This is a genomic window from Variovorax paradoxus, from assembly GCF_902712855.1.
Taxonomy (GTDB): domain Bacteria; phylum Pseudomonadota; class Gammaproteobacteria; order Burkholderiales; family Burkholderiaceae_C; genus Variovorax; species Variovorax paradoxus_Q.
Genome location: NZ_LR743507.1, coordinates 2,705,948 through 2,760,683, shown reverse-complemented (window position 1 = coordinate 2,760,683; position 54,736 = coordinate 2,705,948). Strand labels below are relative to the sequence as shown.

Genomic DNA, 54,736 nt, shown 5'->3' with positions numbered 1-54,736 from the left:
CCGATGGCCCCGCTGGCGCCCGCGCGGTTGTCCACGATCACCGTGGTGCCCAGTTGCGCGGCGAGCCGGTCGCCCAGTGCGCGCGCGACCACGTCGCTGACGCCGCCTGCAGGGTAGGCGACGATGAGCCGCACGGTCTTGGGAACGGCCTGCGCATGGGCGCCGGATGCGGCGCACAGCGCGGCGGTGGCCAGGAGCCGGGTCGCCAGGCGGCGCGAGGGCTTCGAGGAAGCGAGGAAATTCATGTCTGTCGGTTACCTGTTTGCATCAGTCCAGCTGCAGCTTGCGCTCGCGAATCAGCCTGGACCACTTCTCATTGTCCGCCTTGACGAAAGCCGCGAACTCGGCCGGGCCGAGCGAGTGCACTTCGGCGCCGGCGGTGGCGAACTTCGCCTTCACGTCGGGTAGCGCGAGCGCCCTGGCGAGTTCGGCCGCCAGCCTGTCGACGACGTCCTTCGGCATGTTGGCCGGCCCCACCAGGCCCTGGAATCCGACCGACTCCATGCCCGCCAGGCCCAGTTCCTTCACCGTCGGCACGTCGGGCAGTTGCGGATCGCGCACCGGTCCGGTGACGGCCAGCGCCTTCAGCTTGCCGCCCTTGACCTGCGGCAGCAGCACGCTGCCCGCGTCGATGAGGATCTGCGTCTGCCCGCCGATCAGGTCCTGCACCGCGGGCGCGCTGCCCTTGTACGGCACGTGCGTCATGTCGAGGCCGGTGACCTGGTTCATCAGCTCGCCGTTGAGGTGCGTCGAAGTGCCGTTGCCGCCCGAGGCGAAATTGACCTTGCCGGGCTGGCCCTTGGCCCAGGCCACAAACTCCTTGAGGTTCTTCGCCGGATGATCGGGCCGCGTCACCGCGATGTAGCTGCCCTGGCTGATCTGGCCGATGTAGGTGAACTGCCTGATCGGGTCGTACGGCGGCTTGCTCTGCAGGTAGGGCGCGATGGCGAACGGCCCGGTGTTGGCGAGCAGCAGCGTGTAGCCGTCGGCGGGCTGGCGCGTGAGTTCGGTGGCGGCGATCATGCCGCTCGCGCCCGGCTTGTAGTCGACCACCAGCTGCTGCTTGAGCGCTTCCTGCAGCGGCACCTGCACTGTGCGCGCGGCGAAGTCGATGCCGCCGCCGGGCGGATAGCCGACGATCAGGCGGATGGGCTTGGCACTGGGGAAACCCTGGGCAGCCACGAGGCCTGCGGCCGCAGCCAGCGCGACGCCCGCGCAGATTCTGGTGATGTTGAAGTTGATGTTCATGTTGTGTCTCCTCGGATCGGCTTTCGATTCTGCAGCAGGCGGCGCAGCGTCAGCGCGTTGCCGGCCGCTTCGCCTCCGGCCGTGTTGTCCAGGATGCACCAGCACCGCGCGCCCTCCTCCCTCGCAAGACGCAGCCGCAGCGCGAGCCGCGCAAGCAATGCGTCGTCGTAGGCCGACCAATAGCGCCGCGGCGAACCGTGCAGGCGCAGATAGACGAGCCCGGACCACCCGCCGGGCGCGGCGGCCTCGTCGAACAGCACCGGGTCCGCCAGCACGCGCCCACCTCGAAGCGCGCGAGCATCGCGTCGGCCTGCGGCACGAACCAGCTGCGGTGGCGCGGCTCGAGCGCAACAGCGCCCGCATGGCGTTGCCTCAGATCCGAAAGAAAGCGCCCGGCCGCGTCGGCATCGAACGCCAGACTCGGCGGCAACTGCACCACGAGGCAGCCGAGTCTGTCGCCCAGCCCGCCGGCCTGTGCAAGGAATGAATCGAGAGGCGGCATGGCATCGACCAGCCGGCGCTCGTGCGTCACTGTCTTCGGCAGCTTGACCGCGAAGCGGAACGACGCGGGCGTGCCGGCCGCCCACCGTTCGTAGGTCTCGCGCCGGTGCGGCCGATGGAACGATGTGTCGATCTCGACGGCGTCGAAGACCTGCGCGTACCGCTCGAGGTGCGAGCCCTCGGGCGGGAACTCGTTCCACAGCGCACGCGGCAGGCTCCAGCCGGCGCAGCCGATGCGCCACGGCGTCAGGTGCTCATCCGCGAGGATGGTGGCTGGCATGCAGCTGTTTCAGGCGCTCGCGCGCCACGTGCGTGTAGATGGTGGTGGTCGAGATGTCGGCGTGACCCAGCAGCAGTTGCACCGCACGCAGGTCGACGCCGTGGTTCAGCAGGTGCGTGGCGAAGGCGTGGCGCAGCGTGTGCGGCGACAGCGGCACATGGATGCCGGCAGTGGCCGCGTGCTTCTTCACGATGATCCAGAACATCACGCGCGTCATTCCCGCGCCGCGCGCGGTCACGAACAGGTCGGGCGTCTGCTGGCCGTCGAGGATGGCGGGACGCGAGTCGTCGATGTAGCGCTCGATCCAGCGCCGCGCCTCCCCGCCGAAGGGCACCAGCCGCTCCTTGTTGCCCTTGCCCAGCACACGCAGCACGCCATCGTTGAGGCTCAGGTCGATGGCCTTGAGCGCCACCAGTTCGCTCACGCGCAGGCCGCTCGCATACATCAGCTCCAGCATCGCGCGGTCGCGCAGGCCGAGCGGCGTCCCGACGTCGGGTGCGGCCAGCAGGTCGTCGACCTGTTTCTCCGACAGCGTCTTCACGGTGCGCGGCATCTGGCGCGCGGGCATGAGGCGGATGGTCGGGTCTGCCGCGATGCGCCGCTCGCGCAGCGCCCAGCGGTAGTAGCGCTTGAACACCGTGAGCCGGCGGTTGGCCGAGGTGGCCTTGCCCTTGGTCGACAGGCGCGCGCCCATGTAGGCCTGCACGTCGGTCTCGCGCGCCGCGCCCAGTTCGGTGCCGTCGCGCTGCTGCCGCAGCCATTGCGCAAACAGCGCGAGGTCGCGGCGGTAGGCCGCGAGCGTGTTCTTGGACAGCCCGTCCTCGAGCCAGAGCGCGTCGATGAAGTCGTCGATTTCGGGGGTCTGCGTGGCGGCCTCGGTCATGCCTCGCAAGATAACAAAAGAAAAAGCCGCCCGGCAGGCGGGCGGCTTTTCGCGGTATGGAGTCGCGGGAAAGAGGCTCAGTCGAGCTTCAGGTTCTGCTTCTTCACCACGCCCTTGTAGACCTCGAACTCGGCCTTGATCTGCGCGCTGAACTGCTCCGGCGTGTTGGCGACGATGAGCGAGCCGGTGTCCTCGATGCGCTTGCGCACCGCCGGTTCCTCCACCGCCTTCTTCACGCCCGCGCTGATCTTGTCGACCACTTCCTTCGGCAGGCCCTTCGGGCCGAGGATGCCGTAGTAGGCCATGCGGTTCACCGGCTCCAGGCCCACTTCCTTGAAGGTCGGCACGTTGGGCAGCGCGGCCAGGCGCTGGGGCGCCGACACCACGATCGGGACCAGCCGTCCGCTGGTGATGAAAGGCATCGCCGAGGGAATGTTGTCGAACATGATCGGCACCTGGCCGGCCACCACGTCGTTGAGCGCCGGACCCGCGCCGCGGTACGGGATGTGCGTGACGAAGGTGTTGGTCAGGCTCTTGTAGAGCTCCATCAGCAGGTGGCCGATGCCGCCCGTGCCCGACGAGGCGTACGAGTACTTGCCGGGGTTCTTCTTCAGCTCGGCCACGAACTCGGCGTAGTTCTTCGCCGGGAAGCTCGGGTTGACCGCGATGATGTTCGGCGTGGCCGCGATGTTGATGATCGGCGTGAAGTCGTTGATCGGGTCGTACGGCGTCTTCGGGTTGATGGCCGGGTTGGCCGCCGTGCTCGACACGGTGGCAATGCCCAGCTTGTAGCCGTCGGGCGTCGCGCGTGCGGTTTCCGCCGCGCCCACGATGCCGCCGCCGCCCGCGCGGTTGATCACTACCACCGGCTGGCCGAGCACCTTGCCCAGCGGATCGGAGATCACCCGCGCCACGATGTCGGTCGTGCCCCCCGGTGCGAACGGCACGCTGAGCTCCACGGGCTTGTTGGGATAGCCCTGTGCAAAGCTCTGGCCCGCCACTGCGACCAGTGCCGCAGCCCCCACCAGCGCGCTCCATTGACGACGTTGCATCGATAACTCCTTGTTCTGACTGATGTCGAAAAAAACGAAGCCAGGATGCTAGCGGCTTGCGCCGCCGTTCCGTGCTGTGGATTACCCATGGTCTGGCCGGTTTATCCTCGAAGCGGTGAACTACGCTCAGCTGCTTTTTCCCGACTTCTCCCTCATCGCCATCGGTTGGCTCCTGTGCCGCTACACCGCCCTCGACCGCCGCGTGTGGGACCAGGTCGAGAGCCTGGTCTACTACTTTCTCTTTCCCGTCCTGCTGTTCCATTCGATCGTGCGAAGCCCGCTCGATTTCGGTGCAACGTCGAACCTGCTGACGGCGGGCCTGTGCATCGGCGCCTGCGGCATCGCAATGGCCTATGCCCTGCCCTTCATCCCGGGACTGCGCAGCCACATCGACCGGCGCGACCACGCCGCCAGCACGCAGATCGCGTTCCGCTTCAACTCGTTCATCTGCCTGGCATTGGCCGAGCGGCTGGCAGGCGCCGAAGGGCTGCTGCTGATCGCGGTGCTGATCGGCGTGTGCGTGCCGATCTTCAACATTGCTGCCGTGTGGCCGATGACGCGGCATGCGCAGACCGGATTCGTGCGCCAGCTGGTGCGCAATCCGCTGATCGTCGCGACCTTGGCCGGCCTGCTCGCCAATGTGCTCGGGCTCACGGTGCCTGCGTGGGCCACGCCGACGCTGACGCGGATCGGGGCTGCCTCGCTGGCGCTGGGACTGCTGGCTGCGGGAGCTGGGATGAAGTTCTCGACGCTGGGCACGGGCAAGGTGCTGGCGGTGTCGGTGCTCTCGATACGGCACCTGTTCCTGCCGCTGGTCGCCTGGGGACTTGCGCATGGGCTGCGGCTGGATGCGATGCAGGGGGCTGTGCTGATGGCGTTTTCTGCCGTGCCTACGGCTTCGAGTGCTTATGTGTTGGCTGCGCGGATGGGGTACAACGGGCCTTATGTGGCTGGGCTTGTGACTCTCTCGACTCTGTTGGGGGTTGTCAGTTTGCCGTTTGCCTTGGCGTTGCCTCGATAGGGGGTCCTGAGGCTGCGGTTCGTTCGGTTCGCTTCTGGCGACTCTTGGGACAAAGGGAAATCTTGTCTTGGGGAAGTTTGCTTTCCGGGGCCGGGTCTCGGCCCGGCGGCCGACTTACTTTCTTTTGCTTCGCCAAAAGAAAGTAAGCAAAGAAAAGGCGACCCTGCTGTCTGCGTCCCTCCGCTTCGCTACGGGCAACCTGCGGTGCTCGACGTAGGAGGGGGTCCGCAGAACTCGCTTCGCTCAAACAGCTGCGGCCCTGATCCCTCCTACGTCTGCGCTCCTCGGCGCAGCCAGAAGGGTTTTGGGAACCGACACGCCATCGCTTCGCTCGGCTGGGAACTGACGGCTCGAACTTCGTTCTCGCGCCTTGGCCTTGGCCTTGGCCTTGGCCTTGGCCTTGGCCTTGGCCTTGGCCTTGGCCTTGGCCTTGGCCTTGGCCTTGGCCTGCTAGCTACCTGCTACTGCTCAAGCTGACTCTGGCTCAGGCCACCAGCATCAGCATCAGCATCAGCATCAGCATCAGCATCAGCATCAGCATCGATTTCAACGTAACTCGAACCCCAGCACCGGTATCAGCAAAACTATTCAGCCCGCGCCCAACACTGCAGGCGCCAGGCGCCTGCAGTGGCCTGAGGCCGAGCGAAGCAAAGGCCCGTGTGGTTCCCGCCCCCACCCCCTCTGGCTGCGCCGAGGAGCGCAGCGTTTCGCGGATCAGGGCCCGCAGCTGTCTGAGCGAAGCGAGTTCTGCGGGACCCCGCGAAACGCGAGCACCGCAGGTTGCCCCTTCGCACAGCGAAGGGGTCGCAGACAGTGGGGTCGCCTTTTCTTTGCCTACTTTCTTTTGGCGAAGCAAAAGAAAGTAGGTCGCCTGCCGGGGCGAGTCCCGGCCTCAGCCCTCCGCCAGGAGAGCATCAACCGAAACTCAACCACGAGCCAACAAAGCAGGAACAGCAGAAGCCAGCACAGCCACTCCAGAAGCAGTCAACAACCCCAACACAATCTTCCGAAACACCGCTTCACTGATCCCGATATACATCCGGGCCCCGAGCAGCACAGGCACGGCAACCGCCAAAGCAACAAGCCCAAGCAGAGGCAGGACAGCCCGCCCGATATTCCCGCTGAACAGATGGATGCCAAAGGCCACCACCAGCATGGAGAGATTGAAGTTCTGGATCACCGCCCGCTGCGTGTCGCGCTGAAACCCGCGCAGGGTGCACCAGAGCGTGGGAATGGTCCCCGAGAACCCGCCGATGCCGGCCATCGCACCGCCGATGGCCCCGGCCACCCCGTCGGCGACCCGTCCGCCGAACGCCACCTTCGGCAGATGCTGCGACATCAGCATCGCAGGGCACCAGAGCACCAGAAGTACGCCAAGGCACAGCTTGAAGACGACGAGATCGAGATGCGGCAGGAGCCAGACGCCGAACGGCACCCCCACCAACCCGCCAAGCACGAAGGGCCAGAGAACGCTCTTGTCGAACGGGCGCCGGACCGTGACCGCAGCGATCACCTGCCCGGTCAACGCGCCGAACAGCGCGAGCACGGCGGCCAGCTGGGGCTCCAGCGTCCAGGCCCAGACCGACATGGCCACCAGGCCGAACGCGAAGCCCGACAGGCCCTGCACGAAGCCTGCCAGCACCGCGCCGACGATCACATGGACATACAAGGCTTGCATGCGGCCGATGATATCGGCGGCATTTCAGCCAGGAACGCCGAGCAGCGTCAGGCCGAGGCGGGCACGAGTGCCGTGCGGCGCACGCGGCGCACGTTGAAGGCGCTGGCGATCAGCACGCCCTGCACCAGCGCCAGGCCGACGATCACGCTCGTGTACTGGCCGTGGTCCATCAGTCGACCGAACACCAGCGGCGCCACGGCCTGCCCGATGTCGAGCCCCGCATAGACCACGCCATACACGCGGCCGGTCGCGTTCGGCGGCGTGGACTTCTTCACCAGCAGGTCGCGCGAAGGTCCGGCCACGCCCGAGACGAAGCCCATGGCACCGAACAGAACCGGCACCACGATCGGCGGGAAGTCGGCGAATGCCAGCACCAGTGCCAGCGCCGCCGCCACCCCGAAGCCGGCACCCACGATGCGCTCGCAGCGCGACGGGTCCGACGCCAGGAAGCCGCCCACCACCATGCCGGCCGCGCTGGCCACCATGTAGACCGTGAGGCACACCGCCACCAGCGCCACCGGCACCGCATGCAGATGCCCGGCGGCCACGGGCGCGAAGGTCTGCACCACGCTGATCACCGCGGCGTAGAAGAAGAAGAAACCGAAGCACATCCACACGGCGGGGATTCGCAGGAAGTCGAACTCTCCGCCGGCTGCAGCAGCCTCGCCCTGCCCCGTGGCCTTGTGCACCGCGGCAGCGTCGAGCGACAGCACGCTGCGGTAGACCCACAGCACCAGCAGCACCACGATGGCCACCGCGCCGGCCGAAGCCAGCGCGACGCGCCACGAATAGGCAATGGCGATCGGCACCACGAAGGCCGGCGCCAGCGCCCAGCCGAGGCTGCCGGTGATGCCGTGCACGCTGTAGGCGTGGCCCAGGCGGGTGGGCGCGACCTTGCGATTGAACAGCGTGTAGTCCACCGGATGGAACACCCCATTGCCGATGCCGCCGACCACCGCGCACAACAGCAGCATCCAATAGCTCTGCGCCGCCGCATAGCCGAAGGCCGCCAGCCCCAGTGCGCCGAGCCCCACGAACAGCACCGGCCGCGGACCCAGCTTGTCGACGATGAAGCCCGAGGCGGCCTGCACGATGCACGAGACCACGAAGAACACGGTGAGCACCGCGCCCAGCTCGACGTAGCTCACGTTGAACGCGTCCTTGAGCCATGGAAAGAGCGGCGCCAGGATCAGCTGGCTGAAATGGCTGACCGCGTGCGCCAGGCCGACCAGCCCTATCAGCTTGGCATCGGTGGCCAAGGTGGTGGGCGGAACGGCGGCGGAAGAAGTGGAGGACATGGATTGCTACAAAAAACCGGTGCGGGCTCCGATGCTATGTGGCACGGGCACGGCAGAATGGCGATACAGCGACAACATTTGTCGAAACCATGCCAAGCGACGCCTCCCCTTCTTCGCCGACTGCCGACAGAGCGTCCAACCCCGCCCGTCCGCGCGTCGCGGTTGCGGCTCCCGCCAACAGCGTCGGTCCGCTCACGCCGCACCTCTACGCCCCCGACGCGGTGCGGCCGCTGCGTGCCAAGGAACACTTCCTGAGCGCCGACACGCTCGTCGAACTGCACGAGCACCCATGGCCGCAGCTCACTTTTTCCACCCGCGGCGTGATCCGCCTGAGCACGCAGGACGGCAGCTACATCGTGCCGCCCTCGCGCGCGCTGTGGGTGCCGGCCAACATGCCGCACAGCATCACGCTGATCGAGGACGCGGAACTGCGCACCGTCTACCTGCACGCCTGGATCGCGCCGACCTGGGAGAAGTGCGAGGTTCTCGAGATCAGCCCGCTGCTGCGCGCGCTCATGCTCGCGCTCGACACCACGCCCGACGGCCTGCCTCCGGCCGATCCGCACGCACCGCAGCGCGAACGCATGATCGCGCCGCTGCTGGTCGACGAGGTGGAGCGCGCCACGCAGATCCGCATCGACGTGCCGCTGCCCACCGACAAACGCCTGCGCCAGTTGTGCGAGGCGCTGCTGCGCAACCCGGCCGACCGCGCGACGCTGGCCGAACGCGCGGCCACCATCGGCGCCAGCGAACGCACGGTGGCGCGCCTGTTCCGCGACCAGCTCGGCATGAGCTGGCAGCAATGGCGGCAGCAGGCCGTGATGGCACATGCATTGCCGCTGCTGGCACGCGGCATGGCCGTGAGCCAGGTGGCCGCCGCCAGCGGCTATGCCACGGACAGCGCCTTCTGCGCGATGTTCAAGGCAGCCACGGGCCGGTCGCCCACGTCGTTCCAGCACCGCAAGCGCCCCGCAACCGCCTGAAGCGTCGCGCGTGCGCGGGCACACCGGGCGGATGCGTCATGCCGGTCTGGCAAGATCGGCAGCGACACCATGCACACACCGATTCCCCTGCACATGGCACCCGAGGCCGCGCCGCCGACGTGGACCGCCGACATCTGGCTGCGCATGCGGCGGCATTTCCTGCTGAAGGCGGTGGGCACCACGGTTTTCACGTGGCTGTTCTTCATCGGCTACTTCCACCTGCTGCGCAACCCGTCCTTTCCGGTCGAGGTGATGCCGCTGACGCCGCTCGACCACCTGATTCCGTTCCAGCCCTACACGCTCGGCGCCTACCTGTCGCTCTGGCTCTACGTGGGCATCGCGCCGGGGCTGCAGCTGACGTTCAGGGAGCTGGTGGTCTACGGCCTCTGGATCGGCGGACTGTGCATCACGGGACTCGGCCTCTTCTACTTCTGGCCGACGCAGATACCGCCGCTGAGCATCGACGTGTCGGGCTACCCGGGCTTCGCGATGCTGCAGGGCGTGGACGCCGCGGGCAATGCCTGCCCGTCGATGCACGTGGCCGTGGCCATCTTCACGGCCATCCGCGTCGAGCACGTGCTGCGCGAGTCGCGCACGCCTGTGCCGTGGCGCGTGCTGAACTGGCTCTGGTTCGCCGCCATTGCCTATTCGACGCTGGCCGTCAAGCAGCACGTGGCGCTCGACGTGGTGGCCGGCGCGCTGCTGGGCATGGCCTTTGCATTCCCCTCGCTGCGCTGGCGGCCGGGAAAGCGTCGCCAAGGGATGTCCCTCAGTTGAGAGCGGATATCATTGGTAATCATTGAACACACTTACCACTGGCCGAACGAGGAAGGGATCGATTCAATGGCGCACCCCGCACGGGTGGCAATCGATCAGCGGCACATGACGACGACAGGCATTGCACGATGAGTTCGCTGAAGGAATTGCAGGACCTGATTCACGAGAAGTACGGCATCGAACCGTCGAAGCTCGACCCCCATGCCTCGATGCGTGAAACCGGCGGCCTCGACTCGCTCGCCCTTGCGGAGTTTCTCTTCGCCATCGAAGATCATTTCGGCATCACCATGCCCGACGAAGACGCGAACATCGACACCCTGGCCGAACTCGCGGAACTGGTCGACAAGGTCCGGGCCGCGAAGACAGCGTGAACCACGAGGTCGCAGTCACCGGACTGGGCGCCATGGCGCCCCACGGGGACGAGCCCGGCGCTCTTTTCGACGCGCTGCTGCAGGGCCTTCCGGCCATCCAGCCCGTTTTCCCCGACCTTCCCAAGCCGGCCGCCGCGGCCACCGTCGCCTTCGACGAAACCCGCTGGTTCACCAAGCTGCAGCTCGCGGGCGTCGACCGCGTGAGCCAGCTGGCCGTGGCCGCCGCCGACCTGGCCATGCGCGACGCGGGCCTGGCCGCCGGCGATGCCGATCCCGAGCGCATCGGCGTCTTCGCCGGCTGCGGCATGGGCGGCGCGGCGGCGCTCGAGGCGGCCTACCGCGGCAACGGTCGCGTGTCGCCGCTCACCATCCCGGCCTTCATGCCCAACGCACCAGCCGCCCATGTGGCGATGCGCCAGGGCGTGCAGGGTCCGGTGCTCACCTATTCCGTGGCCTGCGCGTCGTCGTCCGCCGCGATCGCCGAAGCGGCCAAGGCCGTTCAGCGCGGTGAAGTCGACATCGCCATTGCCGGCGGCAGCGAAGCGCTGATCGTGCCCGGCGTGGTCGTGGCCTGGCAGGCCATGCAGACGCTGGCCGGCTTCCAACCCGGCGAGGCGGGCAGCGCGGTGCGTCCGTTCGCGGCCGACCGCACCGGCTTCGCGCTGGGTGAAGGCGCGGCTTTCCTCGTTCTCGAATCCGCCGAACGCGCCCGCGCGCGCGGCGCCCGCAGCTACGCCACGCTGGCCGGCTGGGGCCTGAGCAGCGACGCCACCCACCTCACGAAGCCCGATGCACCGGGCCAGGCGCGTGCGTTGCGCGCGGCCCTGCGGCAGGCCGGGCTCCAGCCGCGCGACGTGGGCTACTGCAACGCGCATGGCACGGCCACGCGCATCGGCGACGTGGTCGAGCGCAATGCGCTGGCCGACGTGTGGGGCGACGACTTCGACTCGCTGCGCGTCAGCTCGACCAAGGCCCTGCACGGCCACCTGCTCGGCGCGGCCGGTGCCATCGAGGCGCTCATCACCGTGATGGCGCTGCACCGCCGGCAACTGCCTCCGAACGCGAACTGCAACGAGATCGATCCGGCATGCCAGATGAACCTGGTGAGGCCCGGCGACACCGCGGCCCCGGCGCTCGAAGCGGCCATCAGCAATTCCTTTGCCTTCGGCGGCACGAATTCCGTGCTGCTGTTCCGCCAGCCGGCCTAGGCCGACACGGCCTGCGGCGCAGCGGCCGCTGCGCGCAACCACGCCACGAAGGCGCCGACCAGCGCGTCGTCGGTGCGGCTCGGCGCAACGAACAGGCTGTATCCCCGGCTCGACGGCGCGCGGTGCGGGCAGGCAAGCACCAGTTCGCCCGAGCGCAGTTCACGTTCGACGAAATACTCGGGCACCAGCCCCACGCCCAGGTCCGCGCGCACCGCGGCCACCAGCGACGAGAACAGATCGAAGCGGTGCCCGGCCACGAGGTTCTCTGGCGCGCGCGCATGCGCCGTTTGGGCAAACCACTCCTCCCATGCGCCCATGCGCGTGCGCAACTGCAGCAGCGGCGCGGCGCGGAAGTCGCAACGCGCCATGGCCGCGCGGCCTTTCGCCTTCGGCGAGCACACCGCCACGCACGACTCGCCCATCAGGGGCCGCGCATTCGCGCCGGGCCATACCGCGTCGTCGTACTGCACGCCCACGTCGAAGGGCATGTCTTCCATGTAGAGATGGGTCGGGAACACCTGCAGGTGCAGGCTGCAGCCCGGGTGCTGCGCGATGAACTCCGGCAGCCGCGGCGTGAGCCAGCCTTCGGCCAGCACCGGCACCGCGCCCACCAGCAGGCGCAGGCCGTCTGTGCGCTGCGCCATGGCCTCGAGCGTGTGGTTCTGCAGGCGCAGCAGGTCGCCGGCGATCTGTCCGTGATACCGCTGCCCGGCCTCGGTGAGTTCGCTGCCACGCGCCGTGCGCTGCACCAGCCGCACGCCGATCTGCGATTCGAGCAGCCGCAGCTGCTGGCTCACCGCGCTGTGCGTGAGGCAGAGTTCCTCGGCGGCCTTGCCCACGGCGTGGTGCCGCGCGACGGCGTCGAAGATCATCAGTGCGCGGGTGCTGGGAATGTGGCGGCGCATGGCGGTCGGGGAGAAGTGGAAGGCATCGAACCCTTGAACGGGCGGTTGGTCAGAAAAACTGACGGCGCCCAAGATTAAACGAGAGCAGGCCCTTAGCACACTCGCAAGAATTGCTGACGACGCCGCGCCGGCGGCGTCCTTTTTTCTCCCACTCCAAGGACACCTGCCCACCATGCCTCGCCCCGCGTCCCTCCGTCTTGCTCCGCTCGTCCTCGCCCTGGCATCGGCCACCGCCTGCATCGCCCACGCCCAGACCGGCGCTGTCGCGTCCACGCCCGCACAGGTGCGCCCCGAGGTCGACAAGGCCTACACGCAATTGATGGCCTCGCCCGCCATCCAGAAGCTGCTTGATGCGGTCAAGGCCGACCACGAGCGCTCGGTCGAAGACCTGAAGATGCTCACCGAGATCGAGGCGCCGCCCTTCAAGGAACAGAAGCGCGCCGAGGCCTTCCTCGCCCGCATGAAGGCCCTGGGCCTCACCGACGCGAAGATCGACGCCGAAGGCAACGTGGTCGGCCTGCGCAAGGGCACAGGCAGCGGGCCGAAGCTGCTCGTGTCCGCCCACCTCGACACCGTGTTCCCGGCCGGCACCGACGTGAAGGTGAAGGAACGCGACGGCAAGCTGTATGCGCCGGGCATCTCCGACGACACGCGCGGCCTGTCGGTGCTGCTGTCGTGGCTCAAGGTGCTCAACGACAACAAGGTGCAGACCGTGGGTGACCTGATGTTCGTGGGCAACGTGGGCGAGGAAGAACTGGGCAACCTGCGCGGCATGAAGGCGATCTTCCGAGACCACCTCGACATCGACGGCATGGTCGGGCTCGAGCCGGCACCCGATGGCACCGTGCTGATGCTGGGCACCGGTTCGCACCGCTACGAAGTGACCTTCAAGGGCCCGGGCGGCCACAGCTTCGGCGCGTTCGGCCAGGTGCCCAGCGCGATCCACGGCATGGGCCGCGCCATTGCCAAGATCGCCGACGTGCGCACGCCGACCTTCCCCAAGACCACCTTCACGGTCGGCACCGTGGGCGGCGGCACCTCGGTGAACACCATCGCGCCGGACGCGCGCATGGCCGTGGACATTCGCTCCGACGAGATGGCACCGCTGCTCGAGACCGAGAAGAAGATCCTGGCCGCCATCGACGAAGCCGTGGTCGAGGAGAACAAGCGCTGGGGCGTGACCACGCTGAGCGTGAGCACCAAGCTCATCGGCGACCGGCCTGGCGGCCGCACACAGTCGGACACGGTGATCGTCGAGGCCGCCACGCGCTCGAACGCGGCCTTCGGCCACAAGACGCTGCTCACGGGCGCGAGCACCGACGCCAACGTGCCGATGTCGCTCGGCATCCCGGCCATCATCATCGGCGGCGGCGGCAAGACGGGCGGCTTCCATGCGCTCAGCGAATGGATCGACGTGACCGACGGCTGGAAGGGTGCGCAGAACTCGCTGGTGACGGTGCTGGGCCTGGTCGGCGTGCAGGGCACTAGCGCGCCGCTGCTCGAAAAGCGCAAGAGGTAAGGCTCGCCCCCAGGCTGCGCGCACTTCGTGTCGCTTCTCCTACCCCCTACCGGGGGCAACACCTGCGGCCTGGCAAAGCCAGTTCCGCGGTGTTCTCGCCGGGACAAGCTGCGCTGGCGAAGCGCAGCGCGCGGTCCTGTCTCCGTTATGCTGGTGGCCGCTTCCCACAGGAGACCACCATGCATGCTCGCTCCACCCTCATCGCCCTGGCGCTGCTCGCCGCAGGCGCTTCGGCGCAGGCCAACAACCTGCTCGACCAGCTGAAGGAAAAGGCCGGCGAGGCCGCCAGCGCGAATTCGCAAGGCTCGCAAAGCGGTGGCGCCGGCTCGGCGCTCGGCAACCTCGGCTTCAAGATGCCGGCGATCGGCTCCAGCACCGTGGGCAATGCGGCCGGCGTGCTGCAGTACTGCGTCAAGAACAACTACCTCGGCGGCGACGCGAACTCGGTGAAGGACAAGCTGCTCGCCAAGATCACCGGCCAGAAACCTCAGGAAACCGGCTTCGCCAGCGGCGCCAAGGGCCTGCTCAAGGGCGGTGACGGCCAGACACTGAACTTCAAGCTGCTGTCTTCCAAGGTCAAGACCAAGGCCTGCGACTACGTGCTGAAGAACGCCACCTCGCTGATCTAGACGCGCCCCATGCTTCGCGCGTTGCGTGTCGCTTCGCACTCTCCCTCCCCGGGGGCAACGCCTGCGGCCCGGCAAGGCCGGTTCCGCGGCATTCCCCGACTGGCCGCATAAGTTCCAGGCTCGCAGCGTTCCAACGCCGTCGTGAGCGCCATCCGTCATCCATGAATCCGGCCGCAAACTCCCCTTCCCTTCGCCAGCGCCTCGCACGCTGGGTTCCCTGCCTCGCATGGCCACGTCCCTCCGCCGCACTGCTGCGCAACGAGGCGATGGCCGGCATCACCGTGGCGCTGATGGTCATCCCGCAGGGCGTGGCGTATGCGGCGCTGGCCGGCATGCCGCTGGTCACGGGCGTGTACGCGGCACTGTTCCCGGCGCTCATCGCGGTGATGTTCAGCTCGTCGCAGAGGCTGTCGGTCGGGCCCACGGCCCTCACGAGCCTGCTGGTCGGCGCGTCGCTCGCGCCGCTGGCGGTGGCGGGCAGCGACGAATGGGTGGCCATGGCGGTGTGGCTCACGCTGATGTCCGGCACGATCCAGATCGTGCTGGGTGCGGGGCGCTTCGGCTGGCTGCTGCGGCTGGTCAACTCGCCGGTGCTCATCGGCTTCACACAGGGCGCGGCCGTGCTGATCGCCATCTCGCAACTGCCCGCACTGCTGGGCTTCACCGGGCGAACCATCCCGCAGGTGCTGCAGGGCGGGCCGCTGCCCGACCTCGTGGCCATTGCCTTCGGCCTGGGCAGCATCGCGGTGCTGTGGCTGGGCAAGCGCCTGCTGCCGCGCTTCCCGACGACCATGGCGCTGGTGGCCGGCGCCGCAGCCATCAGCTGGATCGTCGACTACGCGCTGCGGGGGGGCGCGGTGGTGGGCACGCTGCCGTCGGGCCTGCCATCCTTCTACTGGCCCGGCCTGCTGCCGCTGGGCACCTTCAGCGCGCTGGTGCTGCCCGCCCTGATGATCACGCTGGTGAGCTTCCTCGAGACCGCGTCGAGCGCCAAGGTCGACAACGCGCGCGCCGGCACGCTGTGGAACGAAAACCAGGACCTGATCGGCCAGGGACTGGCCAAGCTGGCTTCGGGCTTCACGGGCGCGTTTCCGACCAGCTCGTCGTTCTCGCGCTCGGCGATCACGCTCTACGCCGGCGCGCAGACCGGGTGGGCGACGCTGTTCAGCGTGGTGGTGGTCGCCGGTGCCCTGCTGTGGCTGATGCCGCTGCTGTACCACGTGCCGCAGGCGGTGCTGGCGGCGGTGGTGGTCACGGCCATCCTGGGGCTGGTGAAGCCGGCGAGCTTCAAAGCGCTGTGGCGCGTGTCGCGCATCGAAGCCGGCATCGCCTTCGGCACCTTCGTGCTGACCATCGCAACCGCGCCCAGCATCTACTGGGGCGTGCTGGGCGGCCTGCTGGCCAGCATGGCGCACTACATGTACCGGCACCTGCATCCGCGCATCATCGAAGTGGGCCTGCACCCGGACGGCAGCCTGCGCGACCGCCACCTGTGGAAGCTGCCGCCGCTGGCGCCGCAACTCTATGCGGTGCGCATGGACGCGGAACTCGACTTCGCCTCGGCCTCCACACTCGAGCGCGCGCTCACCGTGGCGCTGGCCGAGCGGCCCGAACTCACCGACGTGTGCCTGTTCGCGCAGCCCATCAACCGCATCGACATCACCGGCGCCGAAGTGTTCGGCTCGATCCGCCGCCTGATGGAAGCCAAGGGCGTGCGCCTGCACCTGAGCGGCCTGAAGCTGCCGGCGATGCAGGTGCTGGAACGCGCCGGCCTGCTGGCACCGGGCCCGATGCTCTTCAGCTACCGCACCGACGGCGAGGCGCTCGCGGCGCTGATGCCGCGCATCGACGTGCCGGTGGACGAGCCCACCGCCGCCTGAGCCCGGCCGGCCGATGAAAACCACCATCGAAGAACTGGTCGCGTTCCGCACGGTGGTCGACACCGGCTCGATCACCGCCGCGTCCGAACAGCTCGCACAGACGGTCTCCGGCATCAGCCGTGCGCTGAGCCGCCTCGAGCAGAAGCTCGACACCACGCTGCTGCGCCGGACCACGCGCCGGCTCGAACTCACCGAGGAAGGCGCCGCCTTCCTGCAGCGCACGCGCGCGATCCTCGATGCCATCGACGACGCCGAGGAGCAGATGGCCGCGCGCCGCCAGCAGCCCGCCGGGCGGCTGCGCGTGAACGCGGCCTCGCCCTTCATGCTGCATGCCATCGTGCCGCTGGTGCCGGAGTTCCGCCGCCTCTTTCCGCAGATCAGCCTCGAGCTCGACACCGACGACCTGCCCATCGACCTGCTGGAGCGCCGCACCGACATCGCCATCCGCATCGGCGCGCTGCGCGACTCCACGCTGCATGCGCGCCCGCTCGGTACGCATCGCCTGCGCGTGCTCGCCAGCCCCGCCTACCTCGAGACGCACGGCAAGCCACGCAAGGTGGACGACCTGGCCGGGCATGCGCTGCTGGGCTTCACGCAACCCGAGTCGCTCAACCGCTGGCCGCTGCGCGGCGTGCACGGCGACGAATGGGCCATCGCGCCGGCGCTGATGGCGTCGAGCGGCGAGACGCTGCGCCAGCTCGCGCTGGCCGGCGTGGGTATCGTGTGCCTGTCGGATTTCATGACGGGCGCGGACCGCGCGAGCGGCGCCCTGGTGCAGGTGCTGGCGAAGGAGACCGTGGACGTGCGCCAGCCGGTGAACGCGGTGTACTACCGCAACACGCAGCTGTCAGCGCGCATCACCTCGTTCCTGGATTTCCTGTCGCAGCGCATGGGTTGAGCGGCGGGCGCCGACCTGCGGCGCTTGCTGCCCGTTGCGCCTACTGCGGCTGCTTCGGCGTGAAGCGCTCGACCGCGGCCGAGGCGATCTCGTAGCCGCTCACGCCCATGTCCGCCGACGCGTAGCGCGCCGCCTTCAGCGTGCCGCTGACGTACACCGTGTCCATCGCGTGCAGGCCCCTCAGGGGCGCGGGCGCGATCACATGAACGATCTGGTTGGCCGGCGGCGGCGGGGTGTGGATGCAGGCGCCGAAGTACGGCACCAGCAGGAACTCGCGGATGCCGTCCTGCGCGGCGTCCAGCGGCACCACGAAGCCCGCGAGCTTGCCCGGCCGGCCATCGAGCGCCACGTTCACCGGCGCGTTGTCCCAGACGGCACGCATCTCTTCGAGCATCTGGATCGCACGCGGATCGTTGTCCCGCAGCGCCTCCAGGCTGATGTTGCGGTAGCGCTTGGTCGGGTCCCAGTTCTTGGGAATCAGCTCTTCCCACTTGAGCTCGGCCACCGGACCGCCCGTCGACGCGTTCGCGCCGTGCGCCGATTCGGGCCCGCAGCCGCCCAGGAGCGCCGCGGCCGGCGCCAGGAAAAGCGCGGACAGCAGAACACGCGAAAAGAACCTTCTCATGACCCCGATTGTGCTTGGCGAGTGTGTCAAGCCTGCAAAGCAGGGTCTTTGGCACTCATTTCCTCCCAGATCGCACAAACGCATTGCACAGCGCCAGAATGCCGCACCACGACACGAGGAGCTCTGCATGGCACCCACTGGATGGCTGGGACTCACGTCCCTCGGCACGGTTCACACGGCAATCAGCCTGGTCGCGGTTGCCGCCGGAATCTGGGCCCTGTTCCGCTACCGGGAGATCACGATGCGCACCGGCCTGGGCCGGGTGTTCTTCTGGACCACGGTGCTCACCTGCCTCACCGGCTTCGGCATCTTCCAGCACGGCGGCTTCGGCAAGCCGCATGCGCTGGGCATCATCACGCTGGTGGCGCTCGCGGCGGGTGTGCTGGCGGGGCGCGGCGCGCTCTTCGGCAAGTTCTCGCGCTACGTCGAGGCCATCGCGTTCTCGGCCAGCTTTCTCTTCCACTGGATCCCGGCATTCACCGAGACGCTGACGCGCCTGCCGCTGGGCGCGCCGCTGCTGCCGAACGCCGACGCCCCTGCGCTCAAGGCGATCACCGGCGTGCTGTTCGTGCTGTACCTGGTCGGCGTCGGGCTGCAGATCCGCCGGCTGCGCGGCGGCGGCGGTGCCCCGCTCAGTCCTGCACCCGCCCACGCAGGCTCTTGATCTGCGAACGCTGGCTCTTGCCCTCGAGCCGGCGCTGCTTCGAACCGTAGGTGGGCTTGGTGGCGCGGCGCACGCGCGGCGGCGTGGCCACGCTGTCGACCACCGCCTGCAGGCGCGCCAGCGCATCTGCGCGGTTCATCTCCTGCGTGCGGTGCTGCTGCGCCTTGAGCACGAAAACGCCTTCCTGCGTGATGCGGCTGTCGCGCAGCGCGAGCAGCCGTTCCTTCACGTCGGGCGGCAGCGAACTGGCGTGGATGTCGTAGCGCAGGTGCACCGCGCTCGACACCTTGTTGACGTTCTGCCCGCCCGCGCCCTGCGCCCGGATGGCGCTGAAGTCGACCTCGTCGGGGTCGATCAGGAGCGGCGGGCGCAGCATGGCGTTCAGACGCGCTCGAACACGGCCGCAATGCCCTGGCCGCCGCCGATGCACATCGTCACCAGCGCATGGCGGCCGCCCGTGCGGTGCAGCTCGGCAATGGCCTTGGTGGTGATGATCGCGCCGGTCGCGCCCACCGGATGGCCCAGCGAAATGCCCGAGCCGTTCGGATTCACCCGGGCCGGATCGAAGCCCAGTTCCTTGATGACCGCGCAGGCCTGCGCCGCGAAGGCTTCGTTCGACTCGATCACGTCGAAGTCGCTCACCTTCAGCCCGGTGCGCTCCAGCACCTTGCGCGTGGCCGGCACGGGGCCGATGCCCATGTACGCAGGCTCGACGCCGGCGTGCGCGTAGCCCACCAGCCGCGCGAGCGGCTTGAGGCCGCGCGCCTTCACGCTCTCGCCGCTGGCCAGCACCACCGCGGCGGCGCCGTCGTTGATGCCCGAGGCATTGCCGGCGGTGACGAGGCCGTCCTTCTTGAACGCGGGCTTCATCTTCGAAAGCGTCTCCACGCTGGTGTCGGCGCGCACGTGCTCGTCGGTGTCGAACAGAACGACGCCCTTGCGGGTCTTCACCTCGACCGGAACGATCTGCTCCTTGAAGCGGCCGGCGGCAATGGCGGCGGCCGCGCGCTGCTGGCTGGCGACGGCCAGCTCGTCCATCTGCTCGCGCGTGATGCCGTAGCGCGCGGCCACGTTCTCGGCGGTGATGCCCATGTGGATCTTCTCCCACGGGTCGTGCAGGATGCCCAGCATGTAGTCGACCAGCACCGCGTCGCCCATGCGCGCGCCGTAGCGTGCCGAAGTGTCGAAATACGGGCCGCGGCTCATCGATTCAGAGCCGCCGCCGATGGCGATCTCGCAGTCGCCCAGCGCGATCGCCTGCGCCGCGGACACGATGGCCTGCAGGCCCGAGCCGCACAGGCGGTTCACGTTGAAGGCCGGCGTCTCGATCGGGCATCCCGCGTCGATGGCCGCCACGCGGCTCAGGTAGGCGTCCTTCACGTCGGTGGGGATCACGTTGCCCATGACCACATGGCCGATGGCGTCGCCCGCCAGGCCGCTGCGCTCGATGGCAGCCTTCACGGCCGTGGTGGCCAGCTGCGTGTTGGGCACGTCCTTCAGCGCGCCGCCGAAGGTGCCGATGGCGGTGCGGGCGGTGCCGACCACGAAGATGTCGCGTGAGGTCATGGTGTCTCTGTCTCCTGGGATTGAAAAAAATCGGTTCAGCGCCCGGTGAAGGCGGCGGGCTTCCTGGCGAAGAAGGCGTCGAGGCCGATCCTGAAATCATCGGTCGCGGCGCAGTCCTGGAAAGCGGCCGATTCGGCGTCGAGCTGCGCAGGCAGGTCGCGGCCGAGCGATCCGCGCATCAGCCGGCGCAGGTTGCCCAGCGCCACGGTCGGCCCCTTCGCCAGCCGCTGCGCAAGCGCCATCGCCTCGGCTTCGAGCTCGGCAACGGGCACCACGCGGTTGACCAGGCCCATGCGTTCGGCAGCTGCCGCGTCGTAGGTGTCGCCGAGCATCGCGATCTCGAGCGCGCGGCGAAGGCCGACCAGCCGCGGCAGCGCCCACGAGGCGCCCACGTCGCAGCTGGTGCCGATGTTCACGTAGGCGAGGTTGAAGCGCGTGCCTTCGGCCGCCAGCACGAAGTCGGCCTGCAGCATCATGCTCAGGCCGGCACCGGCGGCCACGCCGTGCACCTGTGCGACCAGCGGCGCGTCCATGCGGTCGAGCACGGTCATCGCCTCGTGCAGCGGGTCGATCAGGTCGGCCGCGCCCTGCTGCGGATCGGCGCTCAGCACGCCGAGATCGCCGCCGGCCATGAAGCCCTTGCCCGCGCCGCTCATGAGCACCGCGCGCACGCTCCTGTCGGCTGCCAGTTCGCGGGCGGCGGCGAGGAAGGCGTTGGCCATCGGCACGTCGATGGCGTTCAGGGCAGCCGGCCGGTTGAAGCGGATCGTGGCCACCGCGCCATCCCGTCCCAGCAGCAAGGGAGCGTCTGTCGTCGTCATCGTCATGCGGTCTTTCCTTTCGTGGCGGCGGCTTCCGGGGCTTCGGCAGCCGGGGCCGGTCTTCGAATCACGCCACCGAGCAGCAGCTCGATGGCCTGGTCGGCGATCTGGTCGGGCGTGAGGTCGCCATCGGGGCGGTACCAGCGGCCGATCCAGCTCAGCGCGCCGGCGAGAACGAAGGCGGCCATCTTCGGGTTGCACGGCGCCAGCGAGCCTTCGGCAACGCCCTCTTCGACAAGGCTGCGGAACTGGCCATCGATGGTGGCCTTGAGGCGGCGCAGCTCGGTCTTCAGCGGCTCCGGCAGCGGGTCTTCGCCGATGCGGATCACGCACATGCCGAAGTCCTGCATGACCACGCCCGAGTAGATGCGCATGCAGGCCCGGAGCTGGTCGACGGCACTGCCGCCTGCGGCGCGCACCTCGCCGATGCCTTCCTGCATGAGGTCGAGCGCGATCTTCACGCACTCCAGCAGGATCTGGTCCTTGTTCTCGACGTAGTAGTAGAGCGTGGGCTTGCTGACGTTCAGCCGCTCGGCGATGTCGTCGAGCGAGGTCGCATGGAAACCGCGTTCGTTGAAGAGCCGGGCGGCCGTCTGAAGCACGGCCTGGCGCTTGAGTTCGCGCTGCCTGGCACGCTTGCCCGCGGGCTCCCACGGAGAAGCCGGATCGGAAACGGACGAAGGGGAAACGGTGCGGACCACGGTTCAACACGACTTGGCCGCAAATCGACGCCGCACGGCGCGGCGAGAGACGAATTTACTGGCCGGTAGAAATTCTACGGGCCAGTAAATGTTCCGGGGAAAAGACTGCCGAAGGGTTCAGTCGCCGCGCACGGGGCGGGCCCGCACGTCGGTCACGTCATCGGCGGGGCCGATGGCGACGGGGCTGCGCACGGATTCACCGCGTGCCCTGGCATTGACGACATCGGCGGCCTGCGGCTCCGTCGGCTGTGCCGCATGGCGGAATCTGTCGAAGCCCGAGCGTGGATTGAATCGCATGACCCAGGGCGTCACGGGCTTGCCCGTAAGACGCCCCCAGGCGTAGCGCACGCCCCACACCACAGCCAGCAGCATCACGGCGACGGTCAGGCTGGCCGCGAAGACCAGCCCCAGGAGCAGAAGAATGACCCGAAGAATGAAGTTCATCATCCGACTTTAGGCCGATGCCGCCGCCGTTGGTTCCCCGGCCTTGCCGAACGAGAACTTGCCCGGCGACTGAATCGGGTCGGTCGTGACCTCGATCGTGTCCTTCGGCCCGAAGCTCCCGTCGAGCAGCAGCTTCGACAGCGGGTTCTCGATGCGCTGCTGGATCGCACGCTTGAGCGGACGCGCGCCGAACACCGGGTCGAAGCCGACCTTGGCGATCTCGGCCAGCGCCGCGGGCGACACCTGCAGGCCCAGGTCCATCTTCGCGAGGCGCGCGGTGAGCACCTTCAGCTGGATCGCGGCGATCGATTCGATGTTCTTCGCGTCGAGCGCATGGAACACGACCGTCTCGTCGATGCGGTTCAGAAACTCGGGGCGGAAGTAGTTCTTCAGCTCGTCCCACACCGCTTCCTTGATCTCTTCCGAAGGCTTGCCCACCATGGCCTGGATGATGGGCGAGCCGATGTTGCTCGTCATCACGATCACGGTGTTCTTGAAGTCCACGGTGCGGCCCTGGCCGTCGGTCAGGCGACCATCGTCGAGCACCTGCAGCAGCACGTTGAACACGTCGGGATGGGCCTTCTCGACCTCGTCGAGCAGCACCACGCTGTAGGGCTTGCGGCGCACGGCTTCCGTGAGGTAGCCGCCCTCTTCATAACCCACGTAGCCCGGCGGCGCGCCGATGAGGCGGGCGACAGAATGCTTCTCCATGAACTCGCTCATGTCGATGCGGATCAGGTGGTCTTCGCTGTCGAACAGGAAGCCCGCGAGCGCCTTGCACAGCTCGGTCTTGCCCACGCCCGTCGGGCCGAGGAACAGGAAAGAACCCGTGGGGCGGTTCGGGTCGGACAGGCCCGAGCGCGAGCGGCGGATCGCATTGGCGACCGCACCGATGGCCTCGTCCTGGCCCACCACGCGTTCGTGCAGCTTGTCCTCCATCACGAGCAGCTTGTCGCGCTCGCCCTGCATCAGCTTGGCAACCGGGATGCCGGTGGCACGCGCCACGACCTCGGCGATTTCCTCGGCGCCGACCTGCGTGCGCAGCAGCGTGGGCGCGCTCGACTTGCCCTTGGTGGCCTCGCTGGCCTCGGCCTCCTTCAGGCGCTTCTCGAGCGCGGGCAACTGGCCGTACTGCAGCTCGGCAACCTTGTTGAAGTCGCCCTTGCGCTTCCATTCCTCGATCTGGAACTTGATCTTGTCGACGTCTTCGCGCACCTGCGCGCTGCCCTGGGCCTGGGCCTTCTCGGCCTGCCAGATCTCGTCGTAGTCGGCGATTTCCTTCTGCAGCTTCTCGATCTCACCCTCGATCAGGCCGAGGCGCTTCTGCGACGCCTCGTCCTTTTCGCGGCGCACGGCTTCGCGCTCGATCTGCAGCTGGATCAGGCGGCGGTCGAGGCGGTCCATGACCTCGGGCTTGGAGTCCATCTCGATCTTGATCTTGGCCGCAGCCTCGTCGATCAGGTCGATGGCCTTGTCGGGCAGGAAGCGGTCGGTGATGTAGCGGTCGGACAGCTCGGCCGCGGCCACGATGGCCGGGTCGGTGATCTGCACGCCGTGGTGCACTTCGTACTTCTCCTGCAGGCCGCGCAGGATGGCGATGGTGGCTTCGACACTTGGCTCGCCGACGATGATCTTCTGGAAGCGGCGCTCCAGGGCAGCATCTTTCTCGATGTACTTGCGGTATTCGTCGAGCGTGGTGGCACCGACGCAGTGCAGCTCGCCGCGCGCGAGCGCCGGCTTGAGCATGTTGCCCGCGTCCATCGCGCCCTCGGCCTTGCCGGCGCCGACCATGGTGTGCAGTTCGTCGATGAAGACGATGGTCTGGCCTTCGTCCTTCGCGAGCTCGTTGAGCACGGTCTTCAGGCGCTCCTCGAACTCGCCGCGGAACTTGGCGCCGGCGAGCAGCGCGGCCATGTCGAGCGACAGCACGCGCTTGCCCTTGAGCGAATCGGGCACCTCGCCCGACACGATGCGCTGCGCCAGGCCTTCGACGATGGCGGTCTTGCCCACGCCGGGTTCGCCGATGAGCACGGGGTTGTTCTTGGTGCGGCGCTGCAGCACCTGGATGGCGCGGCGGATTTCCTCGTCGCGGCCGATCACCGGGTCGAGCTTGCCGAGGCGGGCGCGCTCGGTGAGGTCGAGGGTGTACTTCTTGAGAGCCTCGCGCTGGCCTTCGGCATCGGCGCTGTTCACGCCCTGCCCGCCGCGCACGGCGTCGATGGCCGCCTCGAGCGACTTGCGGCTCAGGCCGTTCTCACGGGCGGTCTTGCCGATGTCGGCCTTGCTGTCGGCCAGTGCGAGCAGAAAGAGTTCGCCCGCGATGAACTGGTCGTTGCGCTTGATGGATTCCTTCTCGGTGGCCTGCAGCAGCTTGCTCAGCTCGGGGCCGACCTGCACGATGTCGTGGCCCTGCACCTGTGGCAGCTTCTTGATGGCGGCCTCGGCGGCCTGCGTGAGGCCGGGGACGTTGACGCCGGCACGCTCCAGCAGGGCGCGCGGGCCATCGTCCTGGCGCAGCATCGCGACCAGCAGGTGAGCCGGTTCGATATAGGCGTTGTCGTTGCCCAGCGCGAGCGACTGGGCATCGCCCAGGGCTTCCTGAAATTTGGTGGTGAGTTTGTCTTGTCGCATGGTGGTATTCCTGCATCCAAAATAGGGCTGTTCGGGCACGATTCAAGCCTGCCGGCCAATCCCGGCGCATGGCCCGGCGGATTGCGGCGTCCGGGCACGGGTATTGCACAAGACCCGTTTCTGTTTTCCCGTAGGCATTTCTCTCTTCTCGAATGGAGTCGATCATGGTTTTTTCAATGCAGCGCCGTGCGATCAGCGCTGGCCTCCTCGTGGCGGCCTTGGGCCTCTCGGGCCTTGCGCAGGCACAGAGCGGCACCCCCGTGCGCCTGCTGGTCGGCTTTCCGGCCGGCGCGGGCACCGACGCGATTGCGCGCACCCTGGGCGAGAAGCTCAAGGACGTGCTGGGCGTTCCCGTGGTGGTGGAGAACCGCGCCGGCGCGGGAGGCCAGATCGCGGCCACCGTGCTGAAGTCGTCCCCTGCCGACGGCCACACGCTGTTCCTGTCGCATGACCACACCATCTCGATCCTGCCGCAGGTGATCAAGAATCCGGGCTTCAACCCTGCCACCGACTTCGTGCCCGTGGCCGGCTTCGCGACCTTCGCCAACGTGCTGGCCGTGTCGGGCGGCACGCCGGCCAAGACGATGGACGAGTACGTGAAGTGGGTCCGCACGCAGAAGGGCGGCAAGGAGACCATCGGCATCCCGGCGCCGGCCTCGATCCCCGAGTTTCTGGTGAAGATGATTTCCGACAAGTACAAGATCGATGTGCAGCCCGCGCCCTACCGCGGCAGCGCGCCCATGACGGCCGACATGCTGGGCAACCAGATCACGGCGGGCATCGCCTCGGTGCCGGACTTCATCGAGAACCACAAGGCGGGCAAGGTGCGCATCGTGGCCTCCATCGGCGCCAAGCGCCAGGCGGTGATCCCGAACGTGCCGACCTTCACCGAGCTGGGCTTCGCCAACCTCGACGACCTGCCCTACTACGGCATCTTCGCGCCGGTGGGCACGCCGCAGCCGATCATCGACAGGTACGGCGACGCGCTGCAGAAGGTGCTGGCCATGCCCGACGTGAAGCAGAAGCTCACGGCGATGGGGCTGACGGTGGGCTACGAGCCGCAGGGCCAGTTCGCTGGCCGCGTGCGCACCTATACGCAGGCGTGGGAAAAGATCATCCAGGCCAGCGGCTTCAAACCGCTTTGATGTGTGGCTCACTCTCCCATCGGGGAAAGGGTTGGGGCGAGGGCCGGTAGCCTTCGCAAGAGCAGCTTGTCAGATGAGCGCTGCGGCCCTCACCCTGGCCCTCTCCCAAAGGGAGAGGGAACAACGCAGGTCAGGCGTTGGGAGCGCTGATGCCCCAGCGCGCCAGGGCCGCATCGTCGGCCACGCGCGCATCGACCCAGCGGGCACCTTCGGGCGTCTGCTCTTTCTTCCAGAACGGCGCCTGGGTCTTGAGGTAGTCCATCAGGAACTCGCAGGCCTCGAAGCTCTGGCCGCGGTGCGCCGACACCACGGCCACCATCATGATCTGGTCGAGGGGCTGCAGCAGCCCCACGCGATGGATCACGCGCGCCCCCAGGATGTCGAAGCGCCGGTGCGCCTCGTCGATCATGGCCTCGATGGCCTTCTCGGTCATGCCCGGGTAGTGTTCCAGCTCCATCGACGACACGCTGCTGCCGTCGTTGCGGTCGCGCACCGTGCCCACAAAACTGCAGACCGCCCCGACGCGCATGTCGTCGGCACGCAACGCGGCGACCTCCTGTGCCAGGTCGAAATCTGCCGTCCGGATGGAAACACGTGCGCCGCTCATGCCGGGATTGTGGCACCGCGATAAACTGCCGCGATGCCTTGCCTCGCCACGTCCTTCCCGGTGCACTCGCACCCCGAAGGCCTCGGTGCGTGCCAGGGCAACAGCAAAGCCAAAAAACCAAAGCTCGTCTGACCGGAGCCGAGGTTCCGTCGTCGGATGAGCGACGGAACCTGCCGGAAGGCAAGGCCTTGGCCTCTCATGGGTTGCGCGCGCATCCGACGATGGTTCTTTCCATCGGTCGATTCCTGAAAGGAAGCCCGCGTGCCTCGACTATCCCGTACCTCCACACCCGATTTCTCCGGCTTCTGGGTGGCCCTCGTCACCCCGTTCCGCGATGGCGCGGTCGATCATGTCGCGCTGTCCTCGCTGACCCGCAGGCTGGCCGGCGAAGGCGTGACGGGCTTCGTGCCCTGCGGCTCGACCGGCGAAGCCGCAGCGCTCGACGAGGCCGAGCAACTGGCCGTGCTCGACACGGTACTGGCCGCCGCCGACGGGCTGCCGGTCGTCATGGGCATGTCGGGCTACCACCTGGGCAAGGCCACGGCCTGGGCCCGAAAGCTCTCGGAACGCCCCATCGCAGGCCTGCTGGTGGCCGCGCCGCACTACGTTCGCCCCTCGCAGGCGGGCCTGCTCGAATGGTTCGGCGCCATCGCCGACGCCAGCACGGTGCCGGTGCTGGTCTACGACATTCCCTACCGCACCGGCGTCACCATCGCCCGCGACACGCTGCTGGCGCTGGCCGCGCACCCGCGCATCCACGGCATCAAGGACTGCGGCGGCGACATGGCCAAGACGCGCGCGGTGATTGCCGACGGCCGGCTCCAGGTGCTGACGGGCGAAGACCACCAGATCTTCGGCACCATGGCCGAAGGCGGCGCGGGCGCCATCGCAGCCAGCGGGAACGTGCACGCCCGCCGCTTCGTGCAGCTGGTGCGCCTGCTGGCGGACAACCGCCTCGCCGAGGCCCGCCCCGAGTGGCAGGCGCTGCAGCCGCTGGTGGAGATGCTGTTCGCCGAACCCAATCCCGGCCCGCTGAAGGCGCTGCTCGCGCATGGGGGCGAAATGCAGGACGAACTGCGTTCGCCGATGACGCGCGCGTCCGACGGGCTGCGCGAGCGCCTGGTGGCGCTCGACGCCCGCCTCAGCCGCCGGTGACGGGCGGAAAGAAAGCCACTTCGCAGTCGTCGCCGAGCGTGGCGGCTTCGTCGCTCATGAGCTGGTCGAGCGCCATGCGCACGGCCTTGCCGCGTGCGAGTGCGGTGGCATAGGCGCCGCCGCGCGCAATGAGTTCGTCGCGCAGCGCCGCCAGCGTGGCGGCCTGCGTGTCGACGGTTTCGCCGCTGCTGGAGAGTGCCTCGCGCACCGAGGCGAAATAACGGATCCGGACTTTCATGGCGCGATTCAGCCGAGCAGCAACGCGAAGGGAATGAAGCTCACGGTGTCGCCCGACCTGATCGTGTGGCCTGCGGGGTTGTCGACCACGCCGTCGCCCCAGACCATCGACGTCAGCACGCCCGAGCTCTGGTTGCCGAACAGCTCGAGCCCGCCCGCCGCGTTGCGCCGCACGCGCAGGAACTCGCGCCGCTTGTCGGCGCGCGGCCAGTCGAAATCGGCGCGCATCTGCACCGCCTCGGGCGCGACACGCGTGGCGCCCTGCAGCGTCAGCAGGAACGGGCGCACCAGCATCAGGAAGGTCAGGAAGCTCGACACCGGGTTGCCGGGCAGCCCCGTCACGTGGCAGGCGCCCTGCCCGTGTCTGCGCGCGATGGAGCCATAGGCAAACGGCTTGCCGGGCTTCATCGACAACGACCACAGCTGCAGCTCGCCGAGCGACTGCAGCGCCGCACGGATGTGGTCTTCCTCGCCGACGGAGACACCGCCGGTCGTGATGATCAGGTCGCTGGCCTCGGCCGCGTCGCGCAGCGCCGCAATGGTGGCTTCGCGGTTGTCGGGCACGATGCCCAAGTCGTTCACCTCGCAGCCCAGGCGGTGCAGCAAAGCCCGCATGAAGAAGCGGTTGGAGTTGTAGATCGCACCCGGCTTCATGGCGTCGGGTGCGACTTCGCCAGGCATCACCAGCTCGTCGCCGGTCGAAAGCATGGCCACGCGCGGCCTGCGCGCGACCTGCAGGCAGTCGAAGCCCACGCTGGCCGCAAGGCCCAGGGCGGCAGGCGTGAGGCGCTCGCCCTGCCCGAGCACGATATCGCCCGAGGCCACGTCCTCGCCCGCGCGGCGGATCCACTGGCCGCTCGCCGGCACGATCGCGATGCGCACCGAACCCAGGCTTCCTTCCCGGGGTGTGGCGGCCGTGTCTTCCTGCATCACCACGGCATCGGCGCCATCGGGAATCTGCGCACCGGTGAAGATGCGCGCCGCGGTACCTGCCGCGAGTGCCGTGCCGACAGTGCCGGCGGGAATGCGCTGCGCCACGGTCAACTCGGCGCCCGGCGCGGCGCAGTCGGCCACCCGCACCGCATAGCCGTCCATCGCGCTGTTGTCGCGGGGCGGCACGGTGAGGCCGGAGACGAGGTCCTGCGCCAGCACGCGGCCGTCGGCGTCGAAGGTGCCGACGCTTTCGGCGGGCAGCGTCGGCTTCGCTTTCGCGAGCAGCACGGCGATGGCCTCGTCGAGCGGCATCAGCGGAGGACGCAACGAGGAAGCGGCGAAGGGAACGGGTGTTTCAGCCATGGTGTTCGGGGTTGTATTCGAAGCGCTCGCCGCTGTCGATCAACCACTTCGCAATGGCCGCGGCGTCGTTGAGGTCGAACACCGGGCGTTCGGTGGGCGACGGCAGTGCGGCCGGGTCGTCCGTGGCCACGGCGGTGACGAACGGATCGTCGGTATAGAGCACCGGCCGCGACGGCTCGCTGCCCCCCGGCTCGCGCCAGATCTCGATCTTGAGCACATCGCTGTGCCGGAAGCCCTCGACCAGCACCCAGTCGGCGGCCGGATGCACCTCGGCGAGCAACTGGTGCACGCTGGGCTCGCCCGGCACCTCGAACTCGCGCATGATCGCGAGCCGCTGGTCGGACGCCACCACCACCTCGAAGGCACCGGCCTCGCGATGACGGTAGGTGTCCTTGCCGGGATGGTCGATGTCGAACCTGTGGTGTGCGTGCTTGACCACCGACACCCGCTGGCCGAGCTGCTTGAGCGCCGGGATGAGGCGCTCCAGCAGCGTGGTCTTGCCCGCGCCGGAGTAACCGGCGAAACCGACGACCTTCATGTCAACCTCTCCCGAATCCGATGCAGGATGCACCGCCAGGGCCCCTCCACCAAACCACCACGGAACCGGCCTTGCCGGGCCGCGGTGTGCGAAGCCTGGGAGCGAGCCCTTGGCTAGTCACAGTTCTCGGCGATGTAGGCCTTGACCGCCTCGGCGTCGGCCGGCAGCTTGACGACGCGCTTGGGCAGCGCCTCGATGCCTTCGAACTTCTTCGGCCGCGCAGGCTCCTCGCCCAGCGCCTCGACCAGCGTGGCGGCGAACTTGATCGGCAGCGCGGTTTCGAGCACCACCATCGGCACGCCGGGTTCGAGCTGCTCGCGCGCGGCCTTGAGGCCGTCGGCGGTGTGCGGATCGACCAGCGTGGCAAAGCGCTTGTCGGTGTCGCGGATGGTGGCCAGGCGGTCGGCATGGGTGCTGCGGCCGCTTCGGAAGCCGAAGCGACCGGCGGCCTGCGCGAACGCGGGGTCGGCGCTCAGGTCGAAGCTGCCGTTCAGGCCCAGGTCGTCCACGAACAGCTGGCGCAGCCGGGCGGCGTCGCGCCCGACCAGGTCGAACACGAAGCGCTCGAAGTTGCTGGCCTTGCTGATGTCCATCGACGGACTCGACGTCTCGTGCGTATCGGCCGCAACGCGCACACGGTACACGCCAGTGCGGAAGAACTCGTCGAGCACGTCGTTCTCGTTGGTGGCAACCACCAGCGTGCGGATCGGCAGGCCCATCATGCGTGCCACGTGGCCCGCGCAGACATTGCCGAAGTTGCCCGACGGCACGGTGAAGCTCACGGGCTTGTCGTTGCTCGCGGTGGCCTGGAAGTAGCCGGCGAAGTAGTAGACGACCTGCGCCAGCAGGCGTGCCCAGTTGATCGAGTTGACCGTGCCGATGCGGTACTTGCGCTTGAACGCGAGGTCGTTCGACACGGCCTTGACGATGTCCTGGCAATCGTCGAACACGCCGGTAATGGCGATGTTGTGGATGTTGGCATCCTGCAGGCTGAACATCTGCGCCTGCTGGAACGGGCTCATGCGGCCGTCGGGCGAGGTCATGAAGACACGCACGCCCTTCTTGCCGCGCATGGCGTACTCGGCCGCGCTGCCGGTGTCGCCGCTGGTCGCGCCGAGGATGTTGAGCTCGGAGCCGCGACGGGCCAGTTCGTACTCGAACAGGTTGCCCAGCAGCTGCATCGCCATGTCCTTGAAGGCCAGCGTCGGGCCGTTGGACAGGGCTTCAAGGTACACGCCGTCTTCGAGCTCGCGCAACGGCACGATCTCGTCGGTGCCGAACACGTCGGCCGTGTAGGTCTTCGCGCAGATCGCCTTCAGGTCGGCGGCGGGAATGTCGTCGATGTAGAGCGAAAGAATCTCGAACGCCAGCTCGGCGTACGGCAGCGCACGCCACTTCGCGAGCGTGGCGGTATCGACCTGCGGGTACTGCTCGGGCAGGTAGAGGCCGCCATCGGGCGCGAGGCCTTCGAGGAGGATTTCGCAGAAGCGCTTGCGGTCGGGGTGGCCGCGGGTGCTCAGGTAGTTCACTTCAGCTCTTCCTTGCGGATGCGCACGATGGGTTCGAGCACGGTGGGCAGTGCCTGCAGTTCGGCCATGACGTCGTCGACGGTGCCTTCGCGCGCGTCGTGCGTGAGGATGATGAGGTCGGTCTGCGTGGAGCCTTCGCCGCCGACTTCATCGGCTTCGCGCTGCAGCACGGCGTCGATGCTGATGCCGGCGGTGGCGAGCAGGCCCGTGACCTTGGCAAGCACGCCGGCCTGGTCGGCCACGCGCAGGCGCAGGTAGTAGCTGGTGACGACCTCGGCCATCGGCAGCACCTTCAGGTCGCTCATCGCGTCCGGGTGGAACGCCAGGTGCGGCACGCGGTGCGCGGCGTCGGCCGTGTGCAGGCGGGTGATGTCGACCAGGTCGGCGATCACGGCGCTGGCGGTCGGCTCGCTGCCGGCGCCCTTGCCGTAGTACAGCGTGGTGCCCACGGCATCGCCGTGCACCACCACCGCGTTCATCGCGCCTTCGACGTTGGCCAGCAGGCGCTTGGACGGCACCAGCGACGGATGCACGCGCAGCTCGATGCCCTTGGCAGTGCGCTTGGTGACGCCCAGCAGCTTGATGCGGTAGCCGAGCTGCTCGGCATACCTGATGTCCTGCGCGGCGAGCTTGGTGATGCCCTCGATATGGGCCTTGTCGAACTGCACCGGAATGCCGAAGGCGATGGCGCTCATCAGCGTGACCTTGTGCCCGGCATCCACGCCTTCGATGTCGAAGGTCGGGTCTGCTTCGGCATAGCCGAGGCGTTGCGCCTCCTTCAGCACGGTCGCGAAGTCCAGGCCCTTGTCGCGCATCTCGGACAGGATGAAGTTGGTGGTGCCGTTGATGATGCCGGCCAGCCACTGGATGCTGTTGGCCGTGAGGCCTTCGCGCAGCGCCTTGATGATCGGGATGCCGCCGGCCACCGCGGCCTCGAAGGCCACCATCACGCCCTTGGCATGCGCGGCAGCGAAGATCTCGGTGCCGTGCACTGCGAGCAGCGCCTTGTTGGCGGTGACCACGTGCTTGCCGGCTGCAATGGCCTCGAGCACGAGCTGCTTCGCGATGCCGTAGCCGCCGATGAGCTCGATGACGATGTCGATGTCGGGGTTGGCGATGATCTCGCGCGCATCGGCAACCACCTTGACGCCCTCGCCGGCCACTTCGCGGGCACGGGCGGTGTCGAGGTCGGCCACCATCGTGATCTCGATGCCGCGGCCGGCACGGCGCTTGATTTCTTCCTGATTGCGTTGAAGCACCTTGAAGGTGCCGCTGCCGACCGTGCCTGCACCGAGCAGGCCTACTTGGATGGATTTCATTGGGAAAGTCGCACTCGTTGCGTTCATGGTTTGGATGGGGTGGCGGGCGGCGCGGCCACGACGCGGCTCACGTAGCGCGGCAGCGTCCAGGCGCCGCCGGGAAAGCCGCGGCACATGCCGTCGGCCGAAGCCGCCGTGCGCACGAAGCCCTTGCCGTCGAAGTGCCAGGTCTCGCTCGACCAGCAGTCGCCGATGCCGCGGCCCTTGAAGCCGGAAGTGACGCTGCCGTCCTTGTCGTCGAACTCGCCGTTGGCTTCGATCGACGCTGGCGCATACGGCGGCTTGTCGTTGGCGATCCAGAGCAGGCTCGAGTAGTTGTAGGCGCCCATGCCGCAGCCGAGGGACAGCAACACCTTCCTGTCGGTCAGGCGATGGACTTCCAGCGACTTGGCGCTCACGTCGTCGCCGTTGTTGCACTGCTCCTTGATCTCGTCCAGCTTCAGCGAGGGAAAGATGCGCGCGGCGAGAGCGTCGTCGCCGGGGCGCGCCTTGGCGGGCCGCACGGCATTCACGACCGGCAGCGGCACTGCTGCCGGCACGGACGACTCGGCCTTGCTTCCGCGGCGCACCAGCGCGCCCGGCGTGCCGACGCGGCCCTGGACTTCGTCCATCTTCAGCAGCACGGCATTGAGGCCCGAGAGCGACAGCGTCCACTTGCGCTTGCCGCTGTCGGCGAGCGTGGCTTCGTCGCCCTTGAGCAGCTCGGGCAGCACGATGCGGACCTGATTGTCTTCAAGGCTGGCGGAGCCGCCCTCGAGACCCGGCAGGGTCGCCTTTCCGACCTTGAAGCGCAGCGGGCCCTTGGCGTCTTCTTCGCCGCCGGTCTGCAGCTCGATATCGACCGTGGTGCCGGGGCCGGCCTTGCGGGTGATGAGCATCGACACCGGCTCGCCTTCGCCGCTCTCGGCCTGGTAGCCCGCGGCGCGGCAGGTGCGCGTGTTGTCGCAGGCCAGTTCCCAGTCGTTGTGGGAAAAGGAGACCGAATCCTTGTCGGCTGCGGCTGCAGGCGCGGCGGACAGCGCCGAAAGAAAGACCAGCGAGAACGCGGCGGCGACGGATGCAGGCTTCATGGACGCGTCTTGCGGCGCAAGCGGTACTGCTCGAGGAACCTGGCGATGCGGTTGATGGCCTCGCGCAGATCATCCTCATGAGGCAGGAACACGATGCGGAAGTGATCGGGCGTGGCCCAGTTGAAGCCGGTTCCCTGCACCAGCATCACGCGGGTTTCCTTCAGCAGCTCGAGGAAGAACTGGCGGTCGTCCTCGATCGGGTAGACCTCCGGGTCCAGCCTGGGGAACATGTACAGCGCGGCGCTGGGCTTGACGCAACTCACGCCGGGAATCGCCGTGATGAGTTCGTAGGCCAGGTCGCGCTGGCGACGCAGGCGACCGCCATCGCAGACCAGGTCGTTGATGCTCTGGTAGCCGCCAAGCGCAGTCTGGATGGCCCACTGCCCCGGCACGTTCGCGCACAGGCGCATGTTCGAGAGCATGTTCAGGCCCTCGATGTAGTCCTGCGCACTGCGCTTGTCGCCCGACACCACGAGCCAGCCGGCACGGTAGCCGCACGAGCGGTAGCTCTTGGAGAGCGAGTTGAACGTCAGCGTGAGCACGTCGGTCGACAGGCTGGCAATGGCGGTGTGCTTGACGCCGTCGTACAGCACCTTGTCGTAGACCTCGTCGGCGAAGATCACCAGGCCGTGCTCGCGCGCGATGGCCACGATGCTCTTGAGCAACTCGTCGGAATAGAGCGCGCCGGTCGGGTTGTTCGGGTTGATGACCACGATGCCCTTGGTGCGCGGAGTGATCTTGGCGCGGATGTCGTCGAGGTTTGGCATCCAGCCGTTGGCCTCGTCGCACAGGTAGTGCACCGGCGTGCCGCCCGACAGGCTGGTGGAGGCCGTCCACAGCGGGTAGTCGGGCGCGGGGAGCAGCAGTTCGTCGCCGTCGTTGAGCAGCGCGTTGGTCGACATGGCGATGAGTTCGCTGGCGCCGTTGCCGAGGTAGATGTCGTCGAGCGTGACGCCCACCACACCCTGCTTCTGCGTCTCGTGCATCACCGCCTTGCGCGCGGCGAAGACGCCCTTGCTGTCGGAGTAACCGGCCGAGGTGGGCAGGTTGCGGATCATGTCCTGCTGGATTTCCTCGGGGGCATCGAAACCGAACACGGCGAGGTTGCCGATGTTGAGCTTGATGATCTTCTGGCCGTCCTCTTCCATCTGCTTGGCGGCGTCCATGATGGGACCGCGGATGTCGTAGAGGACGTTGGCCAGCTTGGCCGATTTCTTGAGCTGCTTCAAAGGGCCCTCCCGGGCTCGGGTTAACGGGTTGCTTACTCGGAGTTACAGGCCCTGCATGCTGCGCTTGCAGCGCCTGCAGAAAGCCCTTGCGGGCCTCGTGCCACTAGGGAAAACCTATAATTTGACCACAGTTCCCAGTGCACAGATGAAGCTCCAGCCCGACAAATCCGACGCTCAATCACTCACCGCGCACGGCCCGGGATGGGTAGCGATCAACAACGAAAAGGTCGAAGGCAGCGTGGTCGTCGGCTCGCGCGGCGAGCGTTTTTCCTGGGATTGTTCGAGCTTCGATCAGCTCGGCGCCGAACATTTCGCACAGTTGGCCTCACTGGGCGCCGAATTGATCATCTTCGGTAGCGGAAGCCGCATCCGCTTTCCACAACCCGCGTGGATCAGGCCACTGATGGCCCAACGCACCGGCGTGGAAACCATGGACACCGCTGCCGCGTGCCGGACCTACAACATTCTGGCCGGCGAAGGCCGCCACGTCATCGCAGCCCTGCTCGTCGAGAGTCCGGCAGGCTGAGGGCGCGGGAGGTCGTTTTCGGGGTAAAATAGCAGGTTGCGAACAGGCCCGCTACCCCAAAGTTAGCAACGACCAATCCTTCATTCTTCGAGCAAGCCCCGTCGGAAAACGGAGCGAGAGGGCTCGTAGAACGGAATCTAACGGAGAAAACAAGTTTCATGGCGATCGTTGTCAACAAACCCATTCCTGAATTCGACGCCAACGCCACGGGCGGCCTCAAGGTCTCGAATACCTCGCATCTCGGCCACGTGCTGGTCATGTACTTTTACCCGAAAGATAACACTCCGGGCTGCACCACCGAAGCGATGCAATTCCGTGATCGCTACAAGGACTTCGAAAAGGCAGGCGCCACCGTCTTCGGCGTGTCGCGCGACAACATGAAGTCGCACGACGAGTTCAAGGCCAAGCTCGAACTTCCCTTCGAACTCATCGCCGACACAGAAGAAAAGATGTGCCACATGTTCGGCGTGGTCAAGAACAAGATCATGTACGGCAAGAAGGTCAAGGGCATCGAGCGCAGCACCTTCCTCATTGGCGCGGACGGCATCCTGAAGGCTGAGTGGCGTGGACTCAAGGTCCCCGGCCATGTCGACGACGTGCTCAAGGCCGTCAAGGCCCTCAAGAGGGCCGCCTGACGGCCACGGTGGGCGTTGTGCTCGCCGCAGGGTCAGCCCTGCTTCTGCGCCGCGTGGGGAATGCCCAACGCAGCGCGTAAAGAGCAGACGGCCCGTCATCCGGGGTGTGCATAATGGCCTCATGCCGTTGAGCTCCACGACCGCATTCCCCGAACAAAGCCGCCTTGGTCTTCAGGCGGCTTTTTCGTTTTCTGGTTCCTACTTTCTGCGAGCGATCTGACACATGCCATTGCCTCCCGCCCCTACGAAACGCGCTGCATTGCTCTCGCCGGACGCGCTCGACGCGCCAGCCCGGTCCTCGCAGAGGGGCTCGCGCCGGTCCGGCGAACAGCGGTCCGGCGAAGCCGATTCGCGTGGCCCGCAGCCGCTGGAACTGTTCGACAACCTTGGCACCGAAGGCGGTGGCGAACCGGCACGTACGGCGCGCCGGACCAAGGCGAAACCTGCTCCGGCCCCGGCGCCGGTAAGCGCGCCGCAGCAACAACCTGCTGCCATTCAAATCGAGACGCGGGTTCCCGCAGCCTCCCCTGCTCCGTACATCCCGGAACCTGCCGCGGCACCGCAGCCACCCGCACGACCGAAGCGCAGCAAGTCCGGCGGCCCCGCCAAGCTGTTCGTGCTCGACACCAACGTGCTGCTGCATGATCCGATGTGTCTGTTCCGCTTCGAGGAACACGACATCTTCCTGCCGATGATCGTGCTGGAAGAGCTCGACGGCCACAAGAAAGGCACGACCGAAGTCGCGCGCAACGGCCGGCAGACCAGCCGCACGCTCGACGCACTGGCCGCCGCGCAGGACGCCGACATCGACAAGGGCCTGAAGCTCGACACCACCGGTCACCGCGAAGCCGGCGGCCGGCTGTTCTTTCAGACCGCCCCGCTCGACTACTCGCTGCCGGTCAGCCTGCCCCAGGGCAAGGCCGACAACCAGATCCTCGGCGTGGTGCAGGCGCTGCGCGACGAATACGCCAAGGACAAGCCGGGTCGCGCCAGGCGCGAGGTGGTGCTGGTGTCGAAGGACATCAACATGCGCGTCAAGGCGCGCGCGCTGGGCCTTGCTGCCGACGATTACCAGAACGACAAGACGCTGGAAGACGGCGACCTGCTCTACGCCGGCTCGCTCGCGCTGCCCGCCGACTTCTGGACGCGCCAGAGCAAGACCGTCGAAAGCTGGCAGAGCGGCAGCAACACCTTCTACCGGATCAGCGGGCCGCTGGTGCCCAACCTGTACATCAACCAGTTCGTGTACTTCGAAGCACCCGGCGAACCGAGCATGTATGCGCGCGTCACCGAGATCCGCGACAAGACCGCGGTGCTCAAGACGCTCAAGGACTACAGCTCGGGCAAGAACGCCGTGTGGGGCGTGAACACCCGCAACCGCGAGCAGAACTTCGCGATGAACCTGCTGATGGATCCGGAGATCGACTTCGTCACGCTGACCGGCACTGCCGGCACCGGCAAGACGCTCATGGCGCTGGCTTCGGGTCTCACGCAGGTGCTCGACGACCGGCGCTACACCGAGATCATCATGACCCGCGCCACCGTGAGCGTCGGTGAAGACATCGGCTTCCTGCCCGGTACCGAGGAGGAAAAGATGGGCCCGTGGATGGGCGCGCTCGACGACAACCTCGAGTTCCTGGCCAAGGGCGATGGCGGCGGCGCCGGCGAGTGGGGCCGCGCGGCCACCAACGAGCTCATCCGCAGCCGCATCAAGGTCAAGAGCATGAACTTCATGCGCGGGCGCACCTTCCTCAACAAGTACGTGATCATCGACGAGGCGCAGAACCTCACGCCCAAGCAGATGAAGACGCTGATCACCCGTGCCGGCCCCGGCACCAAGATCATCTGCATGGGCAACCTCGCGCAGATCGATACGCCGTACCTCACGGAAGGCTCGTCGGGCCTCACCTTCGCGGTCGACAAGTTCAAGGGCTGGCCGCACGGCGGCCACATCACGCTCGCACGCGGCGAACGCTCGCGGCTCGCCGACTTCGCCAGCGACGTGCTCTGACGCCTGCCGGCCTGGCCCGGCAACAAGATGGCAAGAAGCCCGCGCGCTCTCCGGAGCAGCGCGGGCTTTTTTTCGCATGCGTTGACAGGCTCCTGACAAGACGTTGTCAGGAGCCGGCTCGCACCATCGAGGCTCCTTCAACGACGCAAAGAAAGAGAGCTTCCATGTACAAGCAGAACGCCATCAGCTGGTTCGAGATTCCGGTCGCCGACCTCGACCGAGCCCAGGCTTTCTACGAAACCGTGCTCGGCCGCAAGCTGCGCCGCGAGACCCTCGGCGGCGACGCGCTCGCCATTTTTCCCTACGACGATCCCGCCACGGGCGGTGCGCTGCAGGCTGGCGCGAAAGCCAGCGCGCCTTCCGGCACGGGCATCCGCATCTACCTCGATTGCATGCCCAGCATCGACGCCGTGCTCGCACGCATCGAAGGAGCCGGCGGCCGGATCGTGGCGCCGAAGTCGGCGTTGCCGCCCGGCATGGGCTTCATCGCCCACATGCGCGACACCGAAGGCAATGAGGTCGGTCTGCACGCGCTCGACTGACGCCATCGCCATGACGCAGCGCAACTGGATCGCCGTGGCCAGCGCCGAACATGCGCGGCGCGGCCGCGACCACCGGCCGCTCGGCTTCATGCAGGTGGGCCATGGCAAGCATTCGCCGCTCAAGCGGCTCTCGAGCGGCGACCGGGTGATCTACTACTCGCCCGCCATCGTGTTCAGCGGCACCGACAAGCTGCGCAGTTTCGTCTCGATCGGCATCGTGCAGCCAGGCGCGCCCTATGAGGCCGAGATGGGCAATGGCTTCGTGGCGTGGCGGCGCGACGTGGCCTACCTGGCAGCGCACGAAACACCGATCGCGCCGCTGATCGAACGCCTCGCCTTCATCGAGAACCCGAAGCAATGGGGCTACAGGTTCCGCTTCGGCATGTTCGACATCGGCAACGACGACTTGAAATTGATCGCCCAGGCCATGTCGGCGGATTTGAAGACACTCGAACTCTGAACAGAAGGACACTCGACCCATGGAACCCATTCGCCAGCACCGGGACGCCTTCCACGTCGCGGGCCTCACGGTCCGCACCACCAATCTGGAAGAAAACACGCCCGCCACGGCGCGCCTCGGCTCGCTGTGGAACCGCTTCTTCGATGAGCAGGTCTACGCATCGACGCCGCATCGCAACGGCGATACCCGCATCTACGGCGTCTATTCGGCCTACGAGTCCGACGCCTCCGGTGCTTTCGACGTGACGGCCGGCGTTGCCGTGTCGAGCGGCGAGGATTGCGTGGCCATCGAGGCCGGCGACTACCTGGTCTTCGACGGCCAGGGAGAAATGCCGCACATGGTCATCGCCACCTGGCAACGCATCTGGCAGTATTTCGAGGCGCATCCGGAAGTCGCGCGCCGCTACCGCAGCGATTTCGAGGCCTACGAGGGCCCGGACAAGGTGGCGATCCACATCGGAGTCGCATGAGCCCAAAGAAGAGCTGGCGCGACAGGCTGGCCGGCTACCCTCACCTGCCCGACGTCAAGGAGATTCCCCTGGCCATGCGGCCGAAGCATGGCGAAGGCACGATCGCCACGCCGTCGCCGCGCGAAGTGGAAGCGGCGATGCGCAGCATTTCCGAAGGCCGGCTCGCCACCGTGATGGGCATCGGTGCAGACATTGCCGAGCGCCACCACGCCACCATCGGCTGCACAGTGACCACGGCGATATTCGCGCACTTGATCGCGCATGCCGCCGAGGAAACGCCGGCGCCGCCAGGCGGCAGGACGCCCTGGTGGCGCACGCTCAAGATCGGCGGCGAACTCAACGCGAACTATCCAGGCGGCATCGAGGCACAGATGTCGAGGCTCGAGGCCGAGGGACATACGGTCGTGCAACGCGGCAAACGCTACTTCGTCGAAGATTTCGCGAACAAGAAGCTCGCGAAAATCCGCTGATGCGCCGCGCCGACCGCCTCTTCCAGCTCGTGCAGCTCATCCGCGGCCGCCGGCTGACCACGGCGGCGTTCCTGGCACAGCGTCTCGAGGTGTCCGAGCGAACGGTGTACCGCGACGTCGCCGACCTCCAGCACCAGGGCGTGCCGATCGAAGGCGAAGCCGGCGTGGGCTACCGGTTGGGCGCGGGCTTCGAATTGCCGCCGCTGATGTTCACGCAGGACGAGGCCTCGGCGCTCGTGGCCGCGGCGCGGCTGGCGCAGAGCTGGGTCGACCCCGCTCTGGCGCGCGACATCGAGACCGGGCTCGGCAAGATCCTCTCGGTGCTGCCGCCGGCAGCGCGCGTGTCGGCCGAGGCACTGGCGCTGTATGCGCCGGCACTGGGCCTGGACCATGCGCTGCGCACGCGATTGCAGGCGTTGCGCGAGTCCGTGCAGTCGCACAACAAGCTGCGGCTGCAATACCGAGACGTGTCGGGCGACGCCAGCGAGCGCACGGTGCGGCCCCTCGGATGCTTCTATTGGGGCAAGGTCTGGACGCTGTCGACATGGTGCGAGCTGCGCAACGACTTCAGGGGCTTTCGCCTCGACCGCATGGAAGCGATCGAGGTGCTGCCGGAGCGGTTCCGCGACGAAGCCGGCAAGACGCTGGCCGACATGCTTCGACAGTTGAAGGCCGAGACGGCCAATGGCAAGGTCGTGCCGCAGAACCCTGGCGACACGCCGCCGTGGTCCGGCGGCAGCGCCAGCTGAGACGGCTCAGTATTCGTCGTTGTTGCTGTAGCCGACCAGGTTCTCGAACTTGGTGAGCGGCTTCAGGAAGGCCAGCTTGATGGTGCCGGTGGGGCCGTTACGGTGCTTGCTGATGATAACCTCGGCCACGCCCGGCTCCTTCGACTCCTTGTTGTAGTAATCGTCGCGGTAGATGAACATGATGATGTCCGCGTCCTGCTCGATGGCGCCGGACTCGCGCAGGTCGCTCATCATGGGGCGCTTGTCGGTGCGGCTCTCGACGCCACGGCTGAGCTGCGACAGCGCGATCACCGGGCACTTCAGCTCCTTCGCCAGCATCTTCAGGCCGCGGGATATCTCGCCCACGGCCGTGGCGCGGTTCTCGTCCCCCGAGGTGCTGGTCGACATGAGCTGCAGGTAGTCGACCACGATCAGGCCGAGCCGGCCATATTGGCGCGCAAGACGGCGCGCATTGGCGCGCAGCTCGCTGGTCGAGAGGCCTGGCGTCTCGTCGATGTGCAGCGACACCGTGCGCAGCTTCTCGATCGCCTCGGTCAGGCGCGGCCACTCCTCGTCGCTGAGCTTGCCGGTCCGCAGGTGGCCTTGGTCGATGCGGCCGATAGAGCCCACGATACGCACCGCCAGCTGGGCGGCACCCATTTCCATCGAGAACACCGCCACCGGCAGGCCCTCGTCGAGTGCCACGTGCTCGGCGATGTTGATCGCGAGCGAGGTCTTCCCCATCGAAGGACGCGCGGCCAGCACGATCATGTCGCCGGGCTGCAGGCCCGAGGTCATCTTGTCGAAGTCGTGGAAGCCGGTGCGCACCCCCGTGATGTCGTTCGGGTTCTCGGCCATTTCGGTCACGCGGTCGAGCAGCTCGACCACCAGGGCGTCCATGCTCTGGAAGCCCTGCTTCATCCGCGTGCCTTCCTCGCCGATGTTGAAGATCTTCTGTTCAGCCTCGTCCAGGATCTTGTCAACGGCCTTGCCCTGCGGATTGAAGGCGTTGGTGGCGATCTCGTCGCTCGCGGACACCAGCTTGCGCAGGATCGAACGCTCGCGCACGATTTCCGCGTAGCGCCGGATGTTGCTCGCGCTGGGCACGTACTGCGCCAGCGAGTTCAGGTAGACCAGGCCGCCGATCTCGTCGGCCTTGCCAAGGTTCTGCAACTGCTCGTAGACCGTGATCACGTCGGCCGGCTTGCTGGCATTGATCAGCCCGCCGATGGCCGCGTAGATCAGCTTGTGTTCGTGCCGGTAGAAGTCGCCATCGACCAGCAGGTCGCCCATGCGGTCCCAGGCGCCGTTGTCGAGCAGCAGGCCACCGAGCACGCTCGATTCGGCCTCGATGGAGTGAGGCGGAATGCGGAGTTGGGCAACCTGGCGATCGGCCGACGGGTCATTGTCGGCATAGGAAAAAACGGCGGACATGGACTTCCCTTGCAACCCTGCATGCTAAGCCGCGCACGCGCGCGCGTGTGTGGACAAGGCTGTGAATAAACAGTGATCTTCCGGTGCAATCGGCTGAACAACCCATGCATCGGGAAAGAAAAAAGAAAAGCCGCCCGAAGGCGGCTTTTGCTGCAGCGCATCGAAGCGCCGAGAACGATCAGGCGGTTTCGCCGTAGACCGTCACGGTGATGTCGACCACCACGTCGGTGTGCAGGGCCACGCTCACGGTGCTGTCGCCAACGACCTTGATCGGACCGTTCGGCAGGCGCACTTGCGACTTGGCAACCTTGTAGCCTTGCTTGCCCAGTTCTTCGGAGATGTCGCCGTTGGTGACCGAGCCGAACAGACGACCGTCGACGCCAGCCTTTTGCGTCAGCTTGATGGTCGTGCCACCGAGCTTTTCGCCTTGCGCTTGCGACTCGGCCAGCTTGGCGGCCGCAGCCTTTTCGAGTTCGGCGCGCTTGGCTTCGAACTCGGCCTTGTTGGCAGCGGTAGCGCGGCGGGCGCGGCCCGAGGGGATCAGGAAGTTGCGTGCGTAGCCGTCCTTGACCTTGACGATATCGCCCAGGGCGCCGACGTTGAGAACCTTGTCCAGAAGAATGATTTGCATGCTGTCGGCTCCTTAGACGCGGTGCTGGTCGCTGTACGGCACCATGGCCAGGAAGCGCGCGCGCTTGATGGCGGTGTTCAGCTGACGCTGGTAGATCGCGCGCGTGCCGGTCAGGCGCGCGGGAATGATCTTGCCGTTTTCGCTGATGAAGTCACGCAGCGTGTCGATGTCCTTGTAGTCGATCTCTTCGACGCCGGCGACGGTGAAGCGGCAGAAACGCTTGCGCTTGAACAGCAGCGACTGGGTGTTGCGCTTCGGGCGCTTGTCTTTGTTGAATTTCTTGAACGTGGCCATGATGGACCTCTCGAAAAATTAATCTTGCTGAAAGTCCTGCACATGCAGGACCGGATGCTTGCCGTTGCCCGGTGTCGCGAGAAAACCCTGAAATCGCCAGAGACTTCCCATCGACTGCCTCGCGAGCCGTTCGGCGATGGCGCCGAAGGCAACGGCCTTGAGGGCCGTCTTCACCTGCCTTGGTTTACCCGCCTCCTGCAGCGTCGACTCGTGTTCGAGCTTCAGGTCGATGGCGGGCAAGCCGGCTGGCGTGTATCGCAGGACCCCGAGTTCGGCAACGGAGGCTGTCAGCAGCAGCTGGTTGACCCCGGTTGCCGCAGCGGCGGCACTCACATCATCAGTTGTTGTTGGCGGCGTATTCGGCCTGCTGAGCCTTGCGGGCTTCTTCGCGCTCGACCGTCTTCATCATCGACGAAGGACCGGTGTCGGCCTTCTTCTTCTGGACGGTCAGGTGGCGCAGCACGGCGTCGTTGAACTTGAACGCGTGTTCCAGCTCGCCCATCACGGCTTGTTCAGCTTCGATGTTGACGCACAGGTAGTGAGCCTTGTTGAGCTTGTTGATCTGATAGGCCAGCTGACGGCGGCCCCAGTCTTCAACGCGGTGGATCTTGCCGCCGCCGGCCGTGATCAGGCCCTTGTAGCGCTCCAGCATGGCCGGAACTTGTTCGCTCTGATCCGGGTGGATCAGCAAAATGATTTCGTAGTGACGCATGGCACTCCTTGTGGATTCTTCCGAAGAAGAGGAAAAGCCACCTGCAGCGTCGGGCGCAGTGTGGCAAGGCAAAGCCGGCGATTATAGCCCTGTATTTGCCTGCCCGGCAAGCAGTCAGTCGTTGAGTGCCTTGTCGAGCGCCGCGGCCTTTTCCGGGCCGACGGCGGCACGGATTTTCGGCGCCAGCGCCACGAGGTCCTCGAAGCTGGCGGTGCCTTCGACCTGCAGGTTGAGCCGGAAGCCCATCAGGCCGAGGCTGCCGGTGAGTTGCGTGGCGATGGGATATGCGTCCTTGTAGCGCTGCTGCTTGCTGCGGGCGGACCCCGCTGGCGCCCCCGTGCTTGGAACCGGCTTGGCGGCGTCGGTAACGGGCGGCGTCTCCGGCGCGACAGGCTGTCCACCCAACGGCGCCAGCAAGCCCGACTCCACCATCTGCCCGACCTCTTCCGCGGTGATGCCCGTGCCCGCCGCAATCACGTCATCGACCGAACGCTTGCCGTCGAACAGGATGAACGCCGAGCGTTGCCGAGGCGTGAGCGGCACCGAACGGTCCTTGAGGACCTGCTGGCCGACGTCTGTCTTGACGAGAATCATGATGGTGTCCCCCGCGAGCTGCCGGGATGTGCCCCGTTAAGACACAAGTTTGACACCGGAAACGCATTTTGTTTCATTGACACCAGCCTGACGCGGGAAATCCCCCCGTGGGGATTCCCGCAATCTGTCGCGCGGCGGGCACATCGCCCGCCTGGACCTTCAGGCTCAGCGCTTGGCGAGCTGCTGCCAGGTGTCGATCACGCTGTCGGGGTTCAGTGAGATCGATTCGATGCCCTGTTCCGCCAGCCACAGCGCGAAGTCCGGGTGGTCGCTGGGGCCCTGGCCGCAGATGCCGACGTACTTGCCCTGCGACTTGCAAGCCTTGATGGCGCGGCTGAGCATGGCCTTCACGGCCGGGTCGCGCTCGTCGAAGTCGGCCGCCAGCAGCTCGAGACCCGAGTCGCGGTCCAGGCCCAGCGTGAGCTGGGTCAGATCGTTCGAGCCGATCGAGAAGCCGTCGAAGTACTGCAGGAACTCGTCCGCCAGGATGGCGTTGCTCGGCACCTCGCACATCATGATCAGCTTGAGTTCGTTCTCGCCGCGCTTCAGGCCGTGCTCGCCGAGCAGTCCGGTCACGCGCTCGGCCTGGCCCAGCGTGCGCACGAAGGGCACCATGATCTGCACATTGGTCAGGCCCATGTCGTTGCGCACGCGCTTGAGCGCCTCGCATTCCATGGCGAAGGCCTCGCCGAAGTCGGCGCTCAGGTAGCGCGCCGCACCGCGGAAGCCGAGCATCGGGTTCTCTTCTTCCGGCTCGTAGCGGCTGCCGCCGATCAGCTTGCGGTATTCGTTCGACTTGAAGTCCGACAGGCGCACGATCACCGGCTTGGGCCAGAACGCGGCGGCGATGGTCGCGATGCCCTCGGCCACCTTGTCGACGTAGAACGCGCGCGGCGACGCATGGCCACGGGCCACCGATTCGACGGCCTTCTTCAGGTCGTTGTCGACGTTCGGATAGTCGAGGATCGCCTTCGGGTGCACGCCGATGTTGTTGTTGATGATGAACTCCAGCCGGGCCAGGCCTACGCCGTGGTTCGGCAGCTGCGCGAAGTCGAACGCCAGCTGCGGGTTGCCCACGTTCATCATGATCTTGAGGTCGATCTCGGGCATCACGCCGCGCTGCACTTCGGTGACTTCTGTCTCGAGCAGGCCGTCGTAGATGAAGCCGGTGTCGCCCTCTGCGCAGCTCACCGTCACCAGCGTGCCGTCCTTCAGGAGGTCGGTGGCGTCGCCGCAGCCGACCACGGCCGGAATGCCGAGCTCACGCGCGATGATGGCCGCGTGGCAGGTGCGCCCGCCGCGGTTGGTGACGATGGCGGCGGCGCGCTTCATCACCGGTTCCCAGTTGGGGTCGGTCATGTCGGTGACGAGCACGTCGCCGGCCTGCACCTTGTCCATTTCGCTGATGCTGTGCACCAGGCGCACGGGGCCGGTGCCGATCTTCTGGCCGATGGCGCGGCCTTCGGCCAGCACGGCTCCCTTGCCCAGCAGCTTGTAGCGCTGTTCGGCCTTGCCCTGCTGCTGGCTCTTCACGGTCTCGGGACGCGCCTGGAGGATGTACAGATGGCCGTCGGTGCCGTCCTTGCCCCACTCGATGTCCATCGGGCGGCCGTAGTGCTCCTCGATCACCAGCGCGTACTTGGCGAGTTGCTCGACGTCGGCGTCGGTCAGCGAGTAGCGGTTGCGCTGCTCGGCCTTGACGTCGGTGGTTTTCACCAGCTTCCCGCTCGCCTTTTTCTCTTCAGGCGTGGCGAATTCCATCTGGATCAGCTTGGAGCCGAGGTTGCGGCGGATCACGGCCTTCTTGCCGGCCTTCAGCGTCGGCTTGTGCACGTAGAACTCGTCGGGATTGACGGCGCCCTGCACCACCGTTTCGCCGAGGCCGTAGCTCGAGGTGATGAACACCACGTCCTCGAAGCCCGACTCGGTGTCGATGGTGAACATCACGCCGGCCGCGCCGAGGTCGGAGCGCACCATGCGCTGCACGCCGGCCGACAGCGCGACCACGTCGTGCGCGAAGCCCTTGTGCACGCGGTAGCTGATGGCGCGGTCGTTGTACAGGGAGGCGAAGACCTCCTTCATCTTGTGCAGCACGTCTTCGATGCCGACGACGTTCAGGAAGGTCTCCTGCTGGCCGGCGAAGGAAGCGTCGGGCAGGTCTTCGGCGGTGGCCGAGGAACGCACGGCGAACGAAGCGGCGGGGTTGCCGGCGCTGAGCGTGGCGAAAGCGTCGGCGATGGCCTTCTGCAGGTCGGCGGGGAAAGGCTGAGCCTCGACCATGGCCCGGATTTCGGCGCCGGCGGCGGCCAGCGCGCGCACGTCTTCGGTGTCGAGCGCGGCCAGGCGCTTGCTGATCTTGTCGGCCAGGCCGTCGTGCGCCAGGAACTGGCGGAATGCGTGGGCCGTGGTTGCGAAACCGGTGGGCACCCGCACGCCCTGCGGCAGCTGCGAAATCATTTCGCCGAGGCTGGCGTTCTTGCCGCCGACCGACTCGACGTCGGTCATCCTCAGGTTTTCAAACGGTACGACCAGGGCGGTCGCGTCGAAAAGTGCAGACATGGGAAAGCTCCAGAAGTTGAAACCGGTGCTGCATGCAGACGGCGCGGCACGATCGTTGTCGTTGCTTTGGGTGCGGGCGCGGTGTGCATGGAAAGAATGGGAGGTGGGAAAGCGGATTCCCGATAATGGGCCGGATTGTAGGCGTGGCAGGCCCGCACGCGCCGCAGGACAAGGCCGCAAGAACCCAGACCATGCACACACGCACCGTTTTCTTCATTTCCGACGGCACCGGCATCACCGCCGAAACATTCGGCAACGCCGTACTCGCCCAGTTCGAGATGAAGCCGCGCCATGTGCGCCTGCCCTTCACGGACACGGTCGACAAGGCCCACCAGGCCGTGCGGCAGATCAACCACATCGCGGAACTCGAGGGCGTGCGCCCCATCGTCTTCACCACGCTGGCCAACATGGACGTGCTGGAGGTGATCGAGACTGGCTGCAAGGGCATGCTGCTGGACATGTTCGGCACGTTCGTGCGGCCGCTCGAGATCGAGTTGGCCATGAAGTCCAACCATCGCATCGGCCGTTTCAGCGACGTCAGCAAGAGCAAGGAATACAACGACCGCATCGCCGCGATCGACTTCAGCCTGCAGCACGACGACGGCCAAAGCAACCGCGACCTCGAGGGCGCCGACGTGATCCTGGTGGGCGTCAGCCGCAGCGGCAAGACGCCGACGTCGCTCTACCTAGCGATGCAGCACGGCCTGAAGGCAGCCAACTATCCGCTGATTCCGGAAGACTTCGACCGCCGGCAGCTGCCGCCGGCGCTCAGCCCGCACCGCAAGAAGATCTTCGGCCTGACCATCCAGCCCGAGCGGCTCAGCGAGATCCGCAACGAGCGCCGGCCGAACTCGCGCTATGCCAGCCTCGAGAACTGCCGCCACGAGGTGAGCGAGGCCGAAGCGATGATGCGGCGCGCAGGCATCCGCTGGCTCTCGACCACCACGAAGTCGATCGAGGAAATCGCGACGACGATCCTGCAGGAACTGCGCCCGGAGCGGCTGAACTACTGAAGTCGCTACTTTTTCGATAGCACACCACGCACGCCGGACGTGCGTAGTGCGTCGAAATTACCCGAACAGGTACTGCACCGTGCCGTCCGCGCTGGTCACGGGTTGGCATGGCGTGCGCCACACCCGCTCGATCAACGCCGGCTGCAGCACCTCGGCCGCCGGCCCTTGCACCGGGCCGCCGGCATCGCCGCCCAGCACGACCACCTCGTCGGCATAGCGCCGCGCCAGGTTCAGGTCGTGCAGCACGGCCACCACGCCCACGCCCCGCCCCGCCCACTCGCGCAGCAGGCGCATGGCGGAATGCTGGTGCGCGAGGTCGAGCGCCGCGGTGGGTTCGTCGAGCAGCAGCCAGCGGCTTGCGCCATCGGGCCGGGAATGCCAGAGCTGGGCCAGCGCCCGCGCCATGTGGGCGCGCGATTTCTCGCCCCCCGACAGCGTGTTGAGCACGCGCCCCGCCAGCGCCGACACGTCGGTGAGCGCCATGGCCTCCTCGACGATCGCGTCCTCGTCGCGCCCCGGCGCGCGGCGGTGCGGATAGCGGCCCAGCGCCACGATCTCCTGCGCCGTGAAGTCGAAGGCGACCGCGCTTTCCTGCGGCATCAGCGCGCGGCGCAGCGCCAGCGCGGGCATGCCGTGCGCCTCGAGCGGGCGGCCGTCGAGCGTCACCCTGCCCTGCGTCGGCGCGCGCTGGCCGGCCAGCACCGACAGCAGCGTCGACTTGCCGGCCCCGTTCGGCCCGAGGATGGCCGTCACGCGGCCGGCGGCGAGCTCGACCGTCGCGTCGGCGAGCAGCGTCTTCTCGCCGATGCGCACCGCGACACCGGCGCACGACAACGCCATCGGATCGCGCGGCGTGCTCATCGCACTGGCCGTCATATGCGCCCCCTGAACCGCCGCAGCATCCACAGGAACATCGGCACGCCGATGAAGGCCGTGAGCACGCCCAACGGCAATTCGGCAGGCGCCATCGCCGTGCGCGCCACGGTATCGGCACAGAGCACCAGTGCCGCGCCCAGCAGCGCGGAAGCCGGCAACACCACGCGGTGATCGGGCCCTGCCACCATCCGCACCCAGTGCGGCGCGATCAGCCCGATGAAGCCGATGATCCCGGTCGTCGCCGTCACCGCCCCCACGGCCACGGCCGTGACGACGATGGCCCGGCGCTTGATGCGTTCGACGTCCACGCCGAGCAGCGCCGCCTGCGCCTCGCCCAGCGCGATGGCGTTGAGCGGCGCGGCCAGCGAGCGCGCCGCCACGCAGGCCGCCAGAACGGCCGCGGCCACCAGCAGCACGGCGCTCCAGCGCGCACCGCCCAGGCTGCCGAGCAGCCAGAACTGCAGGCTGCGCAGTTGTTCGTCGGTGGCCATCACGCTGAGAAAGCCGAGCCCAGCGCCCGCCAGCGCGTTGACGGCGATGCCCGCCAACAGCATCAGCGCCATGCGCGTGCCGCCTTCGCTGCGCGACAGGCCGTAGATCAACAAGGTCACACACAGCCCGCCGCCGAAGGCCATCAGCACCAGCGTCCAGCTGCCGAGCGTGCGCGGAAGCGACGGCCAGAGCGAGGCGCCCAGGACGATCGTCACGCCCGCCGCCAGCGCGGCGCCGCTGCTGATCCCCACCAGCCCCGGATCGGCCAGTGGATTGCGAAAGAGCCCTGCATCAGCGTGCCCGCCATGCCCAACCCTGCCCCGGCCGCCACCCCAGTAGCAGGCGCGGCAGCCGGATGTTGAGGAACACGAGGTGCTCGGGCGACTTGTCGGCCCCCTGCCCCAGCGTGGTCAGTACGTTCCAGAGCTGCGACAGGCTGATGGCATAGGCGCCCGACACCGCGCCGAGCACGATGGCCGCGACGAGCAGCAGCGCGCTGCCGCCCAGCACGGCGCGTGCGGAAAACCGCTGGCTCATGCCAATGCTGCCGCGAATTTCTCGTGCAGGTCGGCAATGGAAGCCGGCGTGCGCGGGCCGAAGCCCAGCAGCAGCAACGCGTCCTGCGTGATCAGGCTGCGCTTCCTGAACGCCGGCGTGAGCGCCAGTTCGGGGCGCTGCCAGAACCTGTCGCCGCCGCCGTGGGCCTCGATGCTCTGCGTGCTCGTGAGGATGATGTCGGGCGCGGCGCTCGCCATGGCTTCCGCCGTCATGGGTCGGTAGCCCTGGAAGCCGCCGAGCGCGTTGATGCCGCCGGCAAAGCCGATCACCGCGTGCGCGGCGGTCTTCTCGCCCGAAACCTGCGGGCTCGCACTGTGCGACAGCACGAACAGCACGCGCGGCTTGCGCCCCTTGAACGCCGCCACGCGCTGCTGCACCTGCGCCCATTCGGCATCGAGCTTCGCCTGCAGCTCGCGCGCCTGCGCCTCGCGCGCGGCGGCGCGGCCCACGGCCTGCACCTTGCGCTGCACTTCGCCCCAGCTATGGTCGGCTTCGATGATCTCGACCTTCACGCCGGCGCTGCGGACCTGGTCGAGCACCACGGACGGGCCCGACTCGTTGGTGGCGATGATCGCGTCGGGCTTGAGCGACAGCAGGCCTTCAGCCGACAGCTGACGCATGTAGCCCACCTTGGGCGTGGCACGCGCGGCGGCCGGATACAGGCTGGTGGTGTCGGTGCCCACCAGTTGCCCTTCGGCGTCCAGCAGGTAGACCACCTCGGTGATCGCGCCGCTCACGGTCACGAGCTTCGGCAGCTTCGGCTCCTGCGCGAACAGCGGCAGCGCGGCAGCGCCCAACGACGAGGCGCCCAGCAGGCGCAGCACGTCGCGCCGGTGAAAACGGATGTGCATGGCGCGGCGTCCGTTCATGCCTTGCCCGCCGCAGGCTGCAGGCGCGGCAGCTGGCCCACGATGTTGCGCCATTCCTCGCGTTCGGGCGTGCCAGGCTTGCGCGCGCCGAAGAACATCGCCATCAGTTCGCCGGTCTGGTCGAAGGCCTCGACCGAGGTCACCACGCCGTCGCTGGTCGGCTTCTCCACGATCCACACGCCGGCGATGCGGTCTTCCCGCATGTGCAGGTTGAAGCCGGGGTCGAGCACGTTGAGCCAGCGCATCGGCACGGCGTTGTCGCCATGGCCCTTCATTTCCATCGGCTCGATGCGCACCACCGGGCCGGAGTGGATCTGGATGCAGCCCGGGCTGCCGACGAACACCATGATCGGCGTGCCGTCGAAAGCGGCTTCCTGCAGCAGGCCCTGGACCGCTCCGATTTCGGCGCGCTGCGTGAATTCGCCCTCGGTCAGGCGAAAGCTCTGCTGGCGCTCTACGCCGAACTTGTTGAGCAAGCCGAAGAATTCGTGCGTGTCCTGCATGGCGCGCCAGGCTTCGGCGAGGCCTGCGGTGTCGATGGCGCCGTCGTCGCGGGGGGCCGCCTTGTCTTCCGGCGGCAGGAACTGCACCGGCTCGTCCGCGGCCGTGTAGGTGTCGATGACCGACTGGAACGCATCGCGGTCAGTGGCGTCGCGCACGAAGATCTTGTGCACCGCCACTCCCTGGGCGTTGAAGAACTGCAGGCTCAACGACGGCGGCACGCCCGCATTGGCCGCTGCCTCGCTGACCGCGAAGCCCGCGTGCCAGCGGCTGAAGAACAGGCGCAGGTCGATGGCCTCGCCCAATGCGAGCCCCATCATCTCGCTGCCCGAGACCTTCTCGTAGACCCCGGTCTTCTCGTGCACCGTGGTCTCGTTGCGCGTGAGCGCGAGCACCGGGCCGCACAGCTCGAGTGCCTGCAGCAATTCGACCCAGGGACCGCGCAGCCGCGTGGCGCGCAGGGCCTTGTCGTGCGTGCCGGAATGCGCGGCCACGGCCGCGCCCTCGGACAGGCCCATTGCCGCAGCGGCGTCCTTGTGGCGCATGCCCTTGGCACGCAATGCGGCGAATCGGTCGCGGATGTCTTCGGCGGTCATCGGGATTCCTTGTCGTGAAGTTGGCAATGCGCGCGGCGTCAGAAGTCCGCCACGAGCGACACGTTGAAACTGCGGCCCGGCTGGGAGTAGGCATCGCGAAGGGTCGAGGCCGAGGTCAGGCCGCGCACGTCGCTCCACATCCAGTAGCGCTTGTTGGTCAGGTTGGTCACCGAGGCATTCAGGCGCAGGTCCTTGCGGATGCGCCACTGTGCGCTCAGGTCGAAGGTGGTGGCCGCGGGCGTCTGGAACTGGGTGCCGCCGGTGACCTCTGTGGCGTCGATGTCGGACCACTTCTTGCGCGAGTGGTTCACCGCGCTCAGGCTCACGTTCCACACCGGCGCCTGGTACTTGATGCCCACGCTGGCTTTCGTCGGGTCGATCGAGTTCAGCGGCCGGTTGTTGGTGCGGTCGCGTCCGCGCGTCCGGCCGTAGGCGAAGGGCACGGAGAAGCCGTTGCCGTTGTCGGTGAAGTCGAGCTCGCCCTTGATCTCGAAGCCGCTGATGCGCGCACGGCCGATGTTCACCGACTGGAAGGTCGCCGGGTTGGTGCGCGAGCCGAACACGCCGCCCACCTGGCGGTCGTTCTCGATCAGGTCCTTGTAGTCGCCGGAGAAGGCGGCCACGTCGAAGCTCAGGATGCCGGTTCGGCCGCGCAGGCCGAGCTCGACGTTCTGGCTCTTCTCGGGCTTGAGGTTCGGGTTGGGAATGGTCCTGTAGCCCGAGATCACGTTCTCGAAGAAGTTGTTCACCTGGAACGCGTTCGGCGCCTTGAAGCCCGAGGCGTAGTTGCCGTACACGCTCCATTGCGGCGTGGCGCGGAACAGCACGCCCAGCTTGGGCGACACCGCGGAACCCGAGAGCGACACGGCCTGTGCGCCGAAGCCCGCCTGCTTGGCGTCGAGCGAGAAGTGGTCGAAGCGGATGCCCGGCGTGATGCTCCAGCGGTCATGGATGAACTCGTCCTGGATGTAGAACGCATACGAGGTCTCGCGCGTGTCCGGGAAGCGCTTGAGCGGATAGCTCTCGCCGGCCGGCGGCACCAGGCCCGTCTGCAGGTTCTCGACATTGGTGCGCGTGTAGTCGAGGCCGTAGGTGATCTTCTGCGCCCAGTCGCCCATGCGCACCGTCTTGTCGGCCTGCAGGCCCAGTTGCCAGGTGCTTTCGTCGTAGGTGACGTCGCGCGTGCGGTCGGCGGCGGTGTAGCGGTCTTCATAGATGAACTCGCGCGACTTCGCCTGCTGGTAGCTCACCACGGCGAGCAGGCTGTCGGCCATGACGGAATCGAGGCGCAGGCGGCCGTCGTAGGTGAAGCGATGGCGCTGCAGGTCGGTATTGGCGTTCAGGCCGATGACCGAGGTGGAAGCGTACGGCGGCTTCGCCACGCCCGACAGCAGGTTGTAGCGCGCGGTCTTGTCGACATGCTCGAAGGTGAAGCCGTGACGCTGGCCGGCATTGGGCGTGAGGATGACCTTGGCCAGGAGCGCCTTGTTGCGGTCGCGCTCGGGGTTGGGCGCCGTGCGGTCGACGTTGGCCGCGTAGTTGGTGCCCATGTTCTCGAGCGCGCTGGAACGGCCCATGTTGGCCGAGATGAGCCACTGCAGCGTGTCGTTGGCCTTGCCGGCGAGCGTCACGCCGCCGTGCGTGCCGTTGTCGTCGCCGCTGTAGCCGATGTTCGCGCTGCCGCCGAAGGTCTTGCCGTCGCGCAGGAACGACTGCGGGTCGCGGGTGATGAAGTTGACCAGGCCCGCGAGGCCGTCGGAGCCGTAGAGTGCCGACGCCGGGCCCTTGATGATCTCGATGCGCTCGATCAGGCTGATGTCGAAGTAGTCGCGGCCGAAGGCGTTGGCGTTGAAGACGTAGCTGCGCGGCGTGCGGATGCCGTCGGTCAGCATCAGCACCCGGTTGCCGTCGAGGCCGCGGATGTTGAAGCCCGCGTTGCCGTCACGGCCTGTGCTGCCTTGCGCCAGGCCGAAGCGCGCGGGCGCGCGCTTGACCGATACGTTGGGCAGATCGCGCACCGCGTCGCGGATTTCGGTGATCTGCTTCGACTCGATCTCGTCGCGGGTGATGACCTCGGTGCTCACCGCCAGGTCGTCCCTGGACTGCTCGGAGCGCGATCCGCTCACCACCACTTCGTTGAGTGCCGCGACGCGCTGTGCCCACGAGGGGGCCGCAATGCCGAGGCCCGAGACGATCAGGAACGGCAGGAGAGCAAGGCGGAAAGCGGGATGAGGGTTGTTTTGGGCGGCCACGAAAAGGTCCAGGAAACAGTTGAGAAACTGCTTGCTGGACCTTCGAGCGCAGGAGCCTGCGCGAACTGACCTGGCTGGCGGTGAGGGACCGAAAACGGATTCGGTCCGGGCCTTTCATTTTATGAGAATAATTCTCATCTAAACAACTTAAGGCTTACTTATGCTGGGGCCGATGTACGGATCAAATGGTCGAACGCGCCCAGCGCCGCCTTCGCGCCATCACCCGCCGCGATGATGATCTGCTTGAACGGCACCGTCGTCGCATCGCCCGCTGCGAACACGCCGGGCACGGAAGTCTGGCCACGTGCGTCCACGATGATCTCGCCGTGCTTCGACAGCTCGACCGTGCCTTTCAGCCAGTCGGTGTTGGGCACGAGGCCGATCTGGATGAACACACCCTCGAGATCGACACGCTTCGACTCGCCCGTCGCGCGGTCCTTGTAGACCAGCCCGTTGACCTTCTGGTCGCCGGTGATCTCGGTGGTCTGCGCGTTGGTGAACACGTCGACGTTTTTCAGGCTGTGCAGCTTGCGCTGCAGCACGGCATCGGCGCGCAGTTGCGTGTCGAACTCGATCAGCGTCACGTGGCCCACGATGCCGGCCAGGTCGATCGCCGCTTCGACGCCCGAGTTGCCGCCGCCGATCACGGCGACACGCTTGCCCTTGAACAACGGACCGTCGCAGTGCGGGCAATAGGCCACGCCCTTGTTCTTGAACTCGTGCTCGCCGGGCACGTTGATGTTGCGCCAGCGTGCGCCGGTCGAAATGATGACCGACTTGCTCTTGAGCGAAGCGCCGCTCTCGAG

The 54,736-nt window shown here is 67.2% G+C and carries 57 protein-coding genes and 2 pseudogenes (2 of these 59 cut by a window edge); 21 read left to right on the top strand and 38 right to left on the bottom strand.

Translation table 11 applies throughout. The features are described 5' to 3' along the window. From AACL56_RS12585 to AACL56_RS12560, 6 genes and pseudogenes are all read right to left on the bottom strand, one after another. On the bottom strand, positions 1-245 hold the beginning of the coding sequence (locus AACL56_RS12585; protein ID WP_339090151.1) for a Bug family tripartite tricarboxylate transporter substrate binding protein. 748 nt of this gene lie to the left of the window's left edge; 245 of the gene's 993 nt are visible here — the first part of the coding sequence; the start codon lies at positions 243-245; its stop codon lies beyond the left edge, outside the window. 22 nt (positions 246-267) lie between these two features. Beyond that, on the bottom strand, positions 268-1,248 hold the full coding sequence (locus AACL56_RS12580; protein WP_339090150.1) for a Bug family tripartite tricarboxylate transporter substrate binding protein: 981 nt from the start codon (positions 1,246-1,248) through the stop codon (positions 268-270). Continuing rightward, positions 1,245-1,508: a DUF72 domain-containing protein gene (locus AACL56_RS12575; protein WP_339090149.1), complete on the bottom strand. Its 264-nt coding sequence runs from the start codon at positions 1,506-1,508 to the stop codon at positions 1,245-1,247. Before AACL56_RS12575 ends, AACL56_RS12580 begins: the two co-directional genes overlap by 4 nt. A 65-nt stretch (positions 1,509-1,573) precedes the next feature. Continuing rightward, positions 1,574-2,029: pseudogene (locus tag AACL56_RS12570) on the bottom strand (DUF72 domain-containing protein); the annotation flags it as partial. Continuing rightward, entirely contained in the window at positions 2,004-2,912 is a 909-nt protein-coding gene (gene xerD, locus AACL56_RS12565) for a site-specific tyrosine recombinase XerD (RefSeq protein WP_339090148.1), read from the bottom strand. The pseudogene AACL56_RS12570 and the gene xerD, both read right to left, overlap by 26 nt. Before the next feature lie 77 nt (positions 2,913-2,989). After that, entirely contained in the window at positions 2,990-3,964 is a 975-nt protein-coding gene (locus tag AACL56_RS12560) for a tripartite tricarboxylate transporter substrate binding protein BugE (protein WP_339090147.1), read from the bottom strand. Between the two features lie 103 nt (positions 3,965-4,067). Here AACL56_RS12560 and AACL56_RS12555 point away from each other — a divergent pair, with 103 nt between their 5' ends. Further along, positions 4,068-4,985, top strand: coding sequence for an AEC family transporter (locus AACL56_RS12555; RefSeq protein ID WP_339092862.1), 918 nt, complete (start codon positions 4,068-4,070; stop codon positions 4,983-4,985). A 484-nt stretch (positions 4,986-5,469) separates the two neighbouring features. Here AACL56_RS12555 and AACL56_RS12550 read toward each other — a convergent pair whose 3' ends face one another. The 3 genes from AACL56_RS12550 to AACL56_RS12540 all read right to left on the bottom strand — a co-directional run bounded on the left by AACL56_RS12550 (position 5,470) and on the right by AACL56_RS12540 (position 7,961). Next, entirely contained in the window at positions 5,470-5,841 is a 372-nt protein-coding gene (locus tag AACL56_RS12550) for a hypothetical protein (RefSeq protein ID WP_339090146.1), read from the bottom strand. A gap of 69 nt (positions 5,842-5,910) precedes the next feature. Then, complete coding sequence (locus AACL56_RS12545; protein WP_339090145.1) at positions 5,911-6,663, bottom strand: sulfite exporter TauE/SafE family protein; 753 nt, start codon at positions 6,661-6,663, stop codon at positions 5,911-5,913. A gap of 47 nt (positions 6,664-6,710) precedes the next feature. Beyond that, positions 6,711-7,961 carry an MFS transporter gene (locus tag AACL56_RS12540; RefSeq protein WP_339090144.1) on the bottom strand — a complete coding sequence of 417 codons (1,251 nt, stop codon included), beginning with the start codon at positions 7,959-7,961 and terminating at the stop codon, positions 6,711-6,713. A gap of 89 nt (positions 7,962-8,050) precedes the next feature. Here AACL56_RS12540 and AACL56_RS12535 point away from each other — a divergent pair, with 89 nt between their 5' ends. The 4 genes from AACL56_RS12535 to AACL56_RS12520 all read left to right on the top strand — a co-directional run bounded on the left by AACL56_RS12535 (position 8,051) and on the right by AACL56_RS12520 (position 11,300). Next, positions 8,051-8,944, top strand: a complete 894-nt coding sequence (locus AACL56_RS12535) for an AraC family transcriptional regulator (protein ID WP_339090143.1) — start codon at positions 8,051-8,053, stop codon at positions 8,942-8,944. Positions 8,945-9,013: 69 nt separating this feature from the next. Then, positions 9,014-9,721 carry a phosphatase PAP2 family protein gene (locus AACL56_RS12530; protein ID WP_339090142.1) on the top strand — a complete coding sequence of 236 codons (708 nt, stop codon included), beginning with the start codon at positions 9,014-9,016 and terminating at the stop codon, positions 9,719-9,721. Positions 9,722-9,849: 128 nt separating this feature from the next. Further along, positions 9,850-10,092, top strand: a complete 243-nt coding sequence (locus tag AACL56_RS12525) for an acyl carrier protein (RefSeq protein ID WP_339090141.1) — start codon at positions 9,850-9,852, stop codon at positions 10,090-10,092. Beyond that, positions 10,089-11,300, top strand: coding sequence for a beta-ketoacyl-[acyl-carrier-protein] synthase family protein (locus tag AACL56_RS12520; protein ID WP_339090140.1), 1,212 nt, complete (start codon positions 10,089-10,091; stop codon positions 11,298-11,300). The genes AACL56_RS12525 and AACL56_RS12520 overlap by 4 nt, the downstream gene beginning before the upstream one ends. Here AACL56_RS12520 and AACL56_RS12515 read toward each other — a convergent pair. Next, positions 11,297-12,205, bottom strand: coding sequence for a LysR substrate-binding domain-containing protein (locus AACL56_RS12515; protein ID WP_339090139.1), 909 nt, complete (start codon positions 12,203-12,205; stop codon positions 11,297-11,299). The two genes, AACL56_RS12520 and AACL56_RS12515, sit on opposite strands and share 4 nt — an antisense overlap. 172 nt (positions 12,206-12,377) lie before the next feature. Between AACL56_RS12515 and AACL56_RS12510 the strand changes: the two genes are divergently transcribed. The 4 genes from AACL56_RS12510 (at position 12,378) to AACL56_RS12495 (ending at position 17,131) form a co-directional block, all read left to right on the top strand. Continuing rightward, the gene (locus AACL56_RS12510; protein ID WP_339090138.1) at positions 12,378-13,724 is read left to right on the top strand and encodes a M20/M25/M40 family metallo-hydrolase; all 1,347 of its coding nucleotides are present in this window, start codon (positions 12,378-12,380) and stop codon (positions 13,722-13,724) included. 179 nt (positions 13,725-13,903) lie between these two features. Continuing rightward, positions 13,904-14,353 (top strand): DUF2501 domain-containing protein, encoded by a 450-nt coding sequence (locus tag AACL56_RS12505; RefSeq protein WP_339090137.1) that lies wholly within the window; start codon positions 13,904-13,906, stop codon positions 14,351-14,353. A gap of 161 nt (positions 14,354-14,514) precedes the next feature. After that, a complete protein-coding gene (locus AACL56_RS12500; protein WP_339090136.1) occupies positions 14,515-16,233 on the top strand; it encodes a SulP family inorganic anion transporter in 1,719 nt (572 codons plus the stop codon). Between the two features lie 13 nt (positions 16,234-16,246). Next, positions 16,247-17,131: a LysR substrate-binding domain-containing protein gene (locus AACL56_RS12495; protein WP_339090135.1), complete on the top strand. Its 885-nt coding sequence runs from the start codon at positions 16,247-16,249 to the stop codon at positions 17,129-17,131. Between the two features lie 40 nt (positions 17,132-17,171). Here AACL56_RS12495 and AACL56_RS12490 read toward each other — a convergent pair whose 3' ends face one another. Then, positions 17,172-17,756 carry a DUF3299 domain-containing protein gene (locus tag AACL56_RS12490; RefSeq protein ID WP_339090134.1) on the bottom strand — a complete coding sequence of 195 codons (585 nt, stop codon included), beginning with the start codon at positions 17,754-17,756 and terminating at the stop codon, positions 17,172-17,174. Positions 17,757-17,883: 127 nt separating this feature from the next. Here AACL56_RS12490 and AACL56_RS12485 point away from each other — a divergent pair, with 127 nt between their 5' ends. After that, a complete protein-coding gene (locus AACL56_RS12485) occupies positions 17,884-18,420 on the top strand; it encodes a hypothetical protein (RefSeq protein WP_339090133.1) in 537 nt (178 codons plus the stop codon). Here the strand turns inward: AACL56_RS12485 and arfB are convergent. From arfB to clpB, 6 genes are all read right to left on the bottom strand, one after another. Continuing rightward, positions 18,389-18,796 (bottom strand): alternative ribosome rescue aminoacyl-tRNA hydrolase ArfB, encoded by a 408-nt coding sequence (gene arfB / locus AACL56_RS12480; protein WP_339090132.1) that lies wholly within the window; start codon positions 18,794-18,796, stop codon positions 18,389-18,391. The two genes, AACL56_RS12485 and arfB, sit on opposite strands and share 32 nt — an antisense overlap. 5 nt (positions 18,797-18,801) lie before the next feature. Continuing rightward, positions 18,802-19,986 (bottom strand): acetyl-CoA C-acyltransferase family protein, encoded by a 1,185-nt coding sequence (locus AACL56_RS12475; protein ID WP_339090131.1) that lies wholly within the window; start codon positions 19,984-19,986, stop codon positions 18,802-18,804. Positions 19,987-20,021: 35 nt separating this feature from the next. Then, positions 20,022-20,807, bottom strand: a complete 786-nt coding sequence (locus AACL56_RS12470; RefSeq protein ID WP_339092861.1) for an enoyl-CoA hydratase/isomerase family protein — start codon at positions 20,805-20,807, stop codon at positions 20,022-20,024. Positions 20,808-20,809: 2 nt separating this feature from the next. Continuing rightward, positions 20,810-21,508, bottom strand: coding sequence for a TetR/AcrR family transcriptional regulator (locus tag AACL56_RS12465; RefSeq protein ID WP_339090130.1), 699 nt, complete (start codon positions 21,506-21,508; stop codon positions 20,810-20,812). A gap of 117 nt (positions 21,509-21,625) precedes the next feature. Further along, entirely contained in the window at positions 21,626-21,952 is a 327-nt protein-coding gene (locus AACL56_RS12460; protein WP_339090129.1) for a hypothetical protein, read from the bottom strand. A 9-nt stretch (positions 21,953-21,961) separates the two neighbouring features. Continuing rightward, entirely contained in the window at positions 21,962-24,583 is a 2,622-nt protein-coding gene (gene clpB / locus AACL56_RS12455; protein WP_339090128.1) for an ATP-dependent chaperone ClpB, read from the bottom strand. A gap of 164 nt (positions 24,584-24,747) precedes the next feature. Between clpB and AACL56_RS12450 the strand changes: the two genes are divergently transcribed. Continuing rightward, entirely contained in the window at positions 24,748-25,728 is a 981-nt protein-coding gene (locus AACL56_RS12450) for a Bug family tripartite tricarboxylate transporter substrate binding protein (protein ID WP_339090127.1), read from the top strand. Between the two features lie 130 nt (positions 25,729-25,858). Here the strand turns inward: AACL56_RS12450 and AACL56_RS12445 are convergent, their stop codons facing one another. Next, complete coding sequence (locus AACL56_RS12445) at positions 25,859-26,335, bottom strand: molybdenum cofactor biosynthesis protein MoaE (RefSeq protein WP_339090126.1); 477 nt, start codon at positions 26,333-26,335, stop codon at positions 25,859-25,861. Between the two features lie 261 nt (positions 26,336-26,596). Between AACL56_RS12445 and dapA the strand changes: the two genes are divergently transcribed. Next, a complete protein-coding gene (gene dapA / locus AACL56_RS12440) occupies positions 26,597-27,490 on the top strand; it encodes a 4-hydroxy-tetrahydrodipicolinate synthase (protein ID WP_339090125.1) in 894 nt (297 codons plus the stop codon). On the opposite strand, the gene AACL56_RS12435 is transcribed toward dapA, so the two are convergent. From AACL56_RS12435 to AACL56_RS12405, 7 genes are all read right to left on the bottom strand, one after another. Beyond that, positions 27,477-27,728, bottom strand: coding sequence for a MoaD/ThiS family protein (locus AACL56_RS12435; protein ID WP_339090124.1), 252 nt, complete (start codon positions 27,726-27,728; stop codon positions 27,477-27,479). The two genes, dapA and AACL56_RS12435, sit on opposite strands and share 14 nt — an antisense overlap. Before the next feature lie 8 nt (positions 27,729-27,736). After that, the gene (gene glp / locus AACL56_RS12430; protein ID WP_339090123.1) at positions 27,737-29,023 is read right to left on the bottom strand and encodes a gephyrin-like molybdotransferase Glp; all 1,287 of its coding nucleotides are present in this window, start codon (positions 29,021-29,023) and stop codon (positions 27,737-27,739) included. Further along, entirely contained in the window at positions 29,016-29,561 is a 546-nt protein-coding gene (gene mobB, locus AACL56_RS12425) for a molybdopterin-guanine dinucleotide biosynthesis protein B (RefSeq protein WP_339090122.1), read from the bottom strand. Before mobB ends, glp begins: the two co-directional genes overlap by 8 nt. A 113-nt stretch (positions 29,562-29,674) precedes the next feature. Beyond that, complete coding sequence (thrC, locus tag AACL56_RS12420; protein ID WP_339090121.1) at positions 29,675-31,090, bottom strand: threonine synthase; 1,416 nt, start codon at positions 31,088-31,090, stop codon at positions 29,675-29,677. After that, the gene (locus tag AACL56_RS12415) at positions 31,087-32,409 is read right to left on the bottom strand and encodes a homoserine dehydrogenase (RefSeq protein ID WP_339090120.1); all 1,323 of its coding nucleotides are present in this window, start codon (positions 32,407-32,409) and stop codon (positions 31,087-31,089) included. Before AACL56_RS12415 ends, thrC begins: the two co-directional genes overlap by 4 nt. A 23-nt stretch (positions 32,410-32,432) precedes the next feature. Then, positions 32,433-33,479, bottom strand: a complete 1,047-nt coding sequence (locus AACL56_RS12410) for a DUF1176 domain-containing protein (RefSeq protein ID WP_339090119.1) — start codon at positions 33,477-33,479, stop codon at positions 32,433-32,435. Continuing rightward, a complete protein-coding gene (locus AACL56_RS12405; RefSeq protein WP_339090118.1) occupies positions 33,476-34,708 on the bottom strand; it encodes a pyridoxal phosphate-dependent aminotransferase in 1,233 nt (410 codons plus the stop codon). The genes AACL56_RS12410 and AACL56_RS12405 overlap by 4 nt, the downstream gene beginning before the upstream one ends. 145 nt (positions 34,709-34,853) lie before the next feature. Between AACL56_RS12405 and AACL56_RS12400 the strand changes: the two genes are divergently transcribed. From AACL56_RS12400 to AACL56_RS12365, 8 genes are all read left to right on the top strand, one after another. Next, a complete protein-coding gene (locus tag AACL56_RS12400) occupies positions 34,854-35,234 on the top strand; it encodes an Mth938-like domain-containing protein (protein WP_339092860.1) in 381 nt (126 codons plus the stop codon). Positions 35,235-35,392: 158 nt separating this feature from the next. Next, the gene (locus AACL56_RS12395; RefSeq protein WP_339090117.1) at positions 35,393-35,869 is read left to right on the top strand and encodes a peroxiredoxin; all 477 of its coding nucleotides are present in this window, start codon (positions 35,393-35,395) and stop codon (positions 35,867-35,869) included. 223 nt (positions 35,870-36,092) lie between these two features. Further along, complete coding sequence (locus tag AACL56_RS12390; RefSeq protein ID WP_339090116.1) at positions 36,093-37,880, top strand: PhoH family protein; 1,788 nt, start codon at positions 36,093-36,095, stop codon at positions 37,878-37,880. Between the two features lie 164 nt (positions 37,881-38,044). Then, a complete protein-coding gene (locus tag AACL56_RS12385) occupies positions 38,045-38,422 on the top strand; it encodes a VOC family protein (RefSeq protein WP_339090115.1) in 378 nt (125 codons plus the stop codon). A 10-nt stretch (positions 38,423-38,432) separates the two neighbouring features. Further along, a complete protein-coding gene (locus AACL56_RS12380; protein WP_339090114.1) occupies positions 38,433-38,882 on the top strand; it encodes an EVE domain-containing protein in 450 nt (149 codons plus the stop codon). A gap of 19 nt (positions 38,883-38,901) precedes the next feature. Beyond that, entirely contained in the window at positions 38,902-39,351 is a 450-nt protein-coding gene (locus AACL56_RS12375; protein WP_339090113.1) for a GyrI-like domain-containing protein, read from the top strand. Continuing rightward, entirely contained in the window at positions 39,348-39,821 is a 474-nt protein-coding gene (locus tag AACL56_RS12370; RefSeq protein ID WP_339090112.1) for a 6-O-methylguanine DNA methyltransferase, read from the top strand. The genes AACL56_RS12375 and AACL56_RS12370 overlap by 4 nt, the downstream gene beginning before the upstream one ends. Next, a complete protein-coding gene (locus AACL56_RS12365) occupies positions 39,821-40,570 on the top strand; it encodes a helix-turn-helix transcriptional regulator (RefSeq protein ID WP_339090111.1) in 750 nt (249 codons plus the stop codon). Before AACL56_RS12370 ends, AACL56_RS12365 begins: the two co-directional genes overlap by 1 nt. 6 nt (positions 40,571-40,576) lie before the next feature. Here the strand turns inward: AACL56_RS12365 and dnaB are convergent, their stop codons facing one another. From dnaB to ppsA, 7 genes are all read right to left on the bottom strand, one after another. Next, positions 40,577-41,983: a replicative DNA helicase gene (dnaB, locus tag AACL56_RS12360; protein WP_339090110.1), complete on the bottom strand. Its 1,407-nt coding sequence runs from the start codon at positions 41,981-41,983 to the stop codon at positions 40,577-40,579. A 178-nt stretch (positions 41,984-42,161) separates the two neighbouring features. Next, positions 42,162-42,614: a 50S ribosomal protein L9 gene (rplI, locus tag AACL56_RS12355; protein ID WP_339090109.1), complete on the bottom strand. Its 453-nt coding sequence runs from the start codon at positions 42,612-42,614 to the stop codon at positions 42,162-42,164. 12 nt (positions 42,615-42,626) lie between these two features. Continuing rightward, on the bottom strand, positions 42,627-42,908 hold the full coding sequence (gene rpsR / locus AACL56_RS12350) for a 30S ribosomal protein S18 (RefSeq protein ID WP_007830781.1): 282 nt from the start codon (positions 42,906-42,908) through the stop codon (positions 42,627-42,629). An 18-nt stretch (positions 42,909-42,926) separates the two neighbouring features. Continuing rightward, positions 42,927-43,241, bottom strand: a complete 315-nt coding sequence (gene priB, locus AACL56_RS12345) for a primosomal replication protein N (RefSeq protein ID WP_339090108.1) — start codon at positions 43,239-43,241, stop codon at positions 42,927-42,929. A gap of 4 nt (positions 43,242-43,245) precedes the next feature. Then, the gene (rpsF, locus tag AACL56_RS12340) at positions 43,246-43,620 is read right to left on the bottom strand and encodes a 30S ribosomal protein S6 (RefSeq protein ID WP_093125029.1); all 375 of its coding nucleotides are present in this window, start codon (positions 43,618-43,620) and stop codon (positions 43,246-43,248) included. Between the two features lie 114 nt (positions 43,621-43,734). Then, positions 43,735-44,214 carry a hypothetical protein gene (locus AACL56_RS12335; protein ID WP_339090107.1) on the bottom strand — a complete coding sequence of 160 codons (480 nt, stop codon included), beginning with the start codon at positions 44,212-44,214 and terminating at the stop codon, positions 43,735-43,737. A 165-nt stretch (positions 44,215-44,379) separates the two neighbouring features. Continuing rightward, complete coding sequence (ppsA, locus tag AACL56_RS12330; RefSeq protein ID WP_339090106.1) at positions 44,380-46,773, bottom strand: phosphoenolpyruvate synthase; 2,394 nt, start codon at positions 46,771-46,773, stop codon at positions 44,380-44,382. 191 nt (positions 46,774-46,964) lie between these two features. Here ppsA and ppsR point away from each other — a divergent pair, with 191 nt between their 5' ends. Beyond that, the gene (gene ppsR, locus AACL56_RS12325) at positions 46,965-47,786 is read left to right on the top strand and encodes a posphoenolpyruvate synthetase regulatory kinase/phosphorylase PpsR (protein WP_339090105.1); all 822 of its coding nucleotides are present in this window, start codon (positions 46,965-46,967) and stop codon (positions 47,784-47,786) included. Positions 47,787-47,843: 57 nt separating this feature from the next. Here ppsR and AACL56_RS12320 read toward each other — a convergent pair whose 3' ends face one another. From AACL56_RS12320 to ahpF, 6 genes and pseudogenes are all read right to left on the bottom strand, one after another. Continuing rightward, complete coding sequence (locus AACL56_RS12320) at positions 47,844-48,647, bottom strand: heme ABC transporter ATP-binding protein (RefSeq protein ID WP_339090104.1); 804 nt, start codon at positions 48,645-48,647, stop codon at positions 47,844-47,846. 11 nt (positions 48,648-48,658) lie between these two features. Beyond that, positions 48,659-49,691 (bottom strand): annotated as a pseudogene (locus tag AACL56_RS12315) (FecCD family ABC transporter permease). Then, positions 49,688-50,563, bottom strand: a complete 876-nt coding sequence (locus AACL56_RS12310; protein ID WP_339090103.1) for a heme/hemin ABC transporter substrate-binding protein — start codon at positions 50,561-50,563, stop codon at positions 49,688-49,690. The pseudogene AACL56_RS12315 and the gene AACL56_RS12310 overlap by 4 nt, the downstream one beginning before the upstream one ends. 14 nt (positions 50,564-50,577) lie before the next feature. Then, positions 50,578-51,678, bottom strand: a complete 1,101-nt coding sequence (locus AACL56_RS12305) for a hemin-degrading factor (protein WP_339090102.1) — start codon at positions 51,676-51,678, stop codon at positions 50,578-50,580. A 38-nt stretch (positions 51,679-51,716) separates the two neighbouring features. Then, the gene (locus tag AACL56_RS12300; protein WP_339090101.1) at positions 51,717-53,930 is read right to left on the bottom strand and encodes a TonB-dependent hemoglobin/transferrin/lactoferrin family receptor; all 2,214 of its coding nucleotides are present in this window, start codon (positions 53,928-53,930) and stop codon (positions 51,717-51,719) included. Positions 53,931-54,088: 158 nt separating this feature from the next. After that, positions 54,089-54,736 carry the end of an alkyl hydroperoxide reductase subunit F gene (ahpF, locus tag AACL56_RS12295; RefSeq protein WP_339090100.1) on the bottom strand. Its footprint extends 909 nt past the window's final position, so only the last 648 of its 1,557 coding nucleotides appear in the window; the start codon falls outside the window, past its right edge; it ends in the stop codon at positions 54,089-54,091.

Excerpts from the sequence above, each read along its gene's own strand:
- AACL56_RS12580 (WP_339090150.1), bottom strand. The coding sequence starts at position 1,248 with ATGAACATCAACTTCAACATCACCAGAATCTGCGCGGGCGTCGCGCTG.
- xerD (WP_339090148.1), bottom strand. The coding sequence starts at position 2,912 with ATGACCGAGGCCGCCACGCAGACCCCCGAAATCGACGACTTCATCGAC.
- AACL56_RS12560 (WP_339090147.1), bottom strand. The coding sequence starts at position 3,964 with ATGCAACGTCGTCAATGGAGCGCGCTGGTGGGGGCTGCGGCACTGGTC.
- AACL56_RS12545 (WP_339090145.1), bottom strand. The coding sequence starts at position 6,663 with ATGCAAGCCTTGTATGTCCATGTGATCGTCGGCGCGGTGCTGGCAGGC.
- AACL56_RS12540 (WP_339090144.1), bottom strand. The coding sequence starts at position 7,961 with ATGTCCTCCACTTCTTCCGCCGCCGTTCCGCCCACCACCTTGGCCACC.
- AACL56_RS12535 (WP_339090143.1), top strand. The coding sequence starts at position 8,051 with ATGCCAAGCGACGCCTCCCCTTCTTCGCCGACTGCCGACAGAGCGTCC.
- AACL56_RS12530 (WP_339090142.1), top strand. The coding sequence starts at position 9,014 with ATGCACACACCGATTCCCCTGCACATGGCACCCGAGGCCGCGCCGCCG.
- AACL56_RS12525 (WP_339090141.1), top strand. The coding sequence starts at position 9,850 with ATGAGTTCGCTGAAGGAATTGCAGGACCTGATTCACGAGAAGTACGGC.
- AACL56_RS12515 (WP_339090139.1), bottom strand. The coding sequence starts at position 12,205 with ATGCGCCGCCACATTCCCAGCACCCGCGCACTGATGATCTTCGACGCC.
- AACL56_RS12510 (WP_339090138.1), top strand. The coding sequence starts at position 12,378 with ATGCCTCGCCCCGCGTCCCTCCGTCTTGCTCCGCTCGTCCTCGCCCTG.
- AACL56_RS12505 (WP_339090137.1), top strand. The coding sequence starts at position 13,904 with ATGCATGCTCGCTCCACCCTCATCGCCCTGGCGCTGCTCGCCGCAGGC.
- AACL56_RS12500 (WP_339090136.1), top strand. The coding sequence starts at position 14,515 with ATGAATCCGGCCGCAAACTCCCCTTCCCTTCGCCAGCGCCTCGCACGC.
- AACL56_RS12495 (WP_339090135.1), top strand. The coding sequence starts at position 16,247 with ATGAAAACCACCATCGAAGAACTGGTCGCGTTCCGCACGGTGGTCGAC.
- AACL56_RS12490 (WP_339090134.1), bottom strand. The coding sequence starts at position 17,756 with ATGAGAAGGTTCTTTTCGCGTGTTCTGCTGTCCGCGCTTTTCCTGGCG.
- AACL56_RS12485 (WP_339090133.1), top strand. The coding sequence starts at position 17,884 with ATGGCACCCACTGGATGGCTGGGACTCACGTCCCTCGGCACGGTTCAC.
- arfB (WP_339090132.1), bottom strand. The coding sequence starts at position 18,796 with ATGCTGCGCCCGCCGCTCCTGATCGACCCCGACGAGGTCGACTTCAGC.
- AACL56_RS12475 (WP_339090131.1), bottom strand. The coding sequence starts at position 19,986 with ATGACCTCACGCGACATCTTCGTGGTCGGCACCGCCCGCACCGCCATC.
- AACL56_RS12470 (WP_339092861.1), bottom strand. The coding sequence starts at position 20,807 with ATGACGACGACAGACGCTCCCTTGCTGCTGGGACGGGATGGCGCGGTG.
- AACL56_RS12460 (WP_339090129.1), bottom strand. The coding sequence starts at position 21,952 with ATGAACTTCATTCTTCGGGTCATTCTTCTGCTCCTGGGGCTGGTCTTC.
- clpB (WP_339090128.1), bottom strand. The coding sequence starts at position 24,583 with ATGCGACAAGACAAACTCACCACCAAATTTCAGGAAGCCCTGGGCGAT.
- AACL56_RS12450 (WP_339090127.1), top strand. The coding sequence starts at position 24,748 with ATGGTTTTTTCAATGCAGCGCCGTGCGATCAGCGCTGGCCTCCTCGTG.
- AACL56_RS12445 (WP_339090126.1), bottom strand. The coding sequence starts at position 26,335 with ATGAGCGGCGCACGTGTTTCCATCCGGACGGCAGATTTCGACCTGGCA.
- AACL56_RS12435 (WP_339090124.1), bottom strand. The coding sequence starts at position 27,728 with ATGAAAGTCCGGATCCGTTATTTCGCCTCGGTGCGCGAGGCACTCTCC.
- glp (WP_339090123.1), bottom strand. The coding sequence starts at position 29,023 with ATGGCTGAAACACCCGTTCCCTTCGCCGCTTCCTCGTTGCGTCCTCCG.
- mobB (WP_339090122.1), bottom strand. The coding sequence starts at position 29,561 with ATGAAGGTCGTCGGTTTCGCCGGTTACTCCGGCGCGGGCAAGACCACG.
- AACL56_RS12415 (WP_339090120.1), bottom strand. The coding sequence starts at position 32,409 with ATGAAATCCATCCAAGTAGGCCTGCTCGGTGCAGGCACGGTCGGCAGC.
- AACL56_RS12410 (WP_339090119.1), bottom strand. The coding sequence starts at position 33,479 with ATGAAGCCTGCATCCGTCGCCGCCGCGTTCTCGCTGGTCTTTCTTTCG.
- AACL56_RS12400 (WP_339092860.1), top strand. The coding sequence starts at position 34,854 with ATGAAGCTCCAGCCCGACAAATCCGACGCTCAATCACTCACCGCGCAC.
- AACL56_RS12395 (WP_339090117.1), top strand. The coding sequence starts at position 35,393 with ATGGCGATCGTTGTCAACAAACCCATTCCTGAATTCGACGCCAACGCC.
- AACL56_RS12390 (WP_339090116.1), top strand. The coding sequence starts at position 36,093 with ATGCCATTGCCTCCCGCCCCTACGAAACGCGCTGCATTGCTCTCGCCG.
- AACL56_RS12385 (WP_339090115.1), top strand. The coding sequence starts at position 38,045 with ATGTACAAGCAGAACGCCATCAGCTGGTTCGAGATTCCGGTCGCCGAC.
- AACL56_RS12380 (WP_339090114.1), top strand. The coding sequence starts at position 38,433 with ATGACGCAGCGCAACTGGATCGCCGTGGCCAGCGCCGAACATGCGCGG.
- AACL56_RS12375 (WP_339090113.1), top strand. The coding sequence starts at position 38,902 with ATGGAACCCATTCGCCAGCACCGGGACGCCTTCCACGTCGCGGGCCTC.
- AACL56_RS12370 (WP_339090112.1), top strand. The coding sequence starts at position 39,348 with ATGAGCCCAAAGAAGAGCTGGCGCGACAGGCTGGCCGGCTACCCTCAC.
- AACL56_RS12365 (WP_339090111.1), top strand. The coding sequence starts at position 39,821 with ATGCGCCGCGCCGACCGCCTCTTCCAGCTCGTGCAGCTCATCCGCGGC.
- dnaB (WP_339090110.1), bottom strand. The coding sequence starts at position 41,983 with ATGTCCGCCGTTTTTTCCTATGCCGACAATGACCCGTCGGCCGATCGC.
- rplI (WP_339090109.1), bottom strand. The coding sequence starts at position 42,614 with ATGCAAATCATTCTTCTGGACAAGGTTCTCAACGTCGGCGCCCTGGGC.
- rpsR (WP_007830781.1), bottom strand. The coding sequence starts at position 42,908 with ATGGCCACGTTCAAGAAATTCAACAAAGACAAGCGCCCGAAGCGCAAC.
- rpsF (WP_093125029.1), bottom strand. The coding sequence starts at position 43,620 with ATGCGTCACTACGAAATCATTTTGCTGATCCACCCGGATCAGAGCGAA.
- AACL56_RS12335 (WP_339090107.1), bottom strand. The coding sequence starts at position 44,214 with ATGATTCTCGTCAAGACAGACGTCGGCCAGCAGGTCCTCAAGGACCGT.
- ppsA (WP_339090106.1), bottom strand. The coding sequence starts at position 46,773 with ATGTCTGCACTTTTCGACGCGACCGCCCTGGTCGTACCGTTTGAAAAC.
- ppsR (WP_339090105.1), top strand. The coding sequence starts at position 46,965 with ATGCACACACGCACCGTTTTCTTCATTTCCGACGGCACCGGCATCACC.
- AACL56_RS12320 (WP_339090104.1), bottom strand. The coding sequence starts at position 48,647 with ATGAGCACGCCGCGCGATCCGATGGCGTTGTCGTGCGCCGGTGTCGCG.
- AACL56_RS12310 (WP_339090103.1), bottom strand. The coding sequence starts at position 50,563 with ATGCACATCCGTTTTCACCGGCGCGACGTGCTGCGCCTGCTGGGCGCC.
- AACL56_RS12305 (WP_339090102.1), bottom strand. The coding sequence starts at position 51,678 with ATGACCGCCGAAGACATCCGCGACCGATTCGCCGCATTGCGTGCCAAG.